Here is a 55,584-nt window from a genome sequence, read left to right as displayed (position 1 = left end):
ATCGGCTGCATCTCAGTGACCGCCAATATGGCCCCGGCTCTTTGCGCGCAAATGCAACAGGCGACGTTGGCTGGCGATTACGCAACCGCGCTCAAAATTACGGACAAATTGATGCCGCTCCACCTCGCCACATTCCAAGAACCCGGTCTGGTCAGTGCCAAATACGGCCTGTCCAAATTGGGGCTGTGCACGCAAGAGGTGCGGTCACCTTTGGTTGGTTTGAGCGATAACGCGAAATCCGCCATGGACGCTGCCCTGCGCCACGCCGGATTGATCAACTCAGCCCATTGCCCCAAGCCATAAGCTCGGTTTGGGGCAATGTGATTGCGCAATAGGCGGCCGGCCCATTGGCAAGCCGATTTGCCCCACCTATATAGGCGGAACCATGGCCCAAACAAAATCAGATCCCAATTACCGAATCATCGCTGAATATCGCCGGGCGCGATACGACTATGCAATTGAAAGCGATATCGAATGCGGCGTTATGCTCATGGGCTCTGAGGTGAAATCTCTGCGGGAAAAATCTGGCAACATCGCCGAAAGCTATGCGGCGGTTGAAGAGGGAGAGCTGTGGTTGGTGAACTCCTACATTGCCCCCTATGAGCAAGCGCAGACCTGGGGGCATGTCGAGAAGCGTCGACGCAAGTTATTGGTGTCCAAACGCGAGCTGTCGCGGCTTTGGAATGCCACCCAACGCGAGGGAATGACGCTCGTGCCATTGGTCATGTATTTCAACCATGTGGGCCGTGTGAAAATTAAATTGGGCATCGCCAAGGGCAAAAAGAACCACGACAAACGGGCGACAGAGGCGAAGCGCGACTGGGGTCGGCAAAAACAACGGTTGTTGAAGCAAGGCATCTAGACCGTCGCTGCAAGCGAGCTGCAAACTATAGGCCTTATCCCTCTTGTTTTGTTACTCTGCTGCCGTTAAATCGGAAGCCATCCCAAGGGGGCTGCATGGCACAGGACGATCCAAAAACACTTGTCTCGACACAATGGCTCAAGAACAATTTGAAACATCCCGACCTGCGCGTTCTGGATGCCAGCTGGCATTTGCCAAATGAAGATCGCAATGCTTTCGCTGAGTTTGAAAAGAGCCATATTCCGGGCGCGCGGTTTTTTGATATCGATGATATTTCAGATCACCGCTCTAGTCTGCCGCATATGGTGCCACCGGTTGAAAAATTCATGTCCCGAGTGCGCGCTTTGGGTGTCGGTGATGGGCATCAAATTGTGGTATATGATTCCAAAGGCCTGTTTTCTGCTGCGCGGGTCTGGTGGCTCTTTCGCATGATGGGCCATGACGCAATTGCCGTGCTGGATGGAGGTCTGCCGAAATGGATCGCCGATGGCAATCCGGTGGATACAGGTGCTCCGATCATTCGAGATCGCCACATGACCGTCCAGCTGCGCCCCCATATGGTGCGCGACGTCACACAGGTCGCCCATGCCGCTAAACTGCGCAATCACGAGATCATTGATGCCCGCGCCGCCGCGCGCTTTCGCGGGGATGCACCAGAACCACGCCAGGGCCTGCGGACCGGCCATATTCCGGGCTCAAAAAACCTTCCCTTTACCCAAGTGCTCAACGGCGATCATACGATGAAAACAACAGACGAGCTGAGTGAAGAGTTTCGCAAAGCTGGCGTCGATTTATCAAAGCCTGCAATTACAACCTGCGGATCGGGTGTCACGGCCGCCGTATTATCACTCGCCCTCGAACGCATCGGCAAGACCGATCACGCCCTTTATGACGGAAGTTGGACCGAATGGGGCCAGTTCCCAACCCTTAACGTCGCCACTGGAGATAGCTGATGCTCAGCAACCTGACCGCCCAACCACAAGACAAAATTTTGGCCCTCATGGCCGCTCATAGAGCCGACCCGAGGGAAACCAAGATCGACCTCGGGGTTGGGGTTTATAAAGACGCCACAGGCGCAACCCCCGTCATGCGCGCCATCAAATCCGCTGAAGAGCTTTTGTGGCAGACCCAAGAGAGCAAAGCCTACGTCGGCTTGGCCGGAGCTCCTGAATTTTCCGCAGCCATGATCGAATTGGTACTGGGGGAAACTGTGGCCGCAGATCGGCTTTCAGCCGTCGCCACCCCCGGCGGCACAGGAGCCGTGCGCCAAGCACTCGAGCTGGTGAAAATCGCAGCGCCAACAGCTACGGTCTGGCTGTCCAATCCGACCTGGCCCAACCATCCTTCGATCGTCAAATATCTTGGCATGCCCTTGGCAGAATATCGCTATTTTGACTCCCAAACAGGTGATGTGGATTTTGACTCCATGCTGACGGATATCAAAGCCATTCCCGCCGGCGATATCGTCTTGCTGCATGGATGTTGTCACAATCCAACCGGTGCAAACCTGACCGAAGAGCAAGAAGATCAGATCATCGCCGCCCTTGCGGCCAATGGCGCGATTCCATTCGTTGACATCGCTTACCAAGGCTTTGGAGACGGGCTTGAAGACGATGCGCGTTTCACCCGCAAAATTGCCAGTCAATTGCCCGAATGCCTGATTGCGGCCAGCTGCTCAAAGAATTTCGGCATTTACCGAGAGCGTACCGGGATTTTGATCGCCATCTCCCCAAGCGCCGCCCTGACAGCGACAACCCAAGGCAATATGGCGTTTTTGAACCGTCAAAATTTCTCATTTCCACCCGACCACGGTGCACGGCTGGTTACGATGATTTTGGCCGATACCGAACTGCGCAGCAGCTGGGCCAGCGAGCTGGAAGATACCCGCCTCAGCATGCTCGGCCTGCGTCAGCAGCTGGCCGACGAGCTGCGCCTGCGGACAAATTCTGACCGTTTCGATTTTATCGCAAAACATCGTGGGATGTTCTCGCGCTTGGGGGTTTCGCCTGAAGTGGTCGAAACCATGCGTGCAGACAATGGCGTGTATATGGTCGGTGACAGCCGGATCAATATTGCCGGGCTCAACGCGCAAACCGTGCCAATTTTGGCACAAGCGTTGGCTACGGCCCTCAAATAAAATTCAGTAAAATTCAGCCCTTCTGGCGGGATCGCACCTGCCAGAAACCGGGCACGCCGAAGCTTATTGAAGGCCAAGACAGCCGGAGATGGTCAATTACCGCCGAGCATGCCACACTGGGCTCAACAAATGCACTCCAGCGCGGTAAACTGCGTTCATAAAGCAATACCAAGCAGGCATATGGCAAAGAAATATTCAGGGCCAAGCAAACCCCTCGTCGCAGATCGCAGAGGACCGCTGCCCGCCCGCAAACCAAAACCGGGGCAAACCCCGCAAAAACCCCCTGCAAAGGGATGGTTTGCGCAGCTCCGCGCCCTGCTGTGGCGCGCTTTCTTGCTGCCCTTTCGCATGCTCTGGGCTCTCATCTGGCGGCTTGGGCTGGTGGTATGTTTATTGATCAGTCTCGGTGTTGCCTATTTCGCGTCAACTCTACCCGAAGCTCATGAGATGATCGACGGGCGGGCGGCCGGGTCGGTTACTCTTATGGACCGCACTGGTGCAGTCTTCGCATGGCGCGGCGACCAATTTGGCGGCATGATTACCGCCCAGACGATTTCACCATTTTTGAAAGCCGCGGTCGTAGCCACAGAAGATCGACGCTTTTATCGTCATTTTGGCATCAGCCCCCGCGGTATGGCCTCTGCCATTCGGATCAACTTGAGTGAGGGACGGGGTCCTTTGTCCGGTCATGGTGGCTCTACCATCACACAGCAGACTGCAAAGCTGTTGTGCTTGGGCGTCGCCTTCAATACGGATGATTGGCCCTCTGAACGCGAATATGAGCGGCAATGCCGCCGCACCACACTCTGGCGCAAGATCAAAGAAGCAAGCTTCGCGCTTGCGATGGAACTGCGCTACTCCAAAGATGAGATACTGACAATCTACCTCAACCGCGTCGCATTGGGCGCCGGCGCACGCGGCTTTGAAGCAGCCGCTCAAAGGTATTTCAGTAGATCTGCCAATCAAGTAAATGCGGCGGAGGCAGCCATGTTGGCCGGCTTGCTCAAAGCACCATCGCGGCTAGCGCCCACCCATAATCTGATGGGAGCACAAGCGCGTGCGAACGTGGTCCTTGGGCTGATGCTGCGGGAGAATTACCTCTCTGCTGCCGAGGCCAGCTTTGCCATTGCCAACCCCGCGGCCCTCAGCCCTGCAGCCACTGCCCGCGCGGGGGGGTATTTTGCAGATTGGATCATGACGACAGGTCCAAGGTATTTCACCCGCAACACCACGGAAGATGTACTGATCCAAACCACGTTGGATCAAACCATTCAAACCGCGACAGAGCAGGCCGTCCGCCGGGTGTTCGATGACAAAATCTCGAAGAGTTCCAAAGCAGAAGTCGCGGTTGTGGTAATGAACAAAGAGGGCGCCGTTCGGGCCATGATCGGCGGGCGTGACACGCGCACGACCGGGGCGTTCAACCGTGCCACTCAGGCGCGACGACAAACCGGATCTGCCTTCAAGCCCTTCGTCTATGCCGCCGCGCTTGAGCTTGGCCATACGCCCTTCGATCGCGTTCGTGATGAGCCAATCACCCTCAATATTCCCGGATCCGGCGCTTGGAGCCCGTCTAATTACAGCAAAACTTTCGCCGGAGACGTGACCTATACTCAAGCCCTGGCCGAATCGCTCAATATTCCAGCTGTGAAGATTTCTGAGCACATTGGCCGCGACACGGTTCAAAAAATTGCTTGGGATTTTGGCTTACAAGATGCGCTCGCAGATGGCCCTGCACTGGCCCTTGGCACATCAGAAAGCACCTTGATCGAAATGACTAGTGCCTATGCGGGCATCCTAAACGGCGGCACATCCGTTCAACCCTATGGCATCACGTCGCTGAGGCTCTTGGGAGAAAGTGAGCCACTGGCAGGCCGCACAGGGGGCATTGGCGAGCGCGTCATTCGCACCAAAACAGCCCGAGAGCTTACCTATATGATGCATGAGGTCATCCAAAAGGGCACCGGACAGCGCGCTCAGATTGACGGCATTGAAATTGCGGGAAAAACTGGAACCACCCAAGCGGCGCGGGATGCCTGGTTTATTGGATTTACCTCTGATTTTGTTATAGGCGTTTGGATGGGCTACGATGACAACCGACCACTCAAAGGCGTAACAGGCGGCAGTATCCCAGCGGATATCTGGCGGGAAACCATGCTGGCCATAACAGAGCAAGCCAAACCTGGTGCGTTACCGATGTTGCGCGATCGCATCCCGGAGGGAGCCGGACGCTCACCGATCGACGGCACTCCAGAAAAGCCCAAAGTAAAAACCCTCACGCAGCTTCTTTTCGGACTCTTCTCAAAAGAAAATTAGACCACCGACGGGCCTAGCGGCAGATGCCCGTCATCCTAGGCGCGCTAAATCCTGGGTCAACTTCGCAATATTTCCGTTGCGCGCGTCGAGCAGAGCACCGATCTCCACCCGCTCCGAGGATAAAAGGCTGATGCCTTCTATGATGATATCAAAAAATAAATTCCGCCCCGAACGGTCGGACACCCGGAAGGCGACTTCAAAGGGCGCAGAACCGCGCAATTCGGTCACGGCCATCACCTCATAGAATTTGCCACGATCACTGGTTCCGGTCACCACGATTTTACCGCCCACAAATTCATGAAACCGCTTGCCGTATTTTCGCGCAATATATCCTCGAAACGCCACGACATAGGCCTCGATCTCCGCAGGTTTGGCCGTGCGGGCCGCAGGACCAAGCGCTGAGCGGGCAATGATGTTCACATCGGCATAATCCGCGAAAATGCGTTCAAACCGGCCGATCAACTTCGTTTCAGATATGCCCGAGTCAATCGCCGCATTGATCTGGCCGACCAATTGATCGACCAATTGGGTCGCTTCTCGTCTGTCCAAAGCAAAGACGGGGCCGGCCAAGGCGCAAGATGCAAGCCCCGACAAAACTGTACGGCGGGCAATATGTGATTTATTCGAATTCGGCATAGGGATCGATATAGGCATCGTCGGAAATGTCTTTCAATTCAAAACGACGGCTTTGGAGATAAACCAGCCGCGATTGGGCGTAACTGTCGGCGCTACTGTAGAGAACTTCATCGATCTGGGCACTATAAATTTGTCTTTTTTGTAACAGCTCTCCCAAATTAGAAGCGGTGCGATACTCTGAAACTGGCGGTTTTAGTATTTGACTAGCTGGATCCAACAGGAGCATATCGACAAAGAGCGCCATCCCGTCACGCAGGTTTGACGGGCCGAACACAGGTAATTCTACATAAGCGCCTTCGCCCACGCCCCAACCTTGTAAAGTCTCGCCGAAATCAGTGTCTTTTTCCACAAGTCCAATCTTTTGCGAGGGATCAAACAGACCTGCCAAACCGATGGTGCTGTTGAGCACAAACCTTCCCGTATTGCGCGCCGCAGACGATAGATCCAATTGCAATACGTTGTTGACCACCTTTCCTGGCAAGCTGAGGTTGCGTGCAAAATTCGACACACTGTTTTCCACAGGATCAGGAAAGACATCTGTATAGGTTTTGGAGATCGGCGATAGGATGTTGCGGTCCAAGCCTTTGTTAAAAGCGTGGGTGCCACGATTGATCCGCTCGAAGGGATCATCCGCGACAGGGCCCTGAGCGGGGCTACAGGCAGACACAACCATCACGAGAGATGCGACCGCGAAAATTGACAACCGTTCCATCATGGACTCACCTTTGGCTTTGAACTTCGTAATAGGTTCTCGTGCTCTGTTGGGCAAACGTTAAGCATGCTGCCCTAATAATTTGTGGCAAATCGGTTACAGCATTGCGCGCCGGCTTCTCGAAAGAGTTAGGGCATGAAAGACAAATATCAATATGAGAGAAATGACTTAGGGCACGTTCGTGCCAGCTTACGACATCTTTTCGTGATCGTGGGCCTGTTCAGTTTTTTGGTCAATCTCTTACTGCTGACCGGCCCGCTTTATATGCTGCATGTCTATGACCACGTTCTACCCTATGGCGCCGTGCAATTAGGAGGAACAGCCCTTACCGCCTATGACACGGATAACCTGGGACAATACATCGGATATTTGCCACAAAAAATGCAGCTATTGCCAGGCACAGTGGCCGAAAACATCACCCGATATCAGACAGACCCGCCGCAAGACCTGCTGTTCACGGCCGCCCGTAATGCAGGCGCCTTTGAAATGATCACCCAATTGCCACAAGGATTTGACACGGATGTGTGCCAATTGTCCGGCGGGCAGGCACAGCGTATTGGTTTGGCGCGTGCCCTTTTTGGCGACCCGGTGCTTTTGGTTCTGGACGAACCAAATTCCAATTTGGACAATGAGGGCGTTGCGGCGCTCAACGCTGCGGTGCGACGCTTCAAGCGCAAAGGCAATACGGTGCTCATCATCGCTCATCGCCCAGCGGCTATTCAAGAATGCGATACCCTCATGGTGATTGAAAGCGGCCAAATCACAGCCTTTGGCCCCAAGGAAGACATCCTTCGTAAAATGGTTAAAAATCATGCGGATATTTCCGCACTGTCATCCCGTAGTCAGGCGCCGCATGCAATTTAGTGTCACAAAATATGTCGCCATAGGGAGGGAGCCTATGCACCATAGGTTTTGTCGGTGGTTTTGCGCTTTGGTCGGTCTCTGTCACCTTGTCAGGAGCGGTGGTTGCCTGGGGACAGGTCGCCCCCATGGGACACAACCACGCGATCCAACATCCAACAGGCGATCAGGTGGCCACTCTATGGGTCAAAGAGGGCGATGTTGTGCAAACGGGCACAGCCTTATTGCAATTGGGTGGACAAGCACAAAACGTGGATCTGGATCTCACGGAGAGGCACCTGTTGGAGATCATGGCGCGGCGCGCACGTTTACTGTCCGAGCGTGATGATCGCCTCTCCATCGAATTTGATCCGGTTTTACAGACCAAAGCGGCGGAGGATCCAGACCTGCAGCTTATGCTCCAAGGACAAGTACAACTTTTCGAAACCCATCTCGCATATCGGCTTCAAACTGAAAAAATTACACAATCAAACCGCACAAATGGGCCTGGAAATTGAAGGCCTGAGCGCCCAGGTCCAAGCCACGGAGCGACAGCTTGCGCTTTTGGGCAAAGAACTGGTGGCTCAATTTTCTTTGAGCGCCAAAGGGCTCGCCGACCGGGCACAGCGCTCCGCACTTCAGCAGCAGGAGGCTGCGCTCCTCGGCAAGATCCCGCAACTTCGCGCCAAACGCGCCGAAGCACAAACGCAGCTTCACGAAATTGAAATCGACCGGTTGCGCCAGATTGCTGCCGATCATAAGGCGGCCATTACAGCCCTGCGCGATCTGCACCCGCAAGAGCTGCGGCTGCGCGCAGATCGCCGCCGACTGAAACAAGAGCTGGCGGGGCTCACCCTCACCGCGCCGATCAACGGGGTTGTCCATGGGTTGACCATTTCCGGTGCGCAAGCGGTCGTACAACCGGCCAAACCAATCTTGCATCTTGCACCCAATGACCAACCCTTTGTGATCACGGCCAAAATCGTCCCTGAGGAGATCAATCATCTTTTTGTGGGACAAGCCAGCATCATTAAACTTCTGCACAAAGGGGCGGTGCAAGACTTAAAAGGCCGGCTACATAAAATTTCAGCCGATACCTTTCAAAGCCGACCAGACAGCCCGCCGTATTATATGGTTGAGATTGCTTTGCCCCCGCGCGAAAATACCTCTCTAAAAGGCGGGACGCCTCTCTTGCGTCCGGGCATGCCAGCACAGGTATTTATTCGCACGCACAACCGCAGCCCTTTGGACTATATGCTTGAACCCATCCGTAACTATTTTACGCAAGCGCTGCGGGAATATTAATTTTTGCTTTTCTCACCGCATGTTTCCGCCTATCGCTGTGGTCAAACAGTTCAAAGGAGTGACGATATGACCGGAAAATTTGAAACCCGCCTCGCGGAATTGGGCGTGACCCTGGCAGATGCTCCGGCACCTGCGGCCAATTATGTACCTTTTGTACAGGTGGGGGACTTGGTCTTTGTTTCTGGTCAAATCAGCCAGGACGCCAATGGCTTTATCACCGGCAAGCTGGGAGACACGATGAGCACCGAAGAGGGCGTCGTCGCTGCACGCACCTGCGCGATCTCGCTTTTGGCACAGGTCAAAGCCGCCTGTGGCGGTGATCTCGACCGGCTTGTGCGCGTGGTAAAATTGTCCGGTTTTGTGAATTCCACACAAGATTACACAGAGCAACCAAAAGTTATCAACGGCGCCTCAGACTTCTTGGTCGAAGCCCTCGGCGATGCTGGCCGGCATGCCCGCGCCGCGGTCTCTGCCCCCTCTTTGCCATTGGGTGTTGCGGTTGAGATTGAAGGTATTTTCCAAATCGCATGACAGCCCTTCCCGCCTGTTTTTTGACCCACCCAATTGCGCATCGCGGCTTGCATGACGCATCCGACGGGCGGCCAGAAAATTCCCTCGCGGCGTTTCGCGCAGCCATCGCGGCGGGATACGGGATTGAACTGGACGTGCAAATGAGCAGCGACGGGGCGGCGATGGTGTTTCATGACGACCACCTTGACCGCCTCACCGATCAGATTGGCCCCATCGCGCAAAGACTGGCTGCAGATCTATCGGGCATCAAACTGAGTGGTGGGCACGACACCATTGCCGATCTCAAACAGGTCTTAGATTTGATCGCAGGCCGCGTCCCGCTCCTCGTTGAAATCAAAGATCAAGACGGCAATATGGGACAAGACGTCGGCCCGCTTGAAGCCGCGGTGGCAACGGCTTTGCGGCCCTATCGCGGGCCGGTCGCGGTCATGTCTTTCAATCCGCATTCGGTAAGCGCATTCGGCGAGATCCGAGCAGATATCCCGCTGGGATTGGTCACGGATCGTTTTGAGCCAGAGGGTTGGCCAGACCTCAACGCCGATCGGCGCGAACACCTCGGTCAGATTTTAGATTTTGGCGCCTCCGGTGCGGGGTTTATTTCTCACAATCAAACACAATTAGACGATCTTCCTGTGAGCGCGCTCAAAGCACAAGGGGTTCCCGTGCTCTGTTGGACCGTCAGATCACGAGATGAAGAGCGCCGCGCGCGCAGCATCGCGGACAATGTCACTTTCGAGGGATATCTACCTTGACCTTTCGCTCACATGACGCATTTTGTGATTAGGCAATAAATCGAGACCTTCGTGAGCAAAGATACGCAAATTGAGATCGACGTGCTCACCAGCCTGTCTCAAATTCCTGAGACCGAGTGGGACCGCTGCGCCTGCCCGGAGGCCGTGGGTCGGGCCCCGTTTGACCCGTTCACCACCTACCGTTTTTTAAAAGCGCTGGAAGATAGCCAATCGGTGGGACCAGGCACAGGCTGGACGCCACATTACTTGCAAGCCAAGCGCGACAGTGACACCATTGGTGTCGCGCCTCTCTATGGCAAATCCCACAGTCAGGGCGAATATATTTTCGACCATAATTTTGCCCAGGCCTATGAGAATTCTGGCGGGCGCTATTATCCAAAACTGCAAATGGCCGTGCCACATACACCAGCCACCGGACGCAGGCTGCTGGTGCGCCCTGAGCATCAGGAGGTGGCGCAATCCGCCTTGGTGCAAGCCGCCATCAAGCTCGCCGCGGAAAATGATCTGTCTTCGCTACACATCACTTTTTGCACAGGGGACGAAGCCGAGGCAGGTGCGCAGATGGGGCTCATGCCGCGCCGTTCGCAACAATTCCACTGGATTAATAACGGCTACAAAAATTTTGATGATTTTCTGGCGAGCCTCAGCAGTCGCAAACGCAAAAACATCCGCAAGGAGCGCGCTCAAGCACAGAATTTTGGGGGCGAATTCGAAGTGCTTACCGGCGATGACATCGAGCCGCACCACTGGGATGCGTTTTGGGTTTTTTACCAGGACACCGGCGCGCGAAAATGGGGCACGCCCTATCTCACACGGCAGTTTTTTGACGAGGCGCACGCGCATTTGCGCCGCGATATGCTGTTGGTGCTTGCCAAATACGAGGGGCGCTATATCGCGGGCGCTCTGAATTTTATTGGCCAAGATACGCTTTTTGGCCGATATTGGGGCTGCACAGAAGATTTTCCCTGCCTGCATTTTGAACTGTGCTATTATCAGGCCATCGATTTCGCCATCGCGCAGGGATTGCAGCGGGTAGAAGCCGGCGCGCAGGGTGCGCATAAATTGGCCAGAGGCTATTTGCCCGTGGCCACCCATTCCCTGCATTGGTTTGGCGATGCCGGGTTTTCCCAAGCCGTCGCCCGCTATCTTGAGGCTGAACGCGACGCGGTGGATGATGAGATCAATGTGCTCACAAGCTATGGGCCGTTCAAAACCGTAACCCGAGAGGAACAACAATGACCCAAGCCTTGAAAGACCGCAGCGCTTTGACCGACCTTTTCGCTTCCGGATGGGAGATGGTCGAAGGGCGCGACGCATTGCGCAAAAATTTTAAGTTCAAATCATTCCGCAGCGCCTGGGGGTGGATGAGTGAAATGGCACTTTGGGCAGAAAAATTAGATCACCATCCCGAATGGTCCAATACATACAATCGCGTCACGGTGATTTTAACCACCCATGACTGCGATGGCCTGTCTGAATTGGATGTCAAACTGGCCCAGCAAATGGATGCCGCAGCCAGTTGATTTGCATCGGTGGGAGATCTACCCGAGACTTTCCAACAGCGCCTCGCCGCCAGTAATGTCACAGACACCGCGCTGGGTTTCCTGATTGAGCTGCGTCACGATCCCGTCTTCCACGATAATCGCATAACGCGACGAGCGCCCGTAAAACCCGAGCACCTCTACGTCAAAATTCATGCCAATAGCCGTGGTAAATTCGCTGGCTGGATCGGCCCACATGCTCAAACCGGCGGCCGTGGCCCCAGTGACATCGCCCCATTGGCGCATGATATGCACGTCGTTGACGGACACGCAGATAATCTCTTCGATGCCCTTTTCAAAGAATGCATCTTTGGTTCGGATAAAGGATGGAACATGGGCCGATGAACACGTCGGTGTGAAGGCGCCAGGCAGGCCAAACAAGATGATTTTTCGGCCTGCAGTCAATGCCGCAATGCTGGTCTCTTCGGGCCCGTCATCTCCCATCCGTCGCAGCAATGCATCGGGCAGTTTGTCACCTTGCGATATTGCCATTTTGGTATTCCTTCGTTAATTGAAAATCATGAGACCTTAGTTATAGATTACTCGAAACAACTTACCAGAGGTCGCGCGCAATGTCGGGAATTGTTATTATCGGAGCAGGCCAAGCCGGGTCCTCCCTAGCAACCAAATTGCGGGCCTTAGGCTATCAAGGCACGGTCACTTTGATTGGCGAGGAGCCCTATGCGCCCTACCAACGCCCCCCCCTGTCAAAGACCTATCTTTTGGGTGAAATAGCTCTGGAGCGCCTCTACTTACGACCCGAGGAGCTTTACCGCGATCAGAACATTGAGCTGCGCCTGGGCACGCAGGTCACCGCCATTGATCCGGTGGCAGGGATGATTTCTTTGGATGCAGAAACAGTGCACTACGATCAACTGGCTTTGACCACCGGCTCGACCCCACGTCTGCTGCCCGAGGCGATTGGTGGCAGATTAAAGAATGTATTTGCGATGCGTGGGCTGGCAGATGTCGATGCCATGCGCCCGGCCTTTGAACGCGGCGGGCATGTATTGATTATCGGCGGAGGGTATATCGGTTTGGAGGCCGCGGCAGTGGCGGCAAAACGCGGCCTTAAGGTCACATTGGTTGAAATGGCAGACCGCATTTTGCAGCGGGTGGCCTGCGCGGAGACCTCAGATTATTTTCGCGAGCTACATTTAAGCCATGGCGTGACGCTCCTTGAAGGGGTCGGATTGACGCGTTTGACTGGCGCGGAGCATGTCACAGGCGCGACCCTCAGCAATGGTACGACCCTAGATATTGACTTTGCGCTGGTTGGCGTCGGTATCCAACCCAATACGGGGCTGGCAGAAACGGCTGGCCTGACACTCAATAACGGAATTGAAACAAATGCCTTGGGTCAGACCTCTGGACCCAACATTTGGGCCGCTGGCGATTGTGCAAGTTTCCCCTACAAAGATGGGCGCATTCGCTTGGAGAGCGTGCCCAACGCCATCGATCAAGCCGAGGTGGTTGCGGCAAATATGCTTGGCGCGGCGAAAGAGTATCATGCCACCCCATGGTTTTGGTCGGATCAATATGACGTCAAATTGCAGATTGCTGGGCTCAATCAGGGTTTCGACAAGGTTGTCACACGACAAGGAGACGCGGGACGCTCGCATTGGCATTACAAGGGCGGGCAATTGTTAGCGGTTGATGCGATGAATGATCCACGGGCCTATATGGTGGCCAAACGCCTGATTGAGGCGGGCAAAACCGTCGATCCCACCCTTGTGGCAGACCCCAGCAGTGACCTTAAAGCCCTGCTGCGCGGATGAGGATTATCGCCGGCCAAAACCGCGGGTTGCGCTTGGCTGAAATTGGCAAGGGCGATCCCGCTGCACATCTGCGCCCCACCACTGACCGGGTACGTGAGTCTCTGTTTAATGTTTTGCGCAATTGGATCGATTTTCAAGATCTCAGGGTCCTAGATCTCTTTGCAGGGACCGGTGCGCTTGGTTTGGAGGCCTTATCGCGGGGTGCCCAGCATGTCACTTTCGTGGAGAACGGCCGTGTTGGGCAAAAGCTGATCGGCGAAAATATAGCAAAAATGCGCGCCCAAGACCGCTGTAAACTCATGGCCCAAGACGCTACAAAATTGCCACCTGGCGCCCCCTGTGATTTGATATTTTTGGACCCCCCCTATGGCAAATCCCTTGGGCATCAGGCCTTGAGCAGCGCTTTGTCTCAGGGCTGGATTGCAGCCGATGCATGGATCATTTTTGAGGAGGCCAGCGCCATGACGCCCAAAGGATTTGTCCTGCGCGACAGCCGGAAATTTGGCGGAACGACGATGACATTTCTGCAACCTATCCAAGCGCCGGCCAAAAGCTAGGGAGGGCTTTTGGGGAAGCGGTTGCAATAATCTTGTTACTTTCAATATTTCAATAGCTTAAATCGGTCACTGCACCCGCCGAGGGGCTGGCGCTTGCCACAAGCACACAGAATCGGGAGTTATGCAGAGGTCTTTTCATAGAATGTCATATCACCTGCGGGATTGACTTCCGCTGCATGTGGGCCTAGCTGCGGCCTTGTCCGGTTGGCAATTATGACTGCACCTGCAGCACTTTGACCTGACCGACCCTAGGGGCTGTCCTTAGGGGTGCGTGTTACAGTCAAAGGGCAATCCCGCCCAAATGATCGAAGTGATCCGCTACAACTGCGCCGCCTGGCGCAAGGGATAAATTATGACGTTTGAAGAACTGGGCCTTATGCCCCGCCTTGTGGAACAACTCCAAGAGCAAGGTATTGTTGATCCAACTCCGATTCAAATCCAAGCCATCCCCCATGCCCTCAAGGGGCGTGATGTGATGGGGCTGGCGCAAACCGGGACCGGAAAAACCGCCGCCTTTGGATTGCCACTCATGAATCATCTGCTGAAGGTTGGCAAAAAACCAGCTCCAAAAACCGTGCGCGGTTTGATTTTGGCACCCACGCGCGAATTGGCTGGACAAATTAAAGACAATCTCACCGCCTATTCGCAAGGAACGCATATCAAAGTTGGCCTGGTTGTTGGCGGCATGTCGATCAGCGCGCAGATCAACCGTCTGGCCCGTGGCACCGATTTGTTGATTGCCACCCCTGGCCGTCTTATTGACCTGATCGAACGCAAGGCCGTTGACCTGTCCGAGACGCAATTTTTGATCTTGGATGAGGCCGATCAAATGCTGGATCTTGGTTTCATCCACGCGCTGCGCCAAATCGCACCGTTACTGGCCGCAGAACGTCAAACCATGTTGTTCTCGGCCACAATGCCGAAACATATGAACGAACTGGCCGCGACCTATTTGAAAAACCCAGAGCGCGTTGCGGTCTCCCGCCCCGGCGAGGTTGCTGACAAAATCACCCAAGAGGTGCATTTCGTGGCAGGGGCTGCGAAGACCGATTTTCTGATTGAGAAACTCGCCGAACATCGCGGCGATGCTGCCATCGTTTTTGCCCGAACCAAACACGGCTCTGAGCGTCTGATGAAAACTTTGAGCAAAGCGGGCTATGCCACCGATTCGGTGCATGGCAATAAATCCCAAGGCCAAAGACAGCGCGCCATTGATGCGCTGCGCGGTGGGACGATCAAAGTGTTGGTCGCGACCGATGTTGCGGCCCGTGGCCTCGACATCCCTGATGTGCGTTTCGTTTACAATTACGATCTGCCCAATGTGCCAGAAAACTACGTGCATCGCATTGGCCGCACCGCGCGCGCTGGCCGGGATGGTCGGGCGATTGCATTTGTGGCACCCGATGAGATGGGCGAGTTGAAGGATGTTGAAAAAGTTTTGAAAATGGAAATTCCAATTGCCTCCGGTCGGCGTTGGGATCTTGTGCCCGGCGTGGACACCCGCAAACCAAAGCGCAAACAACCCAGCGGACGTGGCGGCGGCGGGCGGCGCCATGACGACAATTGGGGCAAGGAGCAGCCCCGCGGCGGGCGCGGCGGCGCTCCAAAGGCCCATACGGCACGCGCTGAGGCCAAACCCGCGCCCGAAGGACGTTGGGATCCCACAAATGATGGTCCAGCCCTGCAAGCGCCAAAGCCCAAAAGCCGCAAGTCAAAAGGACAATCGTCGGACCAGGCACAGGGGCCAGTTGGCCATGGCGCCCGACCACATCGCGGTCCGTCAGGTGCCAAATTTGCCGGTAAGCCCAAAGGGCGCGGCGGCAAGCCCAAGGGCAAGCCAAACATGGGCGGCAACGCAAAACTACGGCGCCCACAAGCCTAGGAAACTTAGCTTTCGGATAAATGTCTAGATCGGGGAAATCGCTTAAAGGTCTGCGCATAAACCGATTTCGGCACTCAAACGAGGGCCACGTTTGCCTGGGTAGGCGTGGCCCAGCGTCACCATCGGACGGAGAATATCTGCTATAATGTTCTGTGAACCAGAGGTCTTTCCTATGGAGACCTAGCTATAGGTTGGGTGAAATAGACCCTTTGGCGACAGTGTAAAAATCTCCACACCCGTCTCTGTCACGCCCACCGAATGCTCAAATTGCGCAGATAAGGATTTATCACGGGTCACAGCAGTCCAATCATCAGCAAGAACTTTGGTTTCAGGCCGCCCCAGATTGACCATAGGCTCAATGGTAAAGAACATGCCCTCTTCCAGAACAGGGCCTGTGCCGGCACGGCCATAATGCAATACATTGGGCGGCGCGTGAAACACTTGCCCCAAGCCGTGACCACAGAAATCTTTGACCACGCTCATGCGATGCGCTTCCACATAGGTTTGAATGGCGTGACCAATATCGCCAAACGTATTGCCGGGTTTGACCGCGGCAATCCCTTTGAACAATGCGTCATGGGTTACTTGAATCAACCGTTCAGATTTGCGCGGCAGTGTACCAGCCACATACATGCGGCTGGTGTCCCCATACCAACCATCAACGATCACAGTCACATCAATATTCAGAATATCGCCATCTTTTATGCGCTTGTTTCCCGGAATGCCGTGGCAGACCACATGATTGACCGAAATACAGCTGGCGTGCAGATAGCCTTTATACCCAATCGTAGCAGAGATCGCCCCATGTGCGGACACCATGTCGGTAATCACCCGATCAATCTCCCCGGTGGTTTGCCCAAGGGTAATATAGGGAATTATGTCATCCAAAATTGTCGCAGCGACCCGGCCAGCTTCTTTCATGCCCGCAAAGTCACCGGGTTCAAAAATTCGGATACCATCTTTGGTCAGTCGTCCACGGGCTGAGGTCACGTGAATGCTCCTAAATCAGATCTTCATTCTCTATAGGCCAAGGTCACGCGCACAGCCAGTCCATGACAGGAAAAATTCAACTCTGCGCAGGGCTATGTATATGAAGCGGTAACGCGCGCTCAAGGGTGATCTGCTCACAACTCACCGCACAGCTGTAGCACAGCATCTCCACTCCGCGCTGCAGGGCGCGTTTGCTCGCCTCCGCATAGGCGGGATCCAAATCTGTCGCCAATCGGAACCGCGCGCAGCCAGTATGCTGGACACAGTAGATCAACACTGCACGATGGCCCGCCTCTACCATATCTCCCAAAACGTCCAAATGTTTTAACCCGCGCGCTGTGACCGTATCGGGAAACTCGGCCCAATCGCCGCTGCGCAAAAGATGCACATTCTTGACCTCAACATAGGCTTGCGGCAGTGTGGGCGCGCTCAACAAAAAATCTACCCGCGAGTTTGCGCCATATTTTTGCTCGGGCTGGATGGTGTCATACTCGGCAAGTTCAGCAATTTTTTGCGCGCGCAAAGCCTCATGAATGATTTTATTCGGCAAGCTGGTGTCTATCCCAACCCATGCACCGCTATCCAGCTGCGCCACGCGCCAGCCAAACTTGAGCTTTTTCTTGGGATCATCATTGGGTTCAAGCCAGACACGCAGACCCGGTTCCTGAAGGCCAGTCATAGCGCCAGGATTGGCACAATGAGCGGTCACCTGCCGACCATCATCCAAAATAATATCTGCCAAAAAGCGTTTATAACGTTTGATCAGCCGACCTGGCACAAGGGGGGTTTGAAAGCGCATAGAGCAGGCCTATACCTAACGGATATTCGAGCGCAAGGATGCCCAATGCCAAATCCAACAGCCGCGATGCTTGTCATTGGCGATGAAATATTATCGGGACGCACCCAAGATGCCAATATGTATCATCTTGCCAGCCAACTTACCGAACAGGGCATTGATCTCAAAGAAGTGCGTGTGATCAGCGATGACAGGGAAGCGATCGTCCATGCGACGCGCGCACTCAGCGCCGCCTATACCCATGTGTTCACCAGCGGGGGCATTGGCCCCACCCATGATGACATCACCGCCGATTGCATCGCGGCAGCCTTCGGCGTCTCAATCGGTGTGCGTGCCGATGCCCGCGCCATATTACAAGCCCATTATGACGCCAATGGCCAAGTTCTAAATGAAGCACGTCTGCGCATGGCGCGTATCCCCGATGGCGCGCACCTGATCGACAATCCAGTGAGCAAAGCGCCCGGTTTTACGTTGCAAAACGTGCATGTGATGGCCGGGGTGCCCTCGATTTTTCAGGCCATGGTTGCCAGCGTGCTTCCCAGCCTCACAGGCGGCAAGCCGCTGCTGAGTGTCACCTATCGGGTGGATCGCGGGGAGGGAGATATCGCCACCCCACTTGGCCTCTTGGCCAAGACCTTCCCCGAGCTGTCAATCGGCTGCTATCCGTTCCAAAAAGACGGGCTATTTGGCGCAAATATCGTCTTTCGTGGCACAGATGAAACCCAGCTGCAAAACGCACTGGCGGCCTTGCAGGGTGAATTTCCACAATGACCCTACCCACCGCCCACCGATTGTATGAAGCCACCGCAACCACTTGGCCGGCACGCACGACCCGCCAAGAGGCGGGCTGGGAGATTCGCGATGGGGCGGGTGGTGGTAAACGTGTGTCGGCTGTCACATTGGCCCAAAAGGACTTGGCCAATATAGAGTGGATCGAAGCAACCCTAACGACGATGGGGCAAGAACACCTATTTATGATCCGCGACGGCGATGCGATCCTCGATGCGGCACTTGCAGCCCGCGGCTATGAGATCATCGATCCGGTGATCCTTTATCTATGTGAAACCGCGCGTTTGCGTCCCGCGTCCCTGCCCCGGGCGCAAAGCTATTGTATTTGGGAACCCTTGCACATCATGCGGGAGATTTGGGCAGCAGGCGGCGTTCACGAGCCACGCATCGCTCTGATGCACCGAGTGCAGACCCCAAAAACCGCGCTCCTCGCCCGCAGTGGAGACTCTCCGGCCGGAGTCGGATTCCTAGCGCTTGATGAGGAGATTGCCATGCTGCATGCGGTTGAGGTCCTGCCGGCCTTCCGCCGCATGGGCGTGGCAAGAAAGCTAATGGCACAGGCCGCAAAATGGGCCGAAGATCACGGTGCAAAATATATGGCCCTGATGACGACCCGCGACAATCAAGCCGCAAATCGTCTTTATAGCTCTTTGGGCATGCGTCCCGTGGGGCATTATCACTATCGTATAAAGGACACCACATGACTGATTCCCCCACCGCTTTGAACCTTCCCGCGGTCTCGCCTTTACCTGAGGCGACGCAAAAATATTTTGACATTTGTCAAGAAAAACTAGGCATGGTTCCGAATGTATTGCAGGCCTATGCCTTTGACATTGATAAATTAAATGCGTTCACCACGCTCTATAACGATGTCATGCTGGCTGACAGCGGCCTGTCGAAACTCGAGCGAGAGATGATTGCTGTCGTCGTATCCTCGATAAATAAGTGCTTTTATTGCCTCACGGCCCATGGGGCGGCGGTACGCGCCCTTTCAGGAGATCCCATCTTGGGGGAGCAATTGGTAATGAATTACCGCAGCACCGATTTGGACGCCCGGCAGAAAGCCATGCTTGATTTTGCCGCCCTAATGACGGAAAGCAGCCATCATATTGAAGAGGCGGACCGCGCCACCCTGCGCTCTGTGGGGTTTTCGGACCGCGACATTTGGGATATTTCAGCAGTGACAGGATTTTTTAACATGACCAACCGGATTGCCAGCGCCACTGATATGCGCCCAAATGCGCAGTACCACGCACAACACCGCTAGGACACAGATGCTACGCAGCTTCGCTTTTTTGTTCTTTCTGCCTATGTCCGCTCAAGCGCTTGAGCTGGCTATGCCCATGGGGCTGATTCAAAGCAGCGAAAGTGAACAGGGCTTGGCGACCCTGACATTACCCACCGGAGTGTGGAACGGCTCCGAGGTACCCAGCATCACACTCACGGGACAGATCACGACAGCCACGTTTCACTCGAGCGAGAGCCGCAAGCCCGATGTCGTGGCCGCCGCTATTTGGCCGCAACTGGAAGCACAGGGCTATGAGCTAGCCCTTCACTGCGTAGATCAAACCTGTGGCGGTTATGAGTTCCGCTTCACCCTGCCGGTTTTGCCACCCCCGCAGATGTTCGTGGATCTTGGCGACTACGTCTTTTTGAGTGGGCAGAAAAACAATACTCATGGCCTATGGATATTGATCAGCCGCTCTCTCAGTCAAACCCATGTACAACTCACCCGAGTTAGACAGTCCGGCACGCCGATGCCTCAGCTGTCAGCGGCGCTGCCGGCATCTGCCAGTGGGTTTTTGGAAACAGATCTCAACACCACCGGGCGCTATGTGCTGGCAGATCTCACCTTCGACGCCGGATCGGCACGTTTGGACAAGGCAAGTTTCGCCTCCCTACAGGCTTTAGGTGCCTATTTGACCCGCCACGGCGATCAATCCATCGCCCTCATAGGTCACACGGATTCCAGCGGATCACATGAGGCCAATCTTGAACTGTCCAAACAAAGAGCCGAGGCGGTGCGGAGCATGTTACTCCGTCAATTTCCCCAGATTTCCCCGACGCGTATCAGCTGTGAGGGGATCGGATATTTCGCACCCTTGGCCAGCAACGCCACGCCAGAGGGGCGCGAGATCAATCGTCGGGTCGAAGTAATTTTGGTGCCGGCGCGTCCTTAGGTTCGCTCAATCCGCGACGCACAACCGTTTTGAGCAGATTCAGTTCCGCGCGTAACTGCTCTATTTCGGCGCGCAAATCACCGGCCAATACGTCACCCGCGATCACCGTCAAATTACCGATTTTCTCACCGGTCGCCAATGAGATTATACAGCTGTGAACACCGTCTGGCAGCATCTCAAGCGGTAGGGAGAGGTCCAAGCCCCAAATATATTATCGGCAATGGGCTTCACCGATACACCCGCAATCTCAACCCCCTGGTAGGTTACGATCACAGCTGGCGTCTCCGAGATGCCCTCCAGCCGCCTTAACCAAATTCCATTTCTCAGCTCGGAATGCGTGAGGTGACTCATAGTGCGATCCTCGTCATCAAATTCCTCCCCTCGGTCGCTTGTGAAACGCGAGATCGGTCACTGAAATGCGGTTAAAATTCGGGATCTCAAACACCAGATCCAGCCAAACTTTTTCCACGCGCTTCACGTTGATGTTCAAATGCGCAAGATCAAATTCCGCTCCAATCTCTGAATGATTGAGATCATGCGCCTGAATGAGTTGTTCGGTATTGGGCCCATGTTTGATGTTCAAACGTACCGTAAAACCCGCCGGACGCTCTGCAAAAATTGCCCCAGATAGGCAGATCAATGGCAAGAGTCAGAAAACTGCCCTCAAATTGAAACAGCGTGCAAAGACCACCGCACCCCGGCGACCGCTGCGACGATCGCGGCAATAACCCTTGGGTGCAGCAATTGTGATGCCGCTGGGCAAAGATACCTGGGCGCCTGGAGCGCGCGCAGATTCTACCCTGTCAAAAACATATGTTTGGCAGCCAGCCATGGCAAACAGGCTGGCTGCCCAGAGAAGCCTAGAGATCAAAATATTCGTGACGCTCTGCTTTGCCGCCGGGATGGGTCACCGCACCTCGGTAGGTTGGACCCACTAATTGGGCATATTTCCAAAGCGCGCCGCTGGCGTAGATGGTTTCGCGCGAGCCTTTCCATTTGGCTTTGCGTTCGGCCAATTGTTCGTCGGTCAAATCAACATTCAACTCACCAGACATCGCATTGATCGTGACTAAGTCGCCTGTTTCAATCAAAGCGATCGGACCACCGGCCGCCGCCTCAGGCCCAACGTGGCCAACGCAGAAACCACGGGTCGCACCGGAGAACCGACCGTCTGTGATGAGCGCAACTTTTTTGCCCATGCCTTGGCCCGAAAGCGCCGCTGTGGTGGAGAGCATTTCGCGCATGCCCGGACCGCCTGATGGGCCTTCATTGCGGATCACCAATACCTCACCTTCTTCATAGGCACGCTCTTTAACGGCCTCAAACGCGTCTTCTTCGCAATCAAAAACCCGCGCAGGGCCGGTAAAAATCTGATGCTGCGCCGCAATACCCGCCACTTTCACAATCGCGCCTTCAGGAGCAAGATTGCCTTTGAGGCCCACAACGCCACCTGTTTTTGTGATGGGAGTTTCGACCGGATAGATCACCCGCCCATCGGCTTCCCGTTCAATCAAGTCCAGCTCTTCACCCATTGAACGCCCAGTTGCGGTCATGCAATCTTCGTGCATCAAACCCGCTTTGCGCAGCTCCTTCATTACAACCGGAACACCACCAACCTCATAGAGGTCTTTGGCAACATATTGCCCACCGGGCTTCAAGTCGACAAAGTAAGGTGTATCGCGGAAAATATCGCAGACATCATCAAGATAAAATTCCAAGCCCGCCTCATGGGCAATCGCTGGCAGGTGCAAGCCAGCATTGGTCGATCCGCCCGTACAAGCCACAACCCGCGCCGCGTTCTCCAAAGATTTCAGTGTCACGATATCGCGGGCGCGAATGTTCTTATCCAGCAAGTTCATCACCGCTTCACCGGAGGCAACTGCATATTGGTCGCGCGATTCATAAGGCGCGGGAGCCCCTGTGGAGTTTGGCAAGGCCAGGCCAATCGCCTCAGAAACACAGGCCATCGTATTGGCCGTAAACTGCCCGCCGCAAGCGCCCGCCGAGGGACAGGCCACCGCTTCCAATTTTTCAAGCTCACAAGTTGAAAGTTGACCGGCCTGGTGCTGGCCCACGGCTTCAAACACATCTTGTACCGTCACGTCTTTGCCATTCATCGTGCCCGGCAAGATGGATCCGCCATAGATAAATACTGATGGCACATTTAGCCGCACCATCGCCATCATCATACCAGGTAGGGATTTATCGCAACCTGCAAGCCCCACCAGCGCATCATAGCAATGACCGCGCACGGTCAGCTCAACCGTATCGGCAATCGCCTCACGACTGGCCAGGGAGGACCGCATCCCCTCATGTCCCATCGCAATCCCATCCGTCACCGTGATTGTGGTGAATTCCCGAGGGGTTCCTGCAGCATGTTTCACACCGATCTTAGCGGCCTGGGCCTGACGGTTGAGCGAAATATTACAGGGTGCTGCCTCGTTCCAACAGGTGGCAACGCCCACAAAAGGCTGTGCGATTTCTTCGGCTGTCATGCCCATCGCATAATAAAAGGATCGGTGCGGCGCACGCGCAGGACCGACCGACACATGGCGGCTGGGCAAATTGGATTTATCGAAGACAGGCTTATTCATTGCGAGACCCTTTGTATAAAGCTTTGCGGTTGTTTAAGCGCTTCACGAGCTTGGGACAAGAGTGAAGGTCACCTAAGCTATGCGCAGCGATGCCTTTCACTCTGGCCAGTACCACGCGGGCGCGGTATCCTTTATCTTATGTCTTACGAACCCTATGAAGCTCTCATCGCCCGGGCGCGTCCGAAGGCAAGCCTCCTGAGGCTGATGCTCGGAATTATGGTCACAACTCTGCTCTACTCACTATTTTTAGGCCTGGTCTGGAAGGGGCTTATCTCCATCATGGGCCAAGCTTGGTGTGAGCAAACGATGCAAATGCCCGGCCCCAGCAGCCCAAGTCAAATGTTTGTGCTGCTGGGCAGTTTTGGGTTTATGACGGCCGCGGTTAGTTTCACGGTCTGGAGCCTGCATAATTACAACCCAGTTTTGCTCATCGGCGATTTCGCCCGCGCAAAAGGACAGTTTCTACGATCCTTAGGTGGTCTGTTGGCTTTGGCCACCGCCGTAGCTGCTATTGCAAATTATGGCATCACGCTCCTACCGAACCTGCCGCTCAGCCAATGGCTCAGCCTGCTGCCCCTCTCCTTGGTGTTCTTGCTCGTTCAGGTCAGTGCCGAAGAATTGGTATTTCGCGGATATTTGCAAAGCCAGTTGGCAGCGCTTGGCCTGCATAGACTTGTCTGGATCGTGATCCCTTCGGCGATTTTTGGCCTTTTGCATTATGACCCCGCCGTCGTGGGGGCAGCGGCGCCGTGGATCGCTCTGTCCACAACACTCTTTGGCATGTGCGCCGGCGACCTCACTGCGCGAAGTGGCACGCTTGGCCCGGCCATCGCGCTTCATTTTGTTTGGAACTTTTATGCTATTATTCTATTTGGGTTTCCAGATTACCTCGGCGGGCTGGCGCTTTTTACCTATGATTTTTCCATCATGGATGAGGAGAAGTTAATCTCACTCGTGCCATATGACGCTGCCTTTCTTCTGCTGGCCTATCTCACTGTCCGCTTCACGCTGCGCAGGTGAGTTGCAATTTGTCCCGCAGATGATTAACTGGCCTTAAGTCATACAAAACAGGAAACACACGCGTTGAATTGGATTTCTAACTACGTCAGGCCAAAGATTAACTCGCTGTTTTCACGCCGCGAAGTTCCCGAAAATCTTTGGACCAAATGCGCCGAATGTGGCACGATGTTGTTTCACCGAGAGCTGTCGGAGAATTTGAACGTCTGCACCCATTGCGATCACCACATGAGGATTAGCCCGCGCGCGCGGCTGGAAGCCCTGTTTGACGGTGGTATTTTTGTTGAAGTGGACGTACCAAAACCCATCACCGACCCGCTGCATTTCCGCGATCAAAAGAAATATCCAGACCGGATGAAAGCGGCGCAAAAGAAAACCGGTGAGGCGGAAGCCATGCTGGTCGTGGAAGGTGAAATGGGCCGCACGGGTATTGTCGCCGCGTGCCAGGATTTTGCTTTTATGGGTGGATCTATGGGCATGTATGTTGGCAACGCCATCATCGCGGCGGCCCAGCGCGCCGTTGAGCTCAAGCGCCCGCTGATCTTATTTTCAGCCGCCGGCGGAGCACGCATGCAGGAGGGCATTTTATCTTTGATGCAAATGCCTCGCACGACCGTTGCGGTGCAAATGCTCAAAGAGGCTGGCCTTCCCTATATCGTTGTACTGACCCACCCCACCACTGGAGGGGTCACGGCCTCCTATGCGATGCTGGGCGATGTGCATATCGCCGAACCCAATGCTTTGATCTGCTTCGCGGGCCAAAGGGTCATTGAGCAAACCATTCGTGAAAAATTGCCCGAAGGGTTCCAACGTGCCGAATATCTTCTGGATCACGGGATGTTGGACCGTGTAACTCATCGCACCAATATGCGCGATGAATTGATCACCATCACCCGAATGCTTTTGAAGCAATCTCCCGCGATCAAAGGAGATTTACCGAAACCCTCGGCCAATGAGACTTCTGTCAAAACGACTAGCGCGAAATGACATCAAAAAATTCTGACATCATCCTCGAGCGGATGATGGCCCTACATCCTAAGGTCATTGATTTGACCTTGGACCGGGTTTGGCGGCTTTTGCGCGCATTGGGCAATCCACAAGACCGGCTGCCACCAGTCATTCATCTGGCCGGCACCAACGGCAAAGGCAGCACACAGGCGATGATCCGCGCAGGTCTCGAAGGCGCTGGGCGAACGGTTCACGCCTATACCTCGCCGCATCTCGCGAAATTTCATGAACGCATCCGCATCGCTGGCGATTTGATCAGCGAAGCGGCGCTCACAGAGTTGCTTGATCGCTGCTACAGCGCCAATGGCCGTGAGACGATTACCTATTTTGAAATTACCACATGCGCCGCATTGCAGGGCTTTGCTGAACATGCGGCAGATTATACCTTGCTGGAAACCGGCATGGGTGGTCGGTTAGATGTGACCAATGTGGTCGAGGCCCCGGCGGCCTGTGTCCTGACACCCATTGACCTGGATCACCAACAATTCCTTGGGGATACGCTGGCCAAGATTGCCTTTGAAAAAGCGGGCATCGTAAAGCGCGGGGTCACGGCTATTGTGGGCCCACAACCAGAAGAAGCCCTAGAGGTGATCGAAGGTCAGGCGGCAAAAATTGGTGCAGATTTGCAGATATACGGGCAGCATTGGCATGTCAGCACTGAGATGGGGCGCTTGATCTATCAAGATGAAACCGGCCTGCTGGATCTGCCCCTGCCGTGCCTGCCCGGTCCGCATCAAATTCAAAATGCCGGCGCGGCGATCGCCACCTTGCGGTATCTCGGACAGAGCGAAGAAGCTTGCATTGCCGCTATGTCGCAAGCCTATTGGCCCGCACGCATGCAACGGTTGCGCGAGGGCCCGCTGGTGGACAGCCTTCCTGGCCATGAGATTTGGCTCGATGGCGGACATAACCCCGCCGCCGGACGCGCTATCGCTGCAACCCTCACCACTCTGCCCAAACGCGAGACCCATATCATCTGCGGCATGCTCAATACCAAAGATGTAAAAGGGTTTTTAGCGCCGATTGCAACGCAGTGCGCGTCGCTCACGACAGTGACCATCCCCAATGAAATCAACGCTGTTCCCAGCGCGGATCTGGCAGAATTAGGCCGGAGCTGTGCCATCGCGTCACGCGAGGCGCGCGATGTGCAAGCAGCCCTGCAGGACCTGTCCCAACGCCACCCACGGGCGCGGATTTTAATCTGCGGTTCGTTATATCTGGCGGGGCATGTAATGCGCGAGAATGACCCCGACGCCTAAACTAGCCTCGCCTCGCCTAGCCTCGCCCCCATCCCACCGCCTGCATTTCAGCCAAGCGCGAAGCGGTGCGTTCAAATTCAAAACTGCCAGTGCCACTGGGATAGAGGGCCTCTGGCGCAGCCGCTGCGGAGGCGACAAACCCAATTTGCGCCTCATAGACCGCATCTATCAGCGTGACAAAGCGTTTGGCCTCACTGGCATTTGCACGCCCGAGCATCGGGATATCATCCAGCATCAAAACCTTGGCCTCTTGAACCAGGGCGAGATAATCCACCGCACCCAAAGCAGCGCCGCAAAGCTCTGCAAAAGACATTCTGGCAATTGCATTGCGAAATTCTGGAATCATCACCCGGCGGGATTTCACCTCAAGGGTGAAGTGCTGCCCCGGCCCACCTGCTAAATCCATCCAGATTTGATCCATGTAAGCCCGCGCGGCCGGGCCGAGAGGCGTGAAATATCGACCCTGCCCCGCCATCCTGTCTTGACGGTAATCCTTTGGGGACAACAGCTCATGCACCAGCATTTTTTGCTGTAACAGAGCGATGAAGGGCAAAAACAGCTGCCGATTTAACCCATTTTTATAAAGATCTTCCGGGTGACGGTTTGACGTCGCGACAATTACAATACCAGCCGCAAATAGCGCCTCAAACAAGCGCCCCACTAGCATTGCATCGGTGATATCGGTGATTTGCATTTCATCAAACGCCAAACAGCGGATGCCCCTGGCCATCTGTTCGGCCACAGGTTGAATGGCATCCACCGCACCTTGCGCCTTGGCCCGAGCGATGCCTTCATGAACCTCTTGCATAAAGCCATGAAAATGCACGCGCCGCACGGATGGACCAAGACTGCGGGCAAACATATCCATCAGCATTGACTTACCACGCCCCACGCCGCCCCAAAGGTAAATCCCATCGGGCGCAGGCGCGGCCCTTCGAAACCACCCCCGTTTGCGCGGGCGGCTTAAGTCCAGCCGCAACCGCTCCAAAGCGCAAAGCGCGGCTTCCTGCGCCGGGTCAGGCTGCAACTCACCGCAGGCGACGGCATTCTGATAGATATCAAGCAACTTCATGCCCCTCCAATAGCTGCGCGCCGCGCTGGGTGCAATCGCGCGCCCGTCTTTGGGGTTCTTGCAGATCCTATTTTTGGCAGTACAATCTGAGCATGAAGACTACCGCCCTCTTCACTCCCGTTTTAATCGCCGGCTGCATCATCGTAATGTTGAGCTTTGCGGTGCGAGCTTCCTTTGGTATTTTCCAAATTCCAGTTGCAGAACAATTCGGCTGGCTGCGCACAGAATTCTCTTTGGCCATTGCCATTCAAAACCTGTTTTGGGGTATCGGCCAGCCCATTTTCGGGGCAATCGCAGACAAGGTGACAGATCGCAAAGCCATTACGCTCGGCGGCTTGGTCTATGCGCTTGGACTGGTTCTATCCTCCTATGCAGTCACCCCCGGCGCGATGCAGGCCTATGGGATATTGATCGGCTTTGGCATCGCCGGCACAGGCTTTGGTGTGATTTTGGCCGTGGTGGGTCGGGCGGCCTCTGATGAGCATCGATCCATGGCGCTGGCCATCGCCACTGCTGCAGGCTCGGTCGGTCAGGTGATCGGAGCCCCATTGGCAGAGTACCTGCTGGGGTTGATGCCTTGGCAGCATGTTTTCATCACTTTCGCAGCCATTATCATCGGCTCGCTGATCTTCCTGCCGATGATGAAGACAGAGCGGGTAGCCAGTAGGTCCGAACTGGAGGAGAGCATCGGTGAGGTGTTGATCAAAGCATTCAAAGACCCAAGCTATATGCTCATTTTTCTGGGCTTCTTTTCCTGTGGCTATCAATTAGCCTTCATCACCGCACATTTCCCGGCCTTCATCACCGAACTCTGCGGCCCCATTACGCCCGGTGGTGCGCTCTATTCCGTGGGTATCACCACCACCTCCCGCCTTGGCGCGCTGGCCATTTCTTTGATCGGACTGGCCAATATCGCCGGCACGCTTGCTGCCGGCTATCTGGGGAAACGCTATTCGAAAAAATATCTCTTAGCGGGTATCTATTTGGCCCGGACGATTGTCGCGGCATTTTTTATTGCCCTGCCAATCACGCCGATCTCTGTGATTGTATTTTCTGTCGTCATGGGGTCTCTCTGGCTTGCCACAGTGCCCCTAACTTCGGGCTTGGTCGCGCATATCTATGGGTTGCGATATACGGGCACGCTCTTCGGAATTGTCTTTTTCTCCCACCAGCTCGGCAGTTTCCTTGGGGTTTGGCTGGGGGGCAAGATGTATGACATCTATGGCACCTATACAGTTGTTTGGTGGTTTGGGGTCGGAGTGGGTCTGTTCAGCACCATCGTACACCTACCAATTAAAGAGCGCGCCCTGCCACTCAATTCTACCAATCGGGCCACATCGGTTTTATGATGAGGACAAGCGGACCTGAGATGGCGGCAATATTGCTGTGATTTCAGCCAGCGCTGACACGGCAATCAAAGAGGCATTGCGCAGCGAAGGCACCAATCCAATTGGCCCGTGGACCTGAGCGCATTGTGCCTCGCTTAGCCCGGCCTGCTTGAGCCGCTCAACCCGCATAGCATGCGTTCTGCGGCTACCCAACGCGCCAATAAAAAAGGGATGCTGGTGCGCAGCCTGCATCAAAACTGCCTGCTCCCATTCATGATCATGAAAGACGAGAAGGACCGCAGAATATGCGTCTATCGACAAATCGATCGCGGCGGTCGGGGTGGTCATCGATTTCTGGGTTGTGGGGTTAAGCACTTTCGAGCTCGCAAGATCCTCTAGATCAGGGGAGGCAAGATGCAGCTCAAAATCCATGTGCGCAGCCAGCTGCGCGGTCGTGCGAAAAATTGCACCCCGCCCAACGAGGATCAACGCGGGTTTTGGCGCATATTCTATATGCACCGGCCCATCGAGACCCGCGAAAGATAGCGCCGTTTTCTGGCGGTTCAGCAGGCGCGCCAAAGCCGCTTCAAGCACGGTTAAATCTGGTGCTGGATCGATCACCAATTCCAAAGCGCCACCACAGGGCAATTTGAGATCTAAATAGGGCGAGCCTGCCCCGTAGCGCAAATGTTTGACCTGACCATTATCAATCGCGGCCATGCCGTGATGGATGATATCGCGATCAATACAGCCATTGGACAGGTAACCAATCATATCTCCCGTAGCAGTGATCACCGCCAAAGAGCCAAGCTGCCGCGCCGCGCCGCCTTCAATATTTAAGCTGGTGACCAAGGCGCAGGGTTCACCTGAGCGCATCAAATCCAGGGTGGTTGCGAGAATATCCTGCGCATGCTCGGCATAAAGGATCCGACCTTCAGCCAGCATTCTTGGCGCCAACCTGTTCGGCAAAGCTGCTGAAAAACTTCGCTGCAAGCTTTTTCGCCGTGCCCTGGATCAACCGGCTGCCCAATTGCGCCAATTTGCCTCCAATTTCAGCCTTGGCCACATAGCGCAGCAGTGTCCCGTCCGGATGGGCTTCCAAATGCACCTCTGCCCCGCCTTTGGCATAACCGGCCGCACCACCATTGCCCGCGCCTGTAAGTGAAAACCGCGCTGGCGGCGCGTCGGGGCTTAAAGTCACTGTGCCGCTAAATTTCGCTTTAACTGGTCCTACTTTCAGCACAACCTTGGCCTCCAATTCCGTATCAGAATGTTTGACCAACTCCTCGCAACCAGGAATACACTGTTTCAGAATCTCCACATCGTTCAATGCAGCATAAACCACGTCCTGCAGTGCATTGATGATGATCTCGTCTTTCAATTCCATTACTGTCACCCCATTGTTAACCACACATCGATTCAGGCCATAAATACACGCGCGAGCGCTGGCGGCCCTAACCTCAGCCTGTTCAAGGTTTCATTAACTGTTGGTGTGCGCGTTGTGAACAAAATTGTCAAACCGCATGGCCCCAGACGTGCAAAGGCAACGCGCATCGGCACAGCACGCCAAGAGAGATGCCAACCGCATGCCCCTTGGATCAGACCGCAAAAATTTGATAAATTGCAGACGCAAATTCAAGGTGATAGCCATCAACAGGAGCCCGGAAATCCAAGCCATGATCAGCCGCGCGCGGGTATTTTCATTGATGGGTTTGGTCACTGTACGCCCCAATAACGCCATGACAATATCCGACGGAATAGCGGTCAGCGGCACAAGAATTCCTAAGATCAACAACTGGGCTTGGACACTGGCCTCCCCCGCGCCTGCAGTAACGAATGGTGGCAGAAACAATGCAAAAAACAATACGGTTTTGGATGCAAAAGCTCCACCCAGACCTGTCCAGCCCCCAATTTATGTACCATTTCTCAATAGAGTTTCTGGAACTGGTGGCCTCATGTTCAGAGCTTGGTGAGGGCGGATGTGATTGTACTGTTTTAACCATACATTGATGGCCGTTTGGGCTTGTTTTGTCGTCACAAACCACTCTGCATCTAAAATCTCTCGCCTAAGTGTTCCATTAAATCTCTCATTATATCCGTTTTCCCATGGCGAACCGGGGTAAATACGAATTGGTTTTATGCCTACCTTGGTAAGCCACTTTTGAAACACTTCAGCATTCATCGGAGATCAAGGGAAAACCCGACGTGTTTGTTTTGTAAAAATGTCGACGTTGCGATCCATTCAGGCAACTGGCTTAACGCTAGTGCTGTCTATCAGCTCCGCTGCATCGCTGGGGCGCAATCTGCGCGGTGCGGGTGAGAATATCGACACCAAGCCCTTTCCAAAAATGCAACAGATCGATGAAGATCCAATTTTCACTTAGTTTTTCGCCCTCACGGCGATAAATATCGATAACGCGCATTTCACCACGTTTGTCACTGGCGGGCATGCCCATAAAGCCGCCGGCATGGATGGCGGTGAAATTTGGCCAGCCGAAGAACCCGCCAAAATTGCCCTCGGCCATACGGCAGATATGGTTGGTTTTGGAGCGGTCGGTGAAAGCGGCGCGGAAGGGACCGGAATGCTGCTTGGCATAGCGCTCTATCGTGTATGTCGCGCCGATACCGGCCGGACCCCACCAAATCATATCGTCATGCCAAGAGCGGGCCAATTCTTCTTCCAAAGGCAATCCCAGCCCCCAGGTCCCCAAGTCGCTGATCATTGCGTTGATGGATGCAAGGGTCGCGGCGCCTTGAGCTTCGGGTTGCGCGTCATATAGCAACCCATCATGGGTCATTGGGCCCGGCTGCACCAAATGCGCAGCGGTTTGAGGCGGGAAAGGATGAACCCCCGCCTGAATCATCAGATGGGGAATATCGAAATACATGGCAGTCTCAACGATTTTGCCCTGTTCAACCCGATTAAACTCACAATATCGCAGAAAAGCCATTTTGCCCGTGCAGGGTATTTTGAGCCAATCATGATCGAACAATCCCATCAAATGCCCCATCGACATCACCCATGTCGATTGAAACCCATCCATTTCATTCTTGCCGGCGAAGAAGATATCCATGCGCCGTTGCATGCGCGTTAGGGAGGCACGCAATGGCAGCCAAAAGCACTCAGCCACAGCCTGAGCTGAGGTTTGCTCATTAAAGGGATGAAAACCGCGCCAAAGATAATCTGGCACGCAATAGCGCTGCGTGACCCGTGCGATATCCGCACCCTCAGCTCGGTCAAGTTCGGCGTAATAATCTCTAACAACCTGTTTTTCAGCCCGAAAGTCCATAAGTCACCTTTTTTGCATACGCTTGCAAAAAACTCTTGCCTAAATCAGGGGGCGCTGTCTAGTGTAATTTGAATACGTTTGCAAAATGATTCTGGCTGCGGGAGAGTATCAAACAATGGCTGAAATTCAGCTGAGGAATCTTTCCAAGAGATGGGGCACTTTCGTCGGGGTTGATAACTTTGATCTGACCATTACGGATAAAGAGTTTTTGGTTCTGCTCGGCCCTTCGGGCTGTGGCAAGACCACCACCATGCGCATGATTGCCGGGCTAGAAGATGCGACTGAAGGCGATATTTTGATTGATGGCAAAGTGGTGAACGACCTGCAGCCGAAGGATCGGGATGTCGCGATGGTCTTTCAATCCTATGCGCTCTACCCAAATATGAATGTCTATGAAAACATCCGTTTTCCGCTAAAGGTGCGTGGGGTTGATCCCAAAACTCATGACGCCAAGGTCCGCCGCGCCAGCGCAATGGTCGAGCTTGATCCCTTCTTACACCGCAAGCCCGCAGAGTTGTCCGGAGGGCAGCGCCAAAGGGTGGCTCTGGCCCGCGCGATTGTGCGTGAACCAAATGTGTTTTTGATGGATGAGCCTCTGTCCAATCTTGACGCAAAATTGCGCGTCTCGACGCGGGCGCAGATCAAGAATCTCAGTCATGAATTGGCGGTCACAACCGTCTATGTGACCCATGATCAAATCGAGGCCATGACTTTGGCAGATCGCGTGGTTGTGATGGAAAAAGGCATTGTTCAGCAGGTTGGCAGTCCAACAGAAATTTACGATCGCCCTGCCAATAGTTTTGTTGCCAGTTTTATTGGCAGTCCCGCCATGAACTTAATTGAGGGGCACTTGCAAAATGGTCGCTTCACGGCGCCAGGGGTGGAGATTGACGAATTGCACGGCCCTGATGGCCCGGTCACCTTGGGTTTTCGGGCAGAGGATGCCCAAATCGCGCAAGAGGGGAGCGGACAGATTCGCGCGCCTATCTATTCCATCGAGCTGTTGGGCGATGCCACTATGGTCACGATCCGTATCAATGAGGCTCTGGTCAGCGTTAAGGCTGATAAGGGCTTTCGAGCCACGATACACGATGAGGTATCCATCGAAGTTCGAACAAAGATTTGTCATCTGTTTGATCATCAAACAGGTACGCGCATTGGAGAGTAATCTCCGTTCATACCCTCGGCATAAATGTGCCGCGGGACAATAGATGCCAAATTGCAGAGCGCATCAAAACATAGGGAGAATGAAATGTTTTTAAAGAAACTAGCACTCGCCGGAGCGGTGACCGTGCTTTCAGGGACAACGGCGCTTGCCGGTTGTGGTCTGTCCGCAGGAAATGTGAATATTCTGGGCAATGATTTTGCCGCGATCCAAGCGGTCGTGGCCGGTGCAGGCGAATGCGCGGGGGATGGCGTGACCGTCAGCGCGAACCTCACCACGGAACACCGAGATCTCCAGGTCGCAGCATTGACCGCTAATCCGGCGCAGTATTCTGCCGCCATTGTCGCCAATAGCTCAATTGTGCCCTTGCTCAATGATGGGCTTATCCGTTCCTTGGATGATCTTGTTGCCAAACATGGACAAGGCCTTCAGCCTTCTCAACTGATCACCATTGATGGTAAAGTCATGGCCGTGGCCTTCATGGCCAACGCACAGCATTTGTTCTACCGATCAGATGTGCTGGCGGCCGCTGGTGTACAGCCTCCCAAGAGCTATGAAGAAGTTTTGGCCGCAGCTGCGAAAATCAAATCCGCAGGGCTCATGGATCACCCGGTGATCATGAACACCAAGACCGGCTGGAACCTGGGTGAGGAATTTGTGAACATGTATATGGGCACAGGCGCGCCATTCTTCAAAGCGGGGAGCGCAGAGGTAGCAATCAATAACGATCACGGGGTTGCAGCGCTCAATATGCTGAAATCTTTGACCGAATATTCCAACCCGGATTATTTGACCTATGATTCCAACGCCACCGCCGCAGTGTGGGAAGCCGGCCAAGCCGCGCTTGGCATCATGTGGGGATCGCGCGGCGGCCCAATTTTGGATGACGAAGGCTCAACCGAGGAGGTGACCGGCTCCACCGTTCTGACCAGTGCTCCAACATTGATGGGCGACAATGTGGCCTCAACACTCTGGTGGGATGGCTTTACTATTTCGGCCAATGTCAGTGATGCAGATGCTGAAGCCACCTTTGTGGCCTTGGTCAACGGTATTTCAGATGATGTGGTGCGTACCAATAATGACGCCGCCGTATGGCTCAGCGCAGTTTATGAGCCCAGCGCCGCTTCCGCTGGTGTATCGGCAACAGCCATGTCTGGCGCAAACCCATATCCAATGCTGCCCTACATGGGCTTGCTGCATGGTGCTTTGGGCGCGGAAATCACCGAATTTCTGCAAGGTTCAGAAACCGCGGAGCAAGCCTTAGCTGATGTTGAAGCGGCCTATACCGCAGCAGCTAAGGAAAAAGGCTTCCTACAGTAAGACCTGCCACAGATCTGGGTGAAGCCTTTTGAGGCTTCACCCGTTTCCCCACCGAATTTGGATTCAAACCCACGCATGGCACATCGCACCTTCTTTTGGTTTATTTTGCCCTCTTTGGCCGCAATGCTCCTGTTCATTGCTTTGCCGCTTGTTTCTGTGGCGGTGCAATCGTTGCATATTGAACATGAACAAGTCCTGAAGGTCACAAAAAATTGCGGTCCCTTTGGATGCAAAGAAGAAACAACCGTGAACGCCGAAGCGACGCAAATGCTGCGCGACCAAAAACCTTTGGGGCGCTTCAATGGATTGAACACCTATTTTGACCGCGGCCATCTGGCCACAGCGGAAGTCGCGCAGGCCTGGCAAGAACGAAGCTCATTGGGCGGGTTCTTGGCCGATCTTTACAATTTGCCATTGTATAAGGCTATTGGCTTTACTTTGGTCTACACTTTCGTTGTCACGCCGCTGGTCATCTTGCTGGGACTTGTAATTGCGCTGGGCGTGAACCGGGTCACTCCGATCCTGAAAGGGCCAACAATCTTTGTGTCCCTTTTGCCCATGATCGTTACCCCATTAATTGGCTCTCTCATTTTATTCTGGATGATCGATGCGCAGGGGATCATCGGCAAATCTTTGCAATATCTTTTCGACGATCCTGAGCTGTCGCTCAAAGCCTCTCCGGCGCTGACCTGGATGACCTTGATCGTTTATGGCATATGGCATTCAGCCCCTTTTGCCTTTGTGGTGTTTTACGCGGGCTTGCAAACAGTAAATTCGGATTCCTTGGAAGCGGCGCAGATCGACGGCGCAAACCGTTGGCAGCAATTGCGCTATGTGGTGATCCCACATCTGATGCCTTTGGTGATCTTTATCTCGTTAATCCAACTGATGGATAATTTTCGCGTCTTTGAGCCCATCGTGGGCTTTTCCGCCCAGGCGAATGCTACATCGTTATCCTTCATCATTTTTAATGATTTGCGGGGCGATGTCATGCGATTCAACTCTGCTGCGGCCACATCGGTTTTGACAATACTGGGCGTGACGATCTTGCTTTTGCCAGTTTTGATCCGCACATGGCGGGATTTCAAAGGGAAGGCGATATAATGACCAGCCGCGCAAACAGAGCTTCAAAGCCACTGATGATCGCCTCAACCGGCTTTGTGCTGATCTGGGTCTTTATTGCGGCATTTCCATTTGTCTGGACGCTTTGGGGCTCCTTCAAAGTGCAGGGTGATTTTTTCTCAAAAGCCGATTGGCGCTATGCGCTCAATGGGACGCGCACAGCGATTGAAACGGGCGGGCTGTTCACCGGCGCCGGGTACGAGGGCGCTTGGGTGCAGCAGGAGTTCTGGCGCGCCGCGCTCAACACCGCGATTGTGGTGCTGTTCACGGTGCTCATTTCACTCACCCTTGGGACCTTAGGCGGCTATGCTTTGGCCCGTTCTGGCCACAATTATGCATTTTGGCTTTTGATGATTGCTCTGGTGTTTCGCGCAATGCCCCATATTACCTTGGTCTCAGGCTACCTTCTGCCGTTTTTTGAATGGAACCTTTGGGGGCATTTGCCCACCACCATCATCGTGCTGGTTGCAATCAACCAACCCTTCACTCTGTGGATGCTGCACTCTTTCTTCCTCAATATCCCTAAAGATTTGGATGAAAGTGCCAAGGTGGATGGCTGCACCCAGTTCCAAGCCTTCCGCCATGTTATAATTCCTGTCATGTGGCCTGGCGTTATCACCACCGGACTGTTCAGCTTCCTTCTCGCCTATAACGATTTTGCGGTGACCTCGATGCTCCTGTCAAAGGACAACCAAACGATGGTGCCAGCCATTGCCGGGTTTTTGGGATCTACGTTTGAAGAGGGCAACGTGATGTTCGCAGTGGCTGCGGTGGTTTCAGCCACTGCTCCGCTCTTTGTCTTGGTTATGTTTTTCCAAAGGCAAATCGTTTCGGGTTTGACGGCCGGCGCGGTGAAAGGATGATTCAGACATGACAGGCAACCGGGTTCGCTCAGAATTTTAGAGGGTAAAAATGGCAATAGAATATCTCAAACACGGCAAGTCAGATGCCGCTCGTGCTGAAGAAGATGCAAAAACGGCGGAGGTGGTCGCCGCAACTTTGCAAGATATCGAGGCTCGGGGAGATGTGGCTGTTCGGGAATTGGCCAATAAATTCGATGGTTATGACCGCGAAAGCTATCGGCTCACCGCCTCGGAAATCGAGGTGCTGATGGCTGAGGTCAGCCTGCAAGATATGGCCGACATCAAATTTGCCCAAGAGCAGGTGCGCAATTTTGCCCAGGCCCAGCGGGACAGTATGCAAGATATCGAGGTTGAGACCCTGCCAGGTGTAATCCTCGGACACAAAAACATCCCGGTACAATCCGTAGGCTGCTACGTTCCTGGGGGTAAGTTTCCAATGGTCGCCTCCGCGCATATGTCCGTGGCCACAGCCAGCGTTGCCGGGGTGCCGCGGATCATTGCAGCCACGCCGCCCTTTAACGGCAAGCCCAATCCGGCCGTCATAGCTGCAATGCATCTGGGCGGGGCACATGAGATTTATGTATTAGGGGGTATTCAGGCCGTTGGTGCCATGGCTTTGGGCACACAGAGCATTGAACCAGTTCACCTGCTGGTCGGTCCTGGCAATGCCTTTGTGGCAGAAGCCAAGCGCCAGCTCTTTGGTCGGGTTGGAATTGACCTTTTTGCAGGCCCGACCGAAACCATGGTGATTGCCGATGAAACAGTGGATGCCGAGCTCTGTGCCACTGACTTGCTGGGGCAAGCGGAGCATGGCTATAATTCTCCAGCCATCTTAGTAACCAATTCGCGCAAATTGGCCGTAGCAACGCTGGCCGAGATCGACCGCTTGCTTACGATCCTACCGACCGCCCCGACCGCAAGCGTCAGTTGGCGGGATTATGGCGAGGTGATCTGTTGCGACACTTATCAAGAAATGCTTGAAATCGCTGATGACATCGCCTCCGAACATGTGCAGGTCATGACGGATCGCGATGATTGGTTTTTGGAGCATATGACCTGTTATGGGGCGCTCTTTTTGGGCCCGCGCACGAATGTCTCCAACGGTGATAAGGTCATCGGCACCAACCATACCCTGCCAACAAAAAAGGCCGGGCGCTACACGGGCGGGCTATGGGTCGGAAAATTTCTTAAGACCCATAGCTATCAAAGGATCCTCACCGATGAGGCCGCGGCGATGATTGGCGCCTATGGTTCGAGGCTTTGTCTGCTGGAAGGGTTTGTGGGCCATGCCGAACAATGCAATATCCGGGTGCGCCGCTATGGTGGGCAGAATGTACCTTACGGGGGGGGCGCCAAATGACCCCTGCCGCGGCGAAAGCCTGCCTTGCGCCTCTTCAATTGGCAATGGCCAATTTCGCTGAAGCCCCGGTCCGGTCCAGCCTCAAGAATGTGTTTTCGCAGACAGCCAATATTCAGTTATGTCACCCCTTCGGGATGCTGTGCGGCCCTGAAGCGCTGTACGAAACGGCCTATGCGCCGCTCTTCGCCGCTCTTCCTGATTTGGAACGGCGCGAGATGATCACGATGGCAGGCACAACACCGCAGGGGCAAGACTGGGTCGGCATAATGGGCAATTATATGGGCAGCTTTCTAGCGCCCTGGCTTGGTATACCGCCAACGGGCCATCTCACCCATATGCGCTTTCACGAATTTTACCGCCTCGAAGAGGGGAAGGTCACCGAAATGCAGGCGATCTGGGACATTCCGGAAGTCATGGCGCAGGCAAACGCCTGGCCCATGGCGCCGCAGCTTGGGGCGTTTCTGTGCACCCCAGCGCCGATGACCCAAGACGGGTTGCGCCTGTCCGGCAATGGCGACGCGGCGATGGAACGTGTTGTCTCGATGCTGACCGATCTATGCCGTCACCCTGCTGAGGGTGGCCCAGAGATCATGCAGCTTGAGACCCATTGGCATCCGCGTTTCAACTGGTACGGACCAACGGGCATAGGCACAGGACGCGGCATTGCTGGCTTCCGGCATTGGCATCAAATTCCTTTCCTGCGCGGCATGCCAGACCGAAAGCTTGATGCGATGGGCGATTTGATGTCGCATTGGATCGGTGAAGGCGAGTATGTCTGTGAAACCGGCTGGCCGAATATGCGCCTGACCCTCAGCGGCGATGGTTGGATGGGCTTGCCGCCGCTGGGCCAGGAAGTACTGATGCGCAGTTTAGATTTTTGGCGTGTGGAAAACGGGCTTATTCGAGAAAATTGGGTCTTGGTCGATTTGCTGGATATTTACCGCCAGGTCGGAATTGATGTCTTCGCACGGCTCGCGGAATTCAACAAAGCCAAGCCCGGTGGATCCATCAGCCTTAACAATGGAATGCCGTCATGAATTTGCCGCAAACCCCAAGTTTTCTTTTGACTGGCAAAAGGGCTCTGATCACCGGGGCATCTTCCGGCATTGGCCGGGCCTGCGCCGTTGCGCTTGCCGATTACGGTGCTGCGGTCACATTGGCCGCACGGCGCGTCGATCAACTGGAAGAGACGGCAGCGCAATTGCGGGATGCCGGTCAAACCGCCGAGGTGCTTGCGCTAGATGTCGGGGATATAGAGGCCACAGCAAGTGCGGTGGAGCGCCATGGTCCCTTTGACATTTTGATCAATTCCGCCGGAACGGCCCGCCATTCCAAAGCCACTGACACCACGGCTGAAGACTTTGATGCTGTGATGACTGTCAATTTGCGCGGCGCGTATTTCCTGTCCCAAGCTGTGGCAAAGGGGTTAATCGCGGCGGGGCAGCCAGGATCTTTGATCAATATCTCGAGCCAAATGGGCCATGTCGGCGGCATGGAGCGCGCGGTCTACTGCGCTTCTAAATTCGCCGTTGAAGGGTTCACGAAAGCTATGGCGATTGAATTTGGGCCACATAATATTCGGATCAATACCATTTGCCCCACCTTCATCTTAACAGAACTTACTCAGCCAACCTTTGATGATCCAGATAAGCGTGCCTGGGTTTTAGATAAAATCAAATTGGGCCGTGCTGGGGACGTGAAAGATATCATGGGGGCGGCGGTTTATCTGGCCTCAGACGCTGCGGCGTTGGTGACCGGCACCGCCGTGATGATTGATGGAGGTTGGACAGCAGACTGATGTCGCAAATTAAAGTCACCTCTGCCGATGTCGCCGCCCTGGCTGGGGTGAGCCAATCTGCCGTCAGCCGTGTTTTCACACCCGGCGCGTCGGCCTCGGCAAAAACCGCGCTTAAAGTTCGGGAAGCAGCGGTGAAATTGGGATATCGTCCCAATAGCATCGCGCGCGCCATGGTCAGTGGCAAAAGTCGGATCATTGGTTTGGTGGTGGCCTATTTGGAAAACCAATTCTACCCAGAGGCTTTGGAAAAACTCTCGGCAATGCTGCAAGATCGTGGCTATCATGTGCTGATTTTCATGGCCAATACCGCCACGGACAACCTGGATGAAATCCTTGATGAAATCTTAGACTATCAGGTAGACGGAATTGTTGCCGCCTCCGTGGCGCTCTCCTCACAGCTCCTTGATCGATGTCAAAACGCCGGGGTGCCTGTGGTCTTATTCAACCGCAGCCAAGATTTGCAATCTTTGTCTTCCGTCACCTCAGACAATCTTCAAGGCGGTCGAAAAGTTGCTGAGTTTCTATTGGCCACAGCGCCAAATCGCATTGGCTATATCGCCGGTTGGGAGGGGGCCTCGACGCAGCGTGACCGCGAATTTGGATTTCGTCAAAGGCTCGCAGAGGACGGGCGCGATATAGATCTGCGCACGATTGGCAATTTTCATATGGACAGTGCCCGCCAAGCCACGCTGGAGATGTTTGATCGCGGGGATCCACCAGATGCGATCTTTGTCGCAAATGATCATATGGCCTTTGCGGTGATGGATACGCTGCGCTTTGAACTCGGTCTATCTGTGCCGCATGATGTTTCTGTAGTCGGCTATGACGATGTGCCGACAGCGGCCTGGCGGGCCTATGATCTGACGACTGTGCGCCAGCCCGTCAATCAAATGGTGGCTAGAACTGTTGAGACCCTGCTGCGGCAAATTGATGATCCCGACAGCACACCCAGCCGAGTCGCGCTGGATGGACCTCTCATAATTCGTCGCTCGGTGCGACTTCCAGAAGGATGGACAAATGAAACCCTATGCGAATAATTGGCAAGATTTTCCCGATTACATAATCGGCATTACCAAGCAAATCTGGGAAGACAGAGGTATTGAAAGCCTCAATCATTATTATGCCCCCGATATCGTCGTGCGCAGCCCTATGGGCATTCAAAGAGGCAATGAAAGCGTGAAAGCCTCAACGATGACAACGGTTCACGAGTTCCCAGATCGTCAACTCTTTGGGGAAGATGTGATTTGGTCTGAAACGCCAGAAAATGGCCACCTGTCATCGCATAGGTTGATTACCAAAGCGACCCATTTGCAAGACGGACAATTTGGCAAGGCAACCGGCAAGCCATGGACCGTTCGGGTTATTGCTGATTGTGCAGCCAAAGGGGAAACCATCTATGATGAATGGCTCGTGCGCGACTATGGCGGCATTGTGCGCCAACTGGGATATGATCCAGCAGAATTTGCAGCGCAGCTTATTGAAAAAGAAGGCGGTCCTGAGGCCGCGCAGTCGGTTTTTCTGCCAGAAAATGACATGGACGGAGGCTATCACGGCCGGGGAAATGATAACGCATGGGGCCAAAAATATGCCGATATTCTCAATCGGATTATGGCCCAAGATTTCAACCATATTTTCAAATGCTATGACCGAGCGGTCATCGGAGACTATGCTGGGGGCAAAACCACATTGGGCCGCGATGACAGCATTGGCTTTTGGCTGGGTCTAAGGGCCTCTTTTCCCAAGGCGGACTTTAAAATTCATCACCAAATTGGCATGGAAGGTGGCATGCTCAGCCCACGCGCGGCGATCCGTTGGTCCCTGGACGGTCTGCATGAGGGCTGGGGCAGCTTTGGAGCGCCCACAGGCAAGCCTGTGCATGTCTTTGGTATGTGTCATGCAGAATTTGGACCCTGGGGCCTGCGCCGTGAATATGCGCTTTATGACGAAATCGCGATCTGGAAACAGATTTTGATGGCGGGCCATTAGGCTGCGTTTTTGGATCTTGCAAAAAGGAACATAGGATGACCCCAGAAGAGATGGAAAAACGCATTGTCCGCTATGGCGATCTCATTCCATGCAAAACAGCCTTTATCGACGCCCACACGCCTGGAAGCGATCAAAAAGAAAATTTCACGATTATTGGCGGAGGGGTGTCTGAATCACCTGACCAACATGTGCATATTGCTGTGCCGCATGGGTTCAACATTGGGGCAGCAGGACAGCCTCCGAAATGTCGAAATTCATTACACAATCATCGTACAGCAGAAGTTTTCTTTGTTTTATCCGGCCGCTGGCGCTTTTTTTGGGGCGAGCGGGGCGATGCTGGTGAGGTGATCTTGCAAGAGGGCGATATTGTTAACATCCCCACCAATATGTTCCGAGGCTTTGAAAATATCGGAACAGATTATGGGATGATTATGGCCGTTTTGGGTGGAGATGACGCCGGCGGCGGCGTGATCTGGGCGCCGCATGTGATTGAAGATGCCAAAGACCATGGTCTGATCCTTGGAGAGAATGGCAAACTCTATGATACCAAGACTGGTGAGCGCCTCCCAGATGGGGTGGCACCGATGGCGGTTTTGACTGAAGCAGAATTGAATCAGGTCAATGTACCAACCCCGATGGAGGTGGTGGGCGGCTATGTGCGGCGCTATCTTGATATGGTGGCATTGGCACACAGCGGCGCGGTCAAAGTCATTGGCGAAAAAGGGTTGATCCGAGATCGCCCTGGTTTTGAGATTGATTTGATTACCCGCCATTGCGCTACTGATCAGCCGCATGCACATGATCGGCCAAGCGTCTTGATGCCTGTCAAAGGCCACTGGCGGATTGCCTGGGAGGGGGGGGCCACAACGCTGGCTCCGGGAGATACTATGTCCGTGCCGGAACATCTTCCACATAGCGCAGTGCCGTCCATGACGGGGGAAGCCGCGCTCTATCATATCATTGCCACCGATGACCCTGCTGGCCCCACTTGGGTGGCTTGATCCTTGGCTGGCTCTCTCGTTCTTTTGCCCGGTATGATGTGCGATGCGCGGCTTTTTGCGCCGCAGATAGCTGCGCTTTCTGCCGGCCGAGCGGTTTTGGTGCCCCCCTTAACGGGCACCAATACAATCGCCGGCATGGCGCATTCGGTCTTGAAATCTGCGCCGCCGCAATTTGCGCTCGCAGGGCTGTCGATGGGGGGGATCGTCGCGATGGAGATCATGCGCCATGCACCTGAACGCGTGACTCATCTCGCCTTGATGGCCACAAACCCCAAAGCAGAAGACCCAGCCGTAAGCGCCAATCGAGAGCATCAAAAGGCGCAGGTACGCCAAGGCCATCTGCGTGCAGTTCTGCGCGATGAGATGAAACCAAATTACCTGACAGATAGCGCCCATAAGGACGATATTTTAGATCTCTGCATGACCATGGCCATGGACCTTGGCCCCGAGGTCTTCCTCAACCAATCTGAAGCGCTAGCCACCCGCCCAGACCAACAAGACAATCTAAAGCTGGTGAATGTGCCAAGCCTGATCCTTTGCGGCAAAGAGGATCGATTATGTCCGCTCGATCGACATGTGTTGTTGGCCCAGCTCATTCCTGGGGCACAGCTTGAAGTTATTGATGGGGCTGGCCATTTGCCGACACTTGAACAGCCCGAGGCCACCACCACCGCGCTGCGCATCTGGCTCGATGGTGCTACAAACGCCCCACCCCTGCCCCCTAAGGAGATTGAACATGTCTAAAGTATTGACCACGCATACCGGATCATTGCCCCGAACACAGGAGGTTGTCGATTTCATCTTTGCGCGTGAAAATGAAACCTCTTATGATCAAGCAGAGTTCGACAAGACCATGTCCGCTGCTGTCGCTGAGACCGTGACCCGGCAGAAAGAGGTTGGAATCGACATCGTGAGTGATGGTGAGACATCCAAGATCTCCTATGCCACCTATGTCAAAGACCGCTACACAGGGTTTGCAGGCGACAGTGACCGCAATGCACCAGCAGATTTGGCGATGTTTCCGAGCTTTCTCAAGCGCTTGGCCGATGGCGGCGGCACCCCCACTTATGCGCGCCCCATGTGCGTGGGTGAGGTCACATCAAAAGGACAAGGTGAATTGGGGAAGGATATCGCCAATCTCAAATCTGCGATGGCCGCACAGGGGATCGAGCGCGGCTTTATGAATGCCGCCAGCCCCGGTGTGATATCCTTATTCTTGCAAAATGGCTACTATCCAAATCGCGAGGCTTACCTCGCCGCTTTGGCGGATGCGATGAAGCAGGAATATGAAACCATCATAGCTGCCGGCCTTGACCTGCAATTGGATTGTCCGGATCTTGCGCTCTCCCGGCACATGCTCTTCACCGACATGAGCGATGACGAATTTCTGAAGGTTGCCGCCACTCATGTGGAGGCGCTGAACCATGCGCTGTCGAATGTGCCCGAAGACCGTGTGAGAATTCATATTTGCTGGGGCAATTATGAAGGGCCACATATCTGTGATATTCCGATGTCGAAAATGTTTGACACGCTGATGTCCGCCAAAGCGCGCTATGTGTTATTTGAAACCTCAAACCCACGCCACGGGCATGAGTGGACCGTTTTTCGCGACCGCAAGGCTGATATCCCGGATACAAAGATTTTGGTCCCAGGGGTGGTCGATACGACAACAAATTTTGTCGAGCATCCAGAGTTGGTGGCGCAGCGGATTGAAAGATTTGTCGATATTGTCGGTCATGAACGGGTGATCGCTGGCAGTGACTGCGGCTTTGGGACCTTCGCAGGCTTTGGTACAGTCGATCCCAGTATCGCTTACGCCAAGCTGAGCGCTTTGACCGAAGGGGCCGCGCTGGTCACATAACCTTGCGCGCCAAGGACACCCGCCAAGCCGGTGTTGCGTGACTGCGCATGACGGGTTCCTTCGGCGAGCCGTTTTTTCACCCATTTCAGGGGCGTAAACTGTGACCTGAGGGTTTTGTGGCCAAACCGTGCTGTTGGCTTTTGCGCAGGCGCCTGCGGACAATTATATGTCTAGGATCCAGACCTAGAAAACTCTAATATATGGGTTATGACATGTGCGTAAACGGTTTCATGAAAGACGGATACATATGAAGAAATTGGGGCTCGATGCTACGGATATTCGCATATTAAGTGCCGTTCAACAGCATGGACACCTGAGCAAGACGCGTCTCGCAGAGCTGGTTAACCTCTCGCCGACACCGTGCTGGGCACGGCTTGATCGCTTGAAGTCCGCGGGGATTCTTCGTGGCTTTCACGCGGATATCGCCCTGGAGCGCATCATAGATTTCACACAGGTTGTGGTCACCGTGGCGATGAGCTCACACCGAAAAATCGAATTCGAACGCTTTGAGCTGCACATTCGCAACTTAGACGAAGTGACCCAATGCATCGCGACCGGCGGTGGCATGGACTATGTGATGACGGTGGTAACGCCCAATTTGGCCGCGTTCCAACGCCTCATGGAAGAGATGTTGTCAGCGGATCTCGCGATTGAGCGCTATATGACTTACATCGCGACTCGCCAAGTCAAAAGCTCCCATCCAAATCTCGCAAAACTCACCACAACATCTTAAAATCACGGGGAAAAGACCAAACAGGCTAAACTTGCCCAGTAAATCAGTCCAGTCGGCCGCTTTCTTGCCAGTAATCGGACCATGATTGCGACACGATCAAGTTAAGTATGGGCCAGAATTCAGTTTTCCTTGGCCAGATTGGCCAGCAGCAAAGAGGGCGCAAAATGAAACAGGCAGATGATTTTGGCTTCGGAACTCAGATCCGCAAATCCCCTTATTTTGACGCGACCGTCCGATGGGGTGCTGAGGCTTTTTCGGTCTATAATCACATGTATATCCCGCGTGATTTTGGCGATCCTGAACAAAATTTCTGGAACCTTGTGGATCAAGCAATCCTTTGTGATGTTGCCGTGGAACGCCAGGTCGAAATCACCGGACTGGACGCCGCAAAATTCACACAGATGCTGACATGCCGCGATCTATCCACGATGGCCGTTGGCCAGTGCAAATATATTCTGATCACCAATGCCGATGGTGGCATTTTGAACGATCCGATACTGCTGCGTTTGGCAGAAAATCATTTTTGGATTTCCCTAGCGGACAGCGATATTTTACTATGGGCACAGGGCGTGGCGGTGCATTCCGGCCTCAATGTGAAAATCAAAGAACCGGATGTTTCACCGCTGCAACTTCAGGGTCCGAACTCAGGCCTGATTATGCAAGCGCTCTTCGGAGACAGCATTGCAGATCTAAAATACTACTGGCTGCGCGAGCTGGAATTGGAGGGAATCCCCCTCGTCGTGTCACGCACAGGCTGGTCCAGCGAATTGGGATATGAGCTCTATCTGCGCGATGGGTCAAAAGGCGATCAGCTTTGGGAATTGATCATGACTGCGGGCGCGCCACATGGGTTGAAGCCCGGTCATACTTCTTCGATCAGGCGGATTGAAGGTGGGATGCTCTCCTACCATGCGGATGCGGATATTGAGACAAACCCCTTCGAGCTGGGCTTTGATCGCCTCGTTAACCTCGACATGGATGCAGAATTCATCGGCAAAGCTGCGCTGCGCCAGATCAAGCACGACGGCCCGAAACGCAAACAGGTCGGGCTGGTCCTCGACTGCGCCCCGCTTACCGGCCCGAACACCACCTTCTGGGGCATCCAACAAGATGGCGCAACCATCGGAAAAGTGACCTCCGCAGTTTATTCACCACGCTTAAAGCAAAACATAGCGCTGGCCATGGTTGCCACCGATGCGGCCATTTTGGGAGCGGAAGTCGAGGTTTTAATCCACACTGGAATGGTCAAAGCCACTGTGGTTGAGCGGCCATTTTATGATCCCAAAAAGCAGATCGCAGCCGCATAACAAACCTGGCGGCCTGTCCTTGCGCGACACGGAAGGCCGCCCATCTCTCCTTCCTATAATTGGAATCCCTATGTCTGATCTTTCTATTGAGCTTCATTGGCAGCGCACAACGCCCGTGTTCGCCACAGGCACTTACTCAAATTCTCACATCGTTCAAATGAACCGATTGCATGAAATTGACGTGGATTCAGCTCCAGATTGGGGCGGTGATCCGGCGCATACCAATCCCGAGCAAGCTTTGGCCTCTGCCCTGTCCAGTTGTCACATGATGACCTTTCTCGCATTGGCTGCCAAAGCCAGATGGCCGGTGGCCAGCTATCATGACTATGCAGAAGCCCATCTGGGCAAAAATCCCAAAGGTCAGATGTCGGTCACACGCATTGATCTGCATCCCGTGGTGCGCTTTGATACGGGCTTTGCTGTGAAAGATGAGGACTTAGCTCAGATGCAAGACCGAGCGCATCGCTATTGCTTTATAGCAAATACTTTGGCGGAGAGTGTTGAAATCAATATCCGCTAAGTCTTGGCGCAATGCGCGCAGTTAGGCTCGGGCCAGTATCAAATTAATAAGGGGGACTATGACCATCATCAAAGCCCCCCAAGAGGTTTAGCCGAACATATCCGCGGTGATGCCTGCATACCAACCTTCGGATTCCTCGTAGGTGGCTTTGCGCACTTCGGCGGTCTCGCCTGTAGCTGAGATGAAACCATCGACCTTTGCAATCTTTTCATCGGTGGCTTCATAAGTTGCACCGACTTTCACACCATCATTGGTGTCAATCAAAGACCAGCATGTGTTCGAGAATTTTGCTGGGAAAACGCGAGATCCCGTCAACGCCCCGCGCACGGCATTAGCGCAGACCTTGGCTTGGCTATTTGCAGAGAAGCCTGACTTTGGCATGTCGCCTTGTTGAGAGGCATCGCCCAGAACATAGACATCCGCATCCGCTTTCGTGGACATGTCAATCGCGTTGACCGGGGCAAACTTGCCGTCGGTCACACCAGCAAGCTCGGCGATACGGCCCGCTTTCATGGCGGGGATCACGTTACAGACGTCAACTTTGGTCACTTCACCATCAATTGTCACCGTCATGGCGCCGGGGTCCACCGAAACGTTTCCGCCACCGAAATCATCGCCAATCCAATCGATCATCCCGCTGTAATGTTTGCCCCAACCTTCTTGGAACAAGCCTTGCTTCGAGAATTTCGGTTTCGGATCTGCCACAATGATCTTTGCGGTCGGATTATTGGCCTTCAGATAATGCGCCACCATTGAGACCCGCTCATAAGGCCCAGGAGGGCAGCGGTAGGGATTGGGCGGCGCAACCATGGCGAAAGTGCCGCCCTGGGGCATCGCGGCAATTTGCGCTTTGAGCAATTCTGTTTGTGAACCACCTTTGTAGGCATGAGGCATGGCGTTTTGCGACGACAGATCCCAGCCGGCAACAGCCCCTTCGACAAAATCAATCCCAGGAGAGAGAATGAGCTGGTCATAAGGCACCGATGCACCACCGGCCAATGTCACTGTCTTCGCATCGCGGTCCACGCCAACAGCCCAATCATGCACAACGTTCACACCGCCGGCGGCCATTGTGCCGTAAGAATGTCCGAGATCATCAATGGTTTTGATCCCACCGAGATAAAGATTCGAAAAGAAGCAAGTGTAGTACATGCGCGAAGGTTCGATCAAGGTGACGTCAACCGCGCCTTTGCTGTCTTTGGCGATGTAGCGCGCCGCGGTCGCACCGCCGGCCCCGCCGCCAACAACCACAACCCGCGGCTTTCCATGGCCACCGGCGAAGGCCATGGGCGCTGCCAAAGCGGTTGCCGCTGCGGCGCCACTGCCCATAAATACACGTCTATTCAGTTTCATGTGTTCTCCTCCCAGAGTTTTGCCTGTTATTCCAGGTCACTAAAATACGCCGCAAGTGCTGCGATCTCTTCATCAGACAGACGCCCTGCCATCATTTGCATGACAGGGTGTGATCTAATTTTTTGTTTGTAGGCATGCATGGCAATCACAAAATCTTCTGTAGGCCACGCGGTGATTCCAGGGATGCCATCATTGGACCCGCTGCTTTGATGACAGGTCAAACATTCACTGGAGAGATATTCACCATATTCTGCGTCTCCCACCATGGCCAGCACCGAGGGATCAAGCTTTATGTCGATCCCCTGCCCTGTCTCTTGCATGTTTGACGCGCCGATCGATCCCTTAGAAAACGACCGCAGATAAGCTATCAGATTTGCCCGATCTTCTGGATCCTTAAGGCCTCGGAAACTCATCCGAGTCTTGGCCACCAAAGATTTTGGTCTCTCAAGAAAGCTGTCCAAAGTGTCTTCAGACCAAACCAGCCCATCTTGCCCGGCTTGGATCATACTCTTAGAGTATTTGGCCCCTCCCAGCCCGCCGGCAGTGCGTCCCAAAATATCATTCAGTTGTGGGCCCACTCGGTTTTTCGCCTGGTCGCCAACTTGATGGCACGATTGGCATTTCTTAAAAACAGCAGCGCCCAGAGCCGGATCTCCCATGCCGCTAGCCTGAGCCATTCCGGTTAAAAAGAAAGCCGCAAGCACAAAAAATGTTCCACGATTGCGGTGCAAGAACCCGTCCTCCCTTATTGACACCTGCACAGGAAACAAGAAACAAGCCAATAATGCAATCATAAATGCGCATGTATGAATGTAATATTATAGGAACTCTGCGCTTTGATCTATTAACCAGACCCTTCCTTTGAAAATTCGGTAAAATTTACAGGGCTTGTCAATCGCCGCGTTTTGCATCTTCCTAGGCTGGCGTAAACTCACACAGGCTGCAATCCAAAGGGCCAGATTGGACAGAGATGACCGATAACATCCGCGGCATCGCGCTGAAAGTGACAGCGGTTTCGATATTTACCTTTATGATGGCGCTGATCAAAGCCACATCCCAAGAGGTGCCGACCGGGCAACAAGTGTTCTTTCGGGCATTCTTCACGCTTTTGGTGGTGATTGGCTGGCTCTCGATACGCGGGGATTTTCCAAAAGCTCTGCGCACGTCCAATATTTTAGACCACACATGGCGCGGCCTGGCCGGCGCGGCCTCTATGTCTTTGCGATTTTTCGCTCTTGGGGTGCTGAGCTTTCCAGAGGTGGCCGCCCTGGGCTTTACCACTCCTTTGATTCTGACAGTTTTAGCCGCGTTGATCTTGGGAGAGACCGTGCGGGCCTTCCGCCTCACAACCGTGGCTTTGGGCTTTGTTGGTGTACTTATCGTCCTTTGGCCGACCTTAAATATGGACGGTGCACGCAGCACAATAGAAGTAATCGGCGCCACTGCAATCTTGGGATCAACCGCTTTGGCTGCCTTGGCGCAAATTTTCGTCCGGCGAATGGTGGCAACAGAGGGAACAGCGCAGATTGTCTTTTATTTCTCGTTGCTCATCACTGTGTTGTCCCTGTTCACACTGCCTTTCGGTTGGGTCAAACCCTCCGTCGAAGCGACCGCGATGCTGGTCACCGCCGGTGTGATCGGCGGAATTGGGCAGATTTGCCTCACCGCTGCATATCGCAATGCACCAGCCTCAGTGGTGGCCCCTTTTGACTACACTTCAATGTTGCTGGCCTTGGCATTGGCCTACTTCTGGTTCAGCGAGATCCCAACCGCTTGGACCATAACCGGCGCCTTGGTCATCATCACCTCCGGCGTGGTGATCCTCTGGCGAGAGCAGCGCTTGGGTCGCAACCGCAACCGCGCACAATCTCCGCTTTAGGCCTATCCACAGCGTCATATCTTATTAAAAAAATATTTCGCATACCACGGTATACCATCGACCTTTGCATTCTTATTCGCTATGAGAGGGCAAATCTAGCCGCAAGGAATGCACTATGACTGATATTATTTATACAAAAGTTGATGAAGCGCCGGAGCTTGCCTCCGCATCCTTCCTCCCGATTCTCCAAAAATTTTCCGCTGCAGCGGGCGTGACCATCGGCACCAAAGACATCAGCTTGGCTGGGCGCATCCTGGCAGCCTTTCCAGATTACCTCAGCGAAGAGCAACGCCAACCCGATGATCTGGCCGAGCTGGGCCGCTTGGTGAAAACGGCCGATGCCAATGTCATCAAACTACCAAATATCTCCGCGTCCGTGCCGCAACTGGTTGCAGCCGTGAAGGAATTACAAGCCAAAGGCTATGCTTTGCCCGACTATCCTGAAGCGCCGCAAACGGACGCCGAAAAAGCCGTCCGCGCAAAATATGATGCCCTCAAAGGCTCCGCGGTAAACCCGGTTCTGCGCGAAGGCAATTCTGATCGCCGTGCGGCCAAGGCCGTTAAGAATTTCGCACAAAACAATCCCCACCGCATGGGCGATTGGGCCGCCGACAGCAAGACACGCGTGTCCTCCATGAACGGCAACGATTTCTTTTCAAATGAAAAATCTGCCACACTACCAGAAGATACCACCGCAAAAATCGTTTTGGAAACTGCCGATGGCGAAATCATCCTGAAGGATGATATCCTCTACACCGCCGGAACCGTGGTTGACGCCACCTTCATGAGTGCCGCGGCTCTCAAAGAATTTTTGGCAGCAGAAATTGAGCGCACAAAATCCGACGGCACTTTATTCTCATTGCATCTGAAATCAACGATGATGAAGGTCTCCGATCCAATCATTTTCGGCCATGCGGTCAAAACCTTCCTCGCCCCGGTTTTCCAAGCCCATGGCAGCGCGCTTGCTGAGCTCGGCGTGAACCCCAATTTCGGTTTGGGTGACTTGCTCGAGCGCGTCAAAGACAACGCGGAAATTCTCGCCGATATCAACAACTGCATCGCCGCACGACCGCCTATGTATATGGTCGACAGCGACAAGGGCATCAGCAATCTGCATGTGTCCTCCGATGTCATCATCGACGCCTCCATGCCCGCGCTGATCCGCGCAGGCGGCAAAGGCTGGGGCCCAGACGGGCAGGAATCAGAAACCAATTGCGTCATTCCTGACAATTCCTATGCCCCGGTCTACGACGAGACCATCAAATTCTTTAAACAGAACGGCAAGTTGAACCCAGCTACCGCTGGTACGGTGCAAAACGTCGGCCTCATGGCTCAAAAAGCCGAAGAATACGGCTCACACCCTACGACCTTTGAAGTGCCAGAGGCCGGCACGATCAAAATGATCCTGGCCGATGGAACCGTATTGCACGAACATACCGTCGAAGCCGGTGACATTTGGCGCTCGGCCTCAACCAAAAAAGCACCGATCGAAGATTGGGTAAACCTCGCGATTTCCCGGCAAAAAGCCGAGAATTGTAACGCGATTTTCTGGCTTGACGCCGACCGCGGCCATGATGCGGAATTGATTGCCTATGTCAAACCACTCTTGGACGCCAAAGGCGTGGCAGATAAATTTGACATCATGACGCCACGCGACGCCACCAGGGCATCGCTTGAAATCATCACGAAGGGCAAAAACTCCATTGCCATCACCGGAAATGTTTTGCGCGATTACCTCACCGATCTGTTCCCAATCTTGGAATTGGCCACATCGGCAAAAATGCTATCGGTTGTAAAACTGATGAACGGTGGCGGTTTGTTTGAAACTGGCGCAGGCGGCTCTGCGCCCAAACACGTTCAACAGCTCAACGAGGAGAACCATCTACGTTGGGACAGCCTGGGCGAATTCTGCGCCTTAGGCGAAAGCTTGACCTTCCTGGCTGAAGCAAAAAACAACAGCAAGGCCCGTGTTTTGGGACAAGCCGTTGATGCGGCCACCCAGTCCATTTTGGACGAAAGCCGCTCACCCTCCCGCAAGGTTGGTGAGCCTGACAACCGCAACAGCCATTATTGGTTCGCGCGCTACTGGGCCAATGCGCTTGCGACGCAAAACAGTGATGCAGAGCTCGCAGCCCATTTCGCGCCCATCGCAAAAGCTTTGACGGACGGAGAGGAGGCCATTTTGGCAGAACTCGCAGCGGTTCAGGGTACGGCGGCGGATCTTGGCGGATATTATCGGACAGATGCCGATAAAACCGCTGCGGTGATGCGCCCTTCTGCCACGTTAAACGCCATCATAGACTAAACACGCAAAGACGACCGAGCGGGACATGCATCCCGCTCGGCACAGCTTCAATTTTTCTCATCGCCTCCAGCGACCACAGCGGTCGGCTTTCGCATCATGCGGCACTTCTGCGAACAATATCGCACTTCATCCCATGTCTTCGCCCATTTTTTGCGCCATACATAGGGCCGCGCACAGGTTCGGCAAATCTTCGAGGGCAGATCAGATTTCTTTTGCATTTTCATTTGTAATGCGCCCGCCGGCTGCCAAAATCATGCACCCTTTTGCGCCAGGCCCGGTAGCTGCCAGCCTTCAAAGTCTTGCGCATCAACAGCTTCACGTCTGCCTCGCGCAGCCCATGTAGGTTTTGGATATCAGAGAACGACACATGGTCAGACAGGGCCATTTCAATAACCTCGCTGATGTCTTTTTCACTCAAAATCTTCGATGTGGCGCCCACAGTGTTTTTGTCCTCGTGCTTCACCTGAGCGTTTTTAACTAAGATGCATCCGTCGAAAGAAAAGCCCAAGCGAAAAAGACTTTGAGATTTCAACATCGAGCGAAGCCTATGAAACCACAAGGATTTTAAAGTATTCCATTGTATTCCTTTACTTTTTACGACTCACCTATAATTTAACCGTCAACGGAAACAGAAAAAAGGGACCGCAATGACTGTTCAGAACGCGCACCGCCTCGACAATACCGAAATCGACCACATCGCCGCGGTGATGAATGACCGCTTGAAACACCTGACCTTTAAAAGCCGGAATTTAGACAAAGCCTCAGCGATGAAACGTATCAATTCTGAGGTCTGCGAGATCAGTGTGCTTCTTGGCAAGCTTGACGCCCAGAAACAGGTCGGCGTGTAACCTCGCCCGATTTAGACTCGCTCCACGTGAGAGGACAGCACATGACAAAACCAAATGAAACCTTCACCCTGTCGGTCCGCGACTTGGAGATCATCGAAGACGCGCTTGGCGCAAAAGTGTCGCGCCGATCCCGGCGCATGATCGAAGCCGCAACGTCTCCAGACGCGTCTTTTCCTGACGAGATTAAGTCTGAGATCACAGAGTTGCGCGATCTGCTCGGACGATTGTGGAACCAAAAAACCTTCTATCGCCCAACAGACCGTTTCGTTGGTGGAGGCTGAACGCAGCGACGCGTCGGCAGCACGGCCAACAGGCCCTAGGGCCAGTGATCGGTCAACTCAGCGTCGCAAGATCGGACAGGATTGGGCACGTGGGGCGGTCATCGCCGGCGCAGGCTTCGATCAGATGCGATAGGGTGTTGCGCATGGCCTGCAATTCTTTGACCTTGGCATCGATGCGCGTCAAATGTTCCTGGGCAATTTGCTTCACATCGGCACTGGCACGCGTGTCATTTGCATATAATTGCAGCAAGGCCCGGCAATCTTCGATAGAAAACCCCAAAGACCGCGCCCGGCCCAGAAATGCCAATTTATGCACATCGCTCTCGCGAAAGCTGCGATATCCATTGGCGCTGCGCTTGGGCTGAATAAAGCCAATTTCTTCATAGTAGCGAATGGTTTTGATCGGCAAGTCCGCCATTTTTGCCACTTCACCAATATTCATATCGCGACCCTCCGTCTTAACAATCCCTCATCTGGCCGCTCGAACATAGCGCAAGCGCAGCGCATTGGCCAAAACAAAGATGGACGACAGCGCCATAGCCGCTGCTGCCAGAAACGCCGCCAGCCGGCTGCGCCGGCCATAGACTTCGGCGAGCTATTGTTTGTGCGCCTGTACTTGCCCATGACTGTCTTCGGAATGCTCTTGCGCCGGATAGCCCGCCGTAGTGGTCGCGCCAAGAAAATCGGCGCGACTGGCCTGATCTGGCGCATAGGTCACCTGTGCCGTCTCGGTGGCAAGGTTCACATCTACCGCAAAAACGCCGGGCAATTGCCGCAAGGCCTTATCCACCCGCCCGGGGCAGGACGCGCAGCTCATGTTACTCACAGACATCACAAATGTATCAGGCGCGCGCATAAATCTCTCCTAGCTTCGCCCCTCCTAAAGCCTCTACTTACTGGAGGGTTAAGCGAACCCTATAGGCCGACCAATACCAACAGATATGCGCTATTGCGCGGTCCATCCTCCGTCAATGGGAATGCTTGTACCTGTAACATTATGGGCAATCGGTGCGCAGAGCCAAACCGCCAAGGCACCAATCTCCGAAGGATCTGCGGTGCGCGCGGACGGTTGCTTTTCCGCCACCAATTCCACCTTTCCTGCGGCCCAGTCACCACCATATTTCTCAGCCCGCGCCATAATCTGCGGTTCAATCAGGGGGGTATCGGTCCAGCCGGGACAAATACAATTCACCGTCACCCCACCGGTCTCAGCACTGCCCACAGCCGCATATTCCAATGCGGCCACTTTCGACAGGCCAACCAAGCCAAATTTTGCAGCCACATAGGGCGCTTTTTCTTTGGAGGCCACCAAACCATGTACGGATGCAATATTTATCACCCTGCCATAACCACGCCGCGCCATATTCGGCAAAGCCTGCCGCATCGTATGCAGGGCACCTGAGAGGTTGACCGCAATAATCGCGTCCCAGGTCTCGCGGGTCAAATCTTCCAAGCTAACAGTGCGTTGAATACCTGCGTTATTGACTAATATATCCAAGGGGCCCCAATCCTCAACATCAGAGACCAACGTTTCGATGGCATCCGGATCGCGCATATCCCCCTCAAAGAAGCGCACGTCATCTGCGCCAGCCGCGCGGATGATCCGGCTGGCCTCGGCGATCTGATCTGCATCCGCGAGCCCATGAAGCGCAATCCGCGCGCCTTGCCGGGCCAAAGCCGTCGCTATGGCCAGCCCAATGCCCTGAACGG

61 protein-coding genes (1 of these 61 only partly in view) are annotated in these 55,584 nt (G+C 54.2%); 42 read left to right on the top strand and 19 right to left on the bottom strand.

Translation table 11 applies throughout. From position 1 onward, the window contains the following. The 5 genes from dapA to ABLW18_RS11960 all read left to right on the top strand — a co-directional run. Window positions 1-303, top strand: partial view of a 4-hydroxy-tetrahydrodipicolinate synthase gene (dapA, locus tag ABLW18_RS11980; RefSeq protein WP_347825024.1) — the 3' end only. The gene continues 591 nt to the left of window position 1, outside the view; only the last 303 of its 894 coding nucleotides appear in the window; the start codon falls outside the window, past its left edge; it ends in the stop codon at window positions 301-303. Between the two features lie 82 nt (window positions 304-385). After that, window positions 386-862, top strand: a complete 477-nt coding sequence (smpB, locus tag ABLW18_RS11975; RefSeq protein WP_044048791.1) for an SsrA-binding protein SmpB — start codon at window positions 386-388, stop codon at window positions 860-862. A 95-nt stretch (window positions 863-957) separates the two neighbouring features. Further along, on the top strand, window positions 958-1,815 hold the full coding sequence (gene sseA, locus ABLW18_RS11970) for a 3-mercaptopyruvate sulfurtransferase (protein WP_347825023.1): 858 nt from the start codon (window positions 958-960) through the stop codon (window positions 1,813-1,815). Then, window positions 1,815-2,999: an amino acid aminotransferase gene (locus ABLW18_RS11965; RefSeq protein ID WP_347825022.1), complete on the top strand. Its 1,185-nt coding sequence runs from the start codon at window positions 1,815-1,817 to the stop codon at window positions 2,997-2,999. Before sseA ends, ABLW18_RS11965 begins: the two co-directional genes overlap by 1 nt. Window positions 3,000-3,179: 180 nt before the next feature. After that, a complete protein-coding gene (locus tag ABLW18_RS11960) occupies window positions 3,180-5,315 on the top strand; it encodes a PBP1A family penicillin-binding protein (RefSeq protein WP_347825021.1) in 2,136 nt (711 codons plus the stop codon). A gap of 30 nt (window positions 5,316-5,345) precedes the next feature. Here ABLW18_RS11960 and ABLW18_RS11955 read toward each other — a convergent pair whose 3' ends face one another. Further along, on the bottom strand, window positions 5,346-5,951 hold the full coding sequence (locus tag ABLW18_RS11955) for an ABC transporter substrate-binding protein (RefSeq protein WP_347825020.1): 606 nt from the start codon (window positions 5,949-5,951) through the stop codon (window positions 5,346-5,348). Then, window positions 5,935-6,666 (bottom strand): VacJ family lipoprotein, encoded by a 732-nt coding sequence (locus tag ABLW18_RS11950; protein ID WP_347825019.1) that lies wholly within the window; start codon window positions 6,664-6,666, stop codon window positions 5,935-5,937. The genes ABLW18_RS11955 and ABLW18_RS11950 overlap by 17 nt, the downstream gene beginning before the upstream one ends. 132 nt (window positions 6,667-6,798) lie before the next feature. Between ABLW18_RS11950 and ABLW18_RS11945 the strand changes: the two genes are divergently transcribed. The 7 genes from ABLW18_RS11945 (at window position 6,799) to ABLW18_RS11915 (ending at window position 11,614) form a co-directional block, all read left to right on the top strand. Further along, window positions 6,799-7,527 carry an ATP-binding cassette domain-containing protein gene (locus tag ABLW18_RS11945; RefSeq protein ID WP_347825018.1) on the top strand — a complete coding sequence of 243 codons (729 nt, stop codon included), beginning with the start codon at window positions 6,799-6,801 and terminating at the stop codon, window positions 7,525-7,527. Between the two features lie 125 nt (window positions 7,528-7,652). Further along, window positions 7,653-8,021 (top strand): hypothetical protein, encoded by a 369-nt coding sequence (locus ABLW18_RS11940; RefSeq protein ID WP_347825017.1) that lies wholly within the window; start codon window positions 7,653-7,655, stop codon window positions 8,019-8,021. Then, window positions 8,005-8,808, top strand: a complete 804-nt coding sequence (locus tag ABLW18_RS11935) for an HlyD family efflux transporter periplasmic adaptor subunit (protein WP_347825016.1) — start codon at window positions 8,005-8,007, stop codon at window positions 8,806-8,808. The genes ABLW18_RS11940 and ABLW18_RS11935 overlap by 17 nt, the downstream gene beginning before the upstream one ends. A 66-nt stretch (window positions 8,809-8,874) precedes the next feature. Then, window positions 8,875-9,339, top strand: a complete 465-nt coding sequence (locus ABLW18_RS11930; RefSeq protein WP_347825015.1) for a RidA family protein — start codon at window positions 8,875-8,877, stop codon at window positions 9,337-9,339. Next, window positions 9,336-10,091 carry a glycerophosphodiester phosphodiesterase family protein gene (locus ABLW18_RS11925; protein WP_347825014.1) on the top strand — a complete coding sequence of 252 codons (756 nt, stop codon included), beginning with the start codon at window positions 9,336-9,338 and terminating at the stop codon, window positions 10,089-10,091. Before ABLW18_RS11930 ends, ABLW18_RS11925 begins: the two co-directional genes overlap by 4 nt. Before the next feature lie 51 nt (window positions 10,092-10,142). Further along, entirely contained in the window at window positions 10,143-11,330 is a 1,188-nt protein-coding gene (locus ABLW18_RS11920; RefSeq protein ID WP_347825013.1) for a GNAT family N-acetyltransferase, read from the top strand. After that, the gene (locus ABLW18_RS11915; RefSeq protein ID WP_347825012.1) at window positions 11,327-11,614 is read left to right on the top strand and encodes a 4a-hydroxytetrahydrobiopterin dehydratase; all 288 of its coding nucleotides are present in this window, start codon (window positions 11,327-11,329) and stop codon (window positions 11,612-11,614) included. The genes ABLW18_RS11920 and ABLW18_RS11915 overlap by 4 nt, the downstream gene beginning before the upstream one ends. A gap of 18 nt (window positions 11,615-11,632) precedes the next feature. Here ABLW18_RS11915 and ABLW18_RS11910 read toward each other — a convergent pair whose 3' ends face one another. Next, the gene (locus ABLW18_RS11910; RefSeq protein ID WP_347825011.1) at window positions 11,633-12,124 is read right to left on the bottom strand and encodes a peroxiredoxin; all 492 of its coding nucleotides are present in this window, start codon (window positions 12,122-12,124) and stop codon (window positions 11,633-11,635) included. Window positions 12,125-12,204: 80 nt separating this feature from the next. Between ABLW18_RS11910 and ABLW18_RS11905 the strand changes: the two genes are divergently transcribed. From ABLW18_RS11905 to ABLW18_RS11895, 3 genes are all read left to right on the top strand, one after another. Further along, window positions 12,205-13,410: an FAD-dependent oxidoreductase gene (locus ABLW18_RS11905; RefSeq protein ID WP_347825010.1), complete on the top strand. Its 1,206-nt coding sequence runs from the start codon at window positions 12,205-12,207 to the stop codon at window positions 13,408-13,410. Continuing rightward, window positions 13,407-13,967, top strand: coding sequence for a 16S rRNA (guanine(966)-N(2))-methyltransferase RsmD (gene rsmD, locus ABLW18_RS11900; protein ID WP_347825009.1), 561 nt, complete (start codon window positions 13,407-13,409; stop codon window positions 13,965-13,967). The genes ABLW18_RS11905 and rsmD overlap by 4 nt, the downstream gene beginning before the upstream one ends. Window positions 13,968-14,319: 352 nt before the next feature. Then, window positions 14,320-15,849 carry a DEAD/DEAH box helicase gene (locus ABLW18_RS11895; protein ID WP_347825008.1) on the top strand — a complete coding sequence of 510 codons (1,530 nt, stop codon included), beginning with the start codon at window positions 14,320-14,322 and terminating at the stop codon, window positions 15,847-15,849. Window positions 15,850-16,029: 180 nt separating this feature from the next. Here the strand turns inward: ABLW18_RS11895 and map are convergent, their stop codons facing one another. Further along, complete coding sequence (gene map, locus ABLW18_RS11890) at window positions 16,030-16,839, bottom strand: type I methionyl aminopeptidase (protein WP_347825007.1); 810 nt, start codon at window positions 16,837-16,839, stop codon at window positions 16,030-16,032. A 76-nt stretch (window positions 16,840-16,915) separates the two neighbouring features. Next, window positions 16,916-17,638 carry a DNA/RNA nuclease SfsA gene (gene sfsA / locus ABLW18_RS11885; RefSeq protein ID WP_347825006.1) on the bottom strand — a complete coding sequence of 241 codons (723 nt, stop codon included), beginning with the start codon at window positions 17,636-17,638 and terminating at the stop codon, window positions 16,916-16,918. A 45-nt stretch (window positions 17,639-17,683) separates the two neighbouring features. Between sfsA and ABLW18_RS11880 the strand changes: the two genes are divergently transcribed. From ABLW18_RS11880 to ABLW18_RS11865, 4 genes are read left to right on the top strand one after another with little or no spacing between them, the layout of a single operon-like run. After that, the gene (locus ABLW18_RS11880; RefSeq protein ID WP_347825005.1) at window positions 17,684-18,406 is read left to right on the top strand and encodes a molybdopterin-binding protein; all 723 of its coding nucleotides are present in this window, start codon (window positions 17,684-17,686) and stop codon (window positions 18,404-18,406) included. Further along, a complete protein-coding gene (locus tag ABLW18_RS11875; RefSeq protein ID WP_347825004.1) occupies window positions 18,403-19,128 on the top strand; it encodes a GNAT family N-acetyltransferase in 726 nt (241 codons plus the stop codon). The genes ABLW18_RS11880 and ABLW18_RS11875 overlap by 4 nt, the downstream gene beginning before the upstream one ends. After that, window positions 19,125-19,691 (top strand): peroxidase-related enzyme, encoded by a 567-nt coding sequence (locus ABLW18_RS11870; protein ID WP_347825003.1) that lies wholly within the window; start codon window positions 19,125-19,127, stop codon window positions 19,689-19,691. The genes ABLW18_RS11875 and ABLW18_RS11870 overlap by 4 nt, the downstream gene beginning before the upstream one ends. A 7-nt stretch (window positions 19,692-19,698) precedes the next feature. After that, window positions 19,699-20,604 (top strand): OmpA family protein, encoded by a 906-nt coding sequence (locus tag ABLW18_RS11865; RefSeq protein ID WP_347825002.1) that lies wholly within the window; start codon window positions 19,699-19,701, stop codon window positions 20,602-20,604. A 367-nt stretch (window positions 20,605-20,971) separates the two neighbouring features. Here the strand turns inward: ABLW18_RS11865 and ABLW18_RS11860 are convergent, their stop codons facing one another. Together ABLW18_RS11860 and ilvD are read right to left on the bottom strand one after the other, a co-directional pair. Further along, window positions 20,972-21,250: a DUF6478 family protein gene (locus ABLW18_RS11860; RefSeq protein ID WP_347825001.1), complete on the bottom strand. Its 279-nt coding sequence runs from the start codon at window positions 21,248-21,250 to the stop codon at window positions 20,972-20,974. Between the two features lie 214 nt (window positions 21,251-21,464). Continuing rightward, entirely contained in the window at window positions 21,465-23,198 is a 1,734-nt protein-coding gene (ilvD, locus tag ABLW18_RS11855) for a dihydroxy-acid dehydratase (RefSeq protein WP_347825000.1), read from the bottom strand. A gap of 138 nt (window positions 23,199-23,336) precedes the next feature. On the opposite strand from ilvD, the gene ABLW18_RS11850 reads away from it, so the two are divergent. From ABLW18_RS11850 to ABLW18_RS11840, 3 genes are all read left to right on the top strand, one after another. Next, a complete protein-coding gene (locus tag ABLW18_RS11850) occupies window positions 23,337-24,218 on the top strand; it encodes a CPBP family intramembrane glutamic endopeptidase (protein WP_347824999.1) in 882 nt (293 codons plus the stop codon). Window positions 24,219-24,281: 63 nt separating this feature from the next. Then, entirely contained in the window at window positions 24,282-25,202 is a 921-nt protein-coding gene (gene accD / locus ABLW18_RS11845) for an acetyl-CoA carboxylase, carboxyltransferase subunit beta (RefSeq protein ID WP_347824998.1), read from the top strand. Beyond that, window positions 25,199-26,482, top strand: a complete 1,284-nt coding sequence (locus ABLW18_RS11840; protein ID WP_347824997.1) for a folylpolyglutamate synthase/dihydrofolate synthase family protein — start codon at window positions 25,199-25,201, stop codon at window positions 26,480-26,482. The genes accD and ABLW18_RS11840 overlap by 4 nt, the downstream gene beginning before the upstream one ends. A 16-nt stretch (window positions 26,483-26,498) precedes the next feature. On the opposite strand, the gene zapE is transcribed toward ABLW18_RS11840, so the two are convergent. Then, window positions 26,499-27,554, bottom strand: a complete 1,056-nt coding sequence (gene zapE / locus ABLW18_RS11835) for a cell division protein ZapE (protein WP_347824996.1) — start codon at window positions 27,552-27,554, stop codon at window positions 26,499-26,501. 92 nt (window positions 27,555-27,646) lie between these two features. Here zapE and ABLW18_RS11830 point away from each other — a divergent pair, with 92 nt between their 5' ends. Beyond that, window positions 27,647-28,903, top strand: a complete 1,257-nt coding sequence (locus tag ABLW18_RS11830) for an MFS transporter (RefSeq protein WP_347824995.1) — start codon at window positions 27,647-27,649, stop codon at window positions 28,901-28,903. Here the strand turns inward: ABLW18_RS11830 and ABLW18_RS11825 are convergent. From ABLW18_RS11825 to ABLW18_RS11810, 4 genes are all read right to left on the bottom strand, one after another. Then, window positions 28,898-29,827, bottom strand: a complete 930-nt coding sequence (locus ABLW18_RS11825; RefSeq protein ID WP_347824994.1) for an XdhC family protein — start codon at window positions 29,825-29,827, stop codon at window positions 28,898-28,900. The genes ABLW18_RS11830 and ABLW18_RS11825 overlap by 6 nt on opposite strands. Further along, window positions 29,817-30,269: a carbon monoxide dehydrogenase subunit G gene (locus ABLW18_RS11820; protein WP_347824993.1), complete on the bottom strand. Its 453-nt coding sequence runs from the start codon at window positions 30,267-30,269 to the stop codon at window positions 29,817-29,819. The genes ABLW18_RS11825 and ABLW18_RS11820 overlap by 11 nt, the downstream gene beginning before the upstream one ends. 93 nt (window positions 30,270-30,362) lie before the next feature. Then, window positions 30,363-30,734, bottom strand: coding sequence for a hypothetical protein (locus ABLW18_RS11815; RefSeq protein ID WP_347824992.1), 372 nt, complete (start codon window positions 30,732-30,734; stop codon window positions 30,363-30,365). Window positions 30,735-31,143: 409 nt separating this feature from the next. Next, a complete protein-coding gene (locus tag ABLW18_RS11810; RefSeq protein WP_347824991.1) occupies window positions 31,144-32,172 on the bottom strand; it encodes an ester cyclase in 1,029 nt (342 codons plus the stop codon). A gap of 115 nt (window positions 32,173-32,287) precedes the next feature. Here ABLW18_RS11810 and ABLW18_RS11805 point away from each other — a divergent pair, with 115 nt between their 5' ends. The 15 genes from ABLW18_RS11805 to ABLW18_RS11735 all read left to right on the top strand — a co-directional run bounded on the left by ABLW18_RS11805 (window position 32,288) and on the right by ABLW18_RS11735 (window position 47,208). Next, window positions 32,288-33,340 carry an ABC transporter ATP-binding protein gene (locus tag ABLW18_RS11805; protein ID WP_347824990.1) on the top strand — a complete coding sequence of 351 codons (1,053 nt, stop codon included), beginning with the start codon at window positions 32,288-32,290 and terminating at the stop codon, window positions 33,338-33,340. Between the two features lie 84 nt (window positions 33,341-33,424). After that, complete coding sequence (locus ABLW18_RS11800) at window positions 33,425-34,657, top strand: extracellular solute-binding protein (RefSeq protein ID WP_347824989.1); 1,233 nt, start codon at window positions 33,425-33,427, stop codon at window positions 34,655-34,657. A gap of 75 nt (window positions 34,658-34,732) precedes the next feature. Then, the gene (locus tag ABLW18_RS11795; RefSeq protein ID WP_347824988.1) at window positions 34,733-35,761 is read left to right on the top strand and encodes a sugar ABC transporter permease; all 1,029 of its coding nucleotides are present in this window, start codon (window positions 34,733-34,735) and stop codon (window positions 35,759-35,761) included. Beyond that, the gene (locus tag ABLW18_RS11790; protein WP_347824987.1) at window positions 35,761-36,642 is read left to right on the top strand and encodes a carbohydrate ABC transporter permease; all 882 of its coding nucleotides are present in this window, start codon (window positions 35,761-35,763) and stop codon (window positions 36,640-36,642) included. The genes ABLW18_RS11795 and ABLW18_RS11790 overlap by 1 nt, the downstream gene beginning before the upstream one ends. Before the next feature lie 49 nt (window positions 36,643-36,691). Continuing rightward, a complete protein-coding gene (gene hisD, locus ABLW18_RS11785) occupies window positions 36,692-38,002 on the top strand; it encodes a histidinol dehydrogenase (protein ID WP_347824986.1) in 1,311 nt (436 codons plus the stop codon). After that, entirely contained in the window at window positions 37,999-39,039 is a 1,041-nt protein-coding gene (locus ABLW18_RS11780) for an ester cyclase (RefSeq protein WP_347824985.1), read from the top strand. Before hisD ends, ABLW18_RS11780 begins: the two co-directional genes overlap by 4 nt. Beyond that, window positions 39,036-39,800 carry an SDR family oxidoreductase gene (locus tag ABLW18_RS11775; RefSeq protein WP_347824984.1) on the top strand — a complete coding sequence of 255 codons (765 nt, stop codon included), beginning with the start codon at window positions 39,036-39,038 and terminating at the stop codon, window positions 39,798-39,800. The genes ABLW18_RS11780 and ABLW18_RS11775 overlap by 4 nt, the downstream gene beginning before the upstream one ends. Then, complete coding sequence (locus tag ABLW18_RS11770; RefSeq protein WP_347824983.1) at window positions 39,800-40,837, top strand: LacI family DNA-binding transcriptional regulator; 1,038 nt, start codon at window positions 39,800-39,802, stop codon at window positions 40,835-40,837. Before ABLW18_RS11775 ends, ABLW18_RS11770 begins: the two co-directional genes overlap by 1 nt. Then, window positions 40,818-41,786: an ester cyclase gene (locus tag ABLW18_RS11765; RefSeq protein WP_347824982.1), complete on the top strand. Its 969-nt coding sequence runs from the start codon at window positions 40,818-40,820 to the stop codon at window positions 41,784-41,786. Before ABLW18_RS11770 ends, ABLW18_RS11765 begins: the two co-directional genes overlap by 20 nt. A 35-nt stretch (window positions 41,787-41,821) precedes the next feature. Next, window positions 41,822-42,787 (top strand): cupin domain-containing protein, encoded by a 966-nt coding sequence (locus tag ABLW18_RS11760; protein ID WP_347824981.1) that lies wholly within the window; start codon window positions 41,822-41,824, stop codon window positions 42,785-42,787. A gap of 3 nt (window positions 42,788-42,790) precedes the next feature. After that, window positions 42,791-43,531 carry an alpha/beta fold hydrolase gene (locus ABLW18_RS11755; RefSeq protein WP_347824980.1) on the top strand — a complete coding sequence of 247 codons (741 nt, stop codon included), beginning with the start codon at window positions 42,791-42,793 and terminating at the stop codon, window positions 43,529-43,531. Beyond that, on the top strand, window positions 43,524-44,648 hold the full coding sequence (locus ABLW18_RS11750; RefSeq protein ID WP_347824979.1) for a cobalamin-independent methionine synthase II family protein: 1,125 nt from the start codon (window positions 43,524-43,526) through the stop codon (window positions 44,646-44,648). Before ABLW18_RS11755 ends, ABLW18_RS11750 begins: the two co-directional genes overlap by 8 nt. A 247-nt stretch (window positions 44,649-44,895) precedes the next feature. Continuing rightward, the gene (locus ABLW18_RS11745) at window positions 44,896-45,381 is read left to right on the top strand and encodes an Lrp/AsnC family transcriptional regulator (protein WP_347824978.1); all 486 of its coding nucleotides are present in this window, start codon (window positions 44,896-44,898) and stop codon (window positions 45,379-45,381) included. Window positions 45,382-45,545: 164 nt separating this feature from the next. Continuing rightward, entirely contained in the window at window positions 45,546-46,688 is a 1,143-nt protein-coding gene (locus ABLW18_RS11740) for a glycine cleavage T C-terminal barrel domain-containing protein (RefSeq protein ID WP_347824977.1), read from the top strand. Window positions 46,689-46,758: 70 nt separating this feature from the next. Beyond that, window positions 46,759-47,208 carry an OsmC family protein gene (locus ABLW18_RS11735; RefSeq protein WP_347824976.1) on the top strand — a complete coding sequence of 150 codons (450 nt, stop codon included), beginning with the start codon at window positions 46,759-46,761 and terminating at the stop codon, window positions 47,206-47,208. 87 nt (window positions 47,209-47,295) lie between these two features. Here the strand turns inward: ABLW18_RS11735 and ABLW18_RS11730 are convergent, their stop codons facing one another. Then, window positions 47,296-48,561, bottom strand: a complete 1,266-nt coding sequence (locus tag ABLW18_RS11730; RefSeq protein ID WP_347824975.1) for an NAD(P)/FAD-dependent oxidoreductase — start codon at window positions 48,559-48,561, stop codon at window positions 47,296-47,298. A gap of 26 nt (window positions 48,562-48,587) precedes the next feature. Beyond that, a complete protein-coding gene (locus tag ABLW18_RS11725) occupies window positions 48,588-49,220 on the bottom strand; it encodes a c-type cytochrome (protein ID WP_347825040.1) in 633 nt (210 codons plus the stop codon). A gap of 311 nt (window positions 49,221-49,531) precedes the next feature. On the opposite strand from ABLW18_RS11725, the gene ABLW18_RS11720 reads away from it, so the two are divergent. Next, window positions 49,532-50,440 (top strand): DMT family transporter, encoded by a 909-nt coding sequence (locus tag ABLW18_RS11720; protein ID WP_347824974.1) that lies wholly within the window; start codon window positions 49,532-49,534, stop codon window positions 50,438-50,440. A gap of 115 nt (window positions 50,441-50,555) precedes the next feature. Next, complete coding sequence (locus tag ABLW18_RS11715) at window positions 50,556-52,745, top strand: NADP-dependent isocitrate dehydrogenase (RefSeq protein ID WP_347824973.1); 2,190 nt, start codon at window positions 50,556-50,558, stop codon at window positions 52,743-52,745. Window positions 52,746-52,792: 47 nt separating this feature from the next. Here ABLW18_RS11715 and ABLW18_RS11710 read toward each other — a convergent pair whose 3' ends face one another. Next, on the bottom strand, window positions 52,793-52,969 hold the full coding sequence (locus tag ABLW18_RS11710; RefSeq protein ID WP_347824972.1) for a DUF2256 domain-containing protein: 177 nt from the start codon (window positions 52,967-52,969) through the stop codon (window positions 52,793-52,795). After that, window positions 52,966-53,130 carry a DUF2805 domain-containing protein gene (locus tag ABLW18_RS11705; RefSeq protein ID WP_347825039.1) on the bottom strand — a complete coding sequence of 55 codons (165 nt, stop codon included), beginning with the start codon at window positions 53,128-53,130 and terminating at the stop codon, window positions 52,966-52,968. Before ABLW18_RS11705 ends, ABLW18_RS11710 begins: the two co-directional genes overlap by 4 nt. 262 nt (window positions 53,131-53,392) lie before the next feature. Here ABLW18_RS11705 and ABLW18_RS11700 point away from each other — a divergent pair, with 262 nt between their 5' ends. Beyond that, complete coding sequence (locus tag ABLW18_RS11700) at window positions 53,393-53,593, top strand: hypothetical protein (RefSeq protein ID WP_347824971.1); 201 nt, start codon at window positions 53,393-53,395, stop codon at window positions 53,591-53,593. Between the two features lie 41 nt (window positions 53,594-53,634). Continuing rightward, complete coding sequence (locus tag ABLW18_RS11695) at window positions 53,635-53,874, top strand: hypothetical protein (RefSeq protein ID WP_347824970.1); 240 nt, start codon at window positions 53,635-53,637, stop codon at window positions 53,872-53,874. A 52-nt stretch (window positions 53,875-53,926) separates the two neighbouring features. Here the strand turns inward: ABLW18_RS11695 and cueR are convergent, their stop codons facing one another. The 3 genes from cueR to ABLW18_RS11680 all read right to left on the bottom strand — a co-directional run. Next, window positions 53,927-54,316 (bottom strand): Cu(I)-responsive transcriptional regulator, encoded by a 390-nt coding sequence (gene cueR / locus ABLW18_RS11690; protein WP_347824969.1) that lies wholly within the window; start codon window positions 54,314-54,316, stop codon window positions 53,927-53,929. A 153-nt stretch (window positions 54,317-54,469) separates the two neighbouring features. Then, window positions 54,470-54,730, bottom strand: coding sequence for a heavy metal-associated domain-containing protein (locus ABLW18_RS11685; RefSeq protein WP_347824968.1), 261 nt, complete (start codon window positions 54,728-54,730; stop codon window positions 54,470-54,472). A gap of 90 nt (window positions 54,731-54,820) precedes the next feature. Further along, window positions 54,821-55,584 (bottom strand): SDR family oxidoreductase (locus ABLW18_RS11680; protein ID WP_347824967.1); only part of this gene is annotated, 764 nt, incomplete at its 5' end.

Origin of the sequence: uncultured Planktomarina sp., assembly GCA_943788425.1 — a bacterium.
Classification (GTDB): Bacteria; Pseudomonadota; Alphaproteobacteria; order Rhodobacterales; family Rhodobacteraceae; genus Planktomarina.
This window is presented reverse-complemented; position numbering and strand designations above follow the sequence as displayed.

Bases quoted from the DNA above. Each gene is read 5' to 3' on its own strand.
- ABLW18_RS11935 (WP_347825016.1), top strand. From the start codon at position 8,005: ATGGGCCTGGAAATTGAAGGCCTGAGCGCCCAGGTCCAAGCCACGGAG.
- ABLW18_RS11730 (WP_347824975.1), bottom strand. From the start codon at position 48,561: ATGAAACTGAATAGACGTGTATTTATGGGCAGTGGCGCCGCAGCGGCA.
- ABLW18_RS11775 (WP_347824984.1), top strand. From the start codon at position 39,036: ATGAATTTGCCGCAAACCCCAAGTTTTCTTTTGACTGGCAAAAGGGCT.
- ABLW18_RS11740 (WP_347824977.1), top strand. From the start codon at position 45,546: ATGAAACAGGCAGATGATTTTGGCTTCGGAACTCAGATCCGCAAATCC.
- ABLW18_RS11745 (WP_347824978.1), top strand. From the start codon at position 44,896: ATGAAGAAATTGGGGCTCGATGCTACGGATATTCGCATATTAAGTGCC.
- ABLW18_RS11750 (WP_347824979.1), top strand. From the start codon at position 43,524: ATGTCTAAAGTATTGACCACGCATACCGGATCATTGCCCCGAACACAG.
- ABLW18_RS11840 (WP_347824997.1), top strand. From the start codon at position 25,199: ATGACATCAAAAAATTCTGACATCATCCTCGAGCGGATGATGGCCCTA.
- cueR (WP_347824969.1), bottom strand. From the start codon at position 54,316: ATGAATATTGGTGAAGTGGCAAAAATGGCGGACTTGCCGATCAAAACC.
- ABLW18_RS11685 (WP_347824968.1), bottom strand. From the start codon at position 54,730: ATGCGCGCGCCTGATACATTTGTGATGTCTGTGAGTAACATGAGCTGC.
- ABLW18_RS11870 (WP_347825003.1), top strand. From the start codon at position 19,125: ATGACTGATTCCCCCACCGCTTTGAACCTTCCCGCGGTCTCGCCTTTA.
- ABLW18_RS11805 (WP_347824990.1), top strand. From the start codon at position 32,288: ATGGCTGAAATTCAGCTGAGGAATCTTTCCAAGAGATGGGGCACTTTC.
- hisD (WP_347824986.1), top strand. From the start codon at position 36,692: ATGGCAATAGAATATCTCAAACACGGCAAGTCAGATGCCGCTCGTGCT.
- ilvD (WP_347825000.1), bottom strand. From the start codon at position 23,198: ATGAATAAGCCTGTCTTCGATAAATCCAATTTGCCCAGCCGCCATGTG.
- ABLW18_RS11820 (WP_347824993.1), bottom strand. From the start codon at position 30,269: ATGGAATTGAAAGACGAGATCATCATCAATGCACTGCAGGACGTGGTT.
- ABLW18_RS11850 (WP_347824999.1), top strand. From the start codon at position 23,337: ATGTCTTACGAACCCTATGAAGCTCTCATCGCCCGGGCGCGTCCGAAG.
- ABLW18_RS11700 (WP_347824971.1), top strand. From the start codon at position 53,393: ATGACTGTTCAGAACGCGCACCGCCTCGACAATACCGAAATCGACCAC.
- ABLW18_RS11825 (WP_347824994.1), bottom strand. From the start codon at position 29,827: ATGCTGGCTGAAGGTCGGATCCTTTATGCCGAGCATGCGCAGGATATT.
- ABLW18_RS11810 (WP_347824991.1), bottom strand. From the start codon at position 32,172: ATGGACTTTCGGGCTGAAAAACAGGTTGTTAGAGATTATTACGCCGAA.
- ABLW18_RS11710 (WP_347824972.1), bottom strand. From the start codon at position 52,969: ATGAAAATGCAAAAGAAATCTGATCTGCCCTCGAAGATTTGCCGAACC.
- sfsA (WP_347825006.1), bottom strand. From the start codon at position 17,638: ATGCGCTTTCAAACCCCCCTTGTGCCAGGTCGGCTGATCAAACGTTAT.
- ABLW18_RS11940 (WP_347825017.1), top strand. From the start codon at position 7,653: ATGGGACACAACCACGCGATCCAACATCCAACAGGCGATCAGGTGGCC.
- ABLW18_RS11875 (WP_347825004.1), top strand. From the start codon at position 18,403: ATGACCCTACCCACCGCCCACCGATTGTATGAAGCCACCGCAACCACT.
- zapE (WP_347824996.1), bottom strand. From the start codon at position 27,554: ATGAAGTTGCTTGATATCTATCAGAATGCCGTCGCCTGCGGTGAGTTG.
- ABLW18_RS11800 (WP_347824989.1), top strand. From the start codon at position 33,425: ATGTTTTTAAAGAAACTAGCACTCGCCGGAGCGGTGACCGTGCTTTCA.
- ABLW18_RS11915 (WP_347825012.1), top strand. From the start codon at position 11,327: ATGACCCAAGCCTTGAAAGACCGCAGCGCTTTGACCGACCTTTTCGCT.
- ABLW18_RS11735 (WP_347824976.1), top strand. From the start codon at position 46,759: ATGTCTGATCTTTCTATTGAGCTTCATTGGCAGCGCACAACGCCCGTG.
- ABLW18_RS11945 (WP_347825018.1), top strand. From the start codon at position 6,799: ATGAAAGACAAATATCAATATGAGAGAAATGACTTAGGGCACGTTCGT.
- smpB (WP_044048791.1), top strand. From the start codon at position 386: ATGGCCCAAACAAAATCAGATCCCAATTACCGAATCATCGCTGAATAT.
- ABLW18_RS11930 (WP_347825015.1), top strand. From the start codon at position 8,875: ATGACCGGAAAATTTGAAACCCGCCTCGCGGAATTGGGCGTGACCCTG.
- ABLW18_RS11725 (WP_347825040.1), bottom strand. From the start codon at position 49,220: ATGGGAGATCCGGCTCTGGGCGCTGCTGTTTTTAAGAAATGCCAATCG.
- ABLW18_RS11965 (WP_347825022.1), top strand. From the start codon at position 1,815: ATGCTCAGCAACCTGACCGCCCAACCACAAGACAAAATTTTGGCCCTC.
- ABLW18_RS11780 (WP_347824985.1), top strand. From the start codon at position 37,999: ATGACCCCTGCCGCGGCGAAAGCCTGCCTTGCGCCTCTTCAATTGGCA.
- ABLW18_RS11880 (WP_347825005.1), top strand. From the start codon at position 17,684: ATGCCAAATCCAACAGCCGCGATGCTTGTCATTGGCGATGAAATATTA.
- rsmD (WP_347825009.1), top strand. From the start codon at position 13,407: ATGAGGATTATCGCCGGCCAAAACCGCGGGTTGCGCTTGGCTGAAATT.
- ABLW18_RS11795 (WP_347824988.1), top strand. From the start codon at position 34,733: ATGGCACATCGCACCTTCTTTTGGTTTATTTTGCCCTCTTTGGCCGCA.
- sseA (WP_347825023.1), top strand. From the start codon at position 958: ATGGCACAGGACGATCCAAAAACACTTGTCTCGACACAATGGCTCAAG.
- ABLW18_RS11950 (WP_347825019.1), bottom strand. From the start codon at position 6,666: ATGATGGAACGGTTGTCAATTTTCGCGGTCGCATCTCTCGTGATGGTT.
- ABLW18_RS11895 (WP_347825008.1), top strand. From the start codon at position 14,320: ATGACGTTTGAAGAACTGGGCCTTATGCCCCGCCTTGTGGAACAACTC.
- ABLW18_RS11720 (WP_347824974.1), top strand. From the start codon at position 49,532: ATGACCGATAACATCCGCGGCATCGCGCTGAAAGTGACAGCGGTTTCG.
- ABLW18_RS11955 (WP_347825020.1), bottom strand. From the start codon at position 5,951: ATGCCGAATTCGAATAAATCACATATTGCCCGCCGTACAGTTTTGTCG.
- ABLW18_RS11715 (WP_347824973.1), top strand. From the start codon at position 50,556: ATGACTGATATTATTTATACAAAAGTTGATGAAGCGCCGGAGCTTGCC.
- ABLW18_RS11830 (WP_347824995.1), top strand. From the start codon at position 27,647: ATGAAGACTACCGCCCTCTTCACTCCCGTTTTAATCGCCGGCTGCATC.
- ABLW18_RS11705 (WP_347825039.1), bottom strand. From the start codon at position 53,130: ATGGCCCTGTCTGACCATGTGTCGTTCTCTGATATCCAAAACCTACAT.
- ABLW18_RS11865 (WP_347825002.1), top strand. From the start codon at position 19,699: ATGCTACGCAGCTTCGCTTTTTTGTTCTTTCTGCCTATGTCCGCTCAA.
- ABLW18_RS11960 (WP_347825021.1), top strand. From the start codon at position 3,180: ATGGCAAAGAAATATTCAGGGCCAAGCAAACCCCTCGTCGCAGATCGC.
- ABLW18_RS11695 (WP_347824970.1), top strand. From the start codon at position 53,635: ATGACAAAACCAAATGAAACCTTCACCCTGTCGGTCCGCGACTTGGAG.
- ABLW18_RS11790 (WP_347824987.1), top strand. From the start codon at position 35,761: ATGACCAGCCGCGCAAACAGAGCTTCAAAGCCACTGATGATCGCCTCA.
- ABLW18_RS11910 (WP_347825011.1), bottom strand. From the start codon at position 12,124: ATGGCAATATCGCAAGGTGACAAACTGCCCGATGCATTGCTGCGACGG.
- ABLW18_RS11925 (WP_347825014.1), top strand. From the start codon at position 9,336: ATGACAGCCCTTCCCGCCTGTTTTTTGACCCACCCAATTGCGCATCGC.
- ABLW18_RS11905 (WP_347825010.1), top strand. From the start codon at position 12,205: ATGTCGGGAATTGTTATTATCGGAGCAGGCCAAGCCGGGTCCTCCCTA.
- ABLW18_RS11760 (WP_347824981.1), top strand. From the start codon at position 41,822: ATGACCCCAGAAGAGATGGAAAAACGCATTGTCCGCTATGGCGATCTC.
- ABLW18_RS11770 (WP_347824983.1), top strand. From the start codon at position 39,800: ATGTCGCAAATTAAAGTCACCTCTGCCGATGTCGCCGCCCTGGCTGGG.
- ABLW18_RS11765 (WP_347824982.1), top strand. From the start codon at position 40,818: ATGAAACCCTATGCGAATAATTGGCAAGATTTTCCCGATTACATAATC.